Source organism: Pseudomonas sp. Pdm06 (assembly GCF_014851795.1).
Classification (GTDB): domain Bacteria; phylum Pseudomonadota; class Gammaproteobacteria; order Pseudomonadales; family Pseudomonadaceae; genus Aquipseudomonas; species Aquipseudomonas fluorescens_AA.
The window spans coordinates 173,015-230,685 of the sequence record NZ_JACVAH010000002.1 but is presented as its reverse complement, the minus strand read 5'-3'; the positions used below and the strand labels follow the sequence as shown (position 1 = coordinate 230,685).

Annotated in this window: 46 protein-coding genes (1 of these 46 cut by a window edge); 33 read left to right on the top strand and 13 right to left on the bottom strand. The window is 57.9% G+C overall.

What is annotated here, in order from left to right; translation table 11 throughout:
• The 5 genes from IB266_RS04185 to IB266_RS04165 form a co-directional block, all read left to right on the top strand.
• Positions 1-850 carry the 3' portion of an ABC transporter permease gene (locus tag IB266_RS04185; RefSeq protein ID WP_053121195.1) on the top strand. 26 nt of this gene lie to the left of the window's left edge, so 850 of the gene's 876 nt are visible here — the last part of the coding sequence; its start codon lies beyond the left edge, outside the window; the stop codon is at positions 848-850.
• 1 nt (position 851) lies between these two features.
• Positions 852-2,693, top strand: a complete 1,842-nt coding sequence (locus IB266_RS04180) for an ABC transporter ATP-binding protein (protein ID WP_192260276.1) — start codon at positions 852-854, stop codon at positions 2,691-2,693.
• Positions 2,694-2,763: 70 nt separating this feature from the next.
• The gene (gene argE / locus IB266_RS04175) at positions 2,764-3,921 is read left to right on the top strand and encodes an acetylornithine deacetylase (protein WP_060742360.1); all 1,158 of its coding nucleotides are present in this window, start codon (positions 2,764-2,766) and stop codon (positions 3,919-3,921) included.
• Between the two features lie 216 nt (positions 3,922-4,137).
• Positions 4,138-5,595 (top strand): NAD-dependent succinate-semialdehyde dehydrogenase, encoded by a 1,458-nt coding sequence (locus IB266_RS04170; protein WP_060742359.1) that lies wholly within the window; start codon positions 4,138-4,140, stop codon positions 5,593-5,595.
• A gap of 34 nt (positions 5,596-5,629) precedes the next feature.
• The gene (locus tag IB266_RS04165) at positions 5,630-6,709 is read left to right on the top strand and encodes a tartrate dehydrogenase (protein WP_060742358.1); all 1,080 of its coding nucleotides are present in this window, start codon (positions 5,630-5,632) and stop codon (positions 6,707-6,709) included.
• Between the two features lie 888 nt (positions 6,710-7,597).
• On the opposite strand, the gene IB266_RS04160 is transcribed toward IB266_RS04165, so the two are convergent.
• The 3 genes from IB266_RS04160 to IB266_RS04150 all read right to left on the bottom strand — a co-directional run bounded on the left by IB266_RS04160 (position 7,598) and on the right by IB266_RS04150 (position 10,363).
• Positions 7,598-8,305, bottom strand: a complete 708-nt coding sequence (locus tag IB266_RS04160) for a cupin domain-containing protein (RefSeq protein ID WP_192260275.1) — start codon at positions 8,303-8,305, stop codon at positions 7,598-7,600.
• 47 nt (positions 8,306-8,352) lie between these two features.
• Complete coding sequence (locus IB266_RS04155) at positions 8,353-9,210, bottom strand: GNAT family N-acetyltransferase (protein ID WP_192260274.1); 858 nt, start codon at positions 9,208-9,210, stop codon at positions 8,353-8,355.
• A 226-nt stretch (positions 9,211-9,436) separates the two neighbouring features.
• Positions 9,437-10,363: a 2-hydroxyacid dehydrogenase gene (locus IB266_RS04150; RefSeq protein ID WP_192260273.1), complete on the bottom strand. Its 927-nt coding sequence runs from the start codon at positions 10,361-10,363 to the stop codon at positions 9,437-9,439.
• Positions 10,364-10,649: 286 nt separating this feature from the next.
• Between IB266_RS04150 and gabT the strand changes: the two genes are divergently transcribed.
• The 10 genes from gabT (at position 10,650) to IB266_RS04100 (ending at position 19,480) form a co-directional block, all read left to right on the top strand.
• A complete protein-coding gene (gene gabT / locus IB266_RS04145; protein WP_192260272.1) occupies positions 10,650-11,942 on the top strand; it encodes a 4-aminobutyrate--2-oxoglutarate transaminase in 1,293 nt (430 codons plus the stop codon).
• A 92-nt stretch (positions 11,943-12,034) separates the two neighbouring features.
• Positions 12,035-12,691, top strand: coding sequence for an HAD family hydrolase (locus tag IB266_RS04140; protein ID WP_192260271.1), 657 nt, complete (start codon positions 12,035-12,037; stop codon positions 12,689-12,691).
• A 46-nt stretch (positions 12,692-12,737) separates the two neighbouring features.
• Positions 12,738-13,226, top strand: a complete 489-nt coding sequence (locus IB266_RS04135; protein WP_060742352.1) for an Lrp/AsnC family transcriptional regulator — start codon at positions 12,738-12,740, stop codon at positions 13,224-13,226.
• 300 nt (positions 13,227-13,526) lie between these two features.
• Positions 13,527-14,558 carry a phosphate ABC transporter substrate-binding protein PstS gene (gene pstS, locus IB266_RS04130; protein WP_192260270.1) on the top strand — a complete coding sequence of 344 codons (1,032 nt, stop codon included), beginning with the start codon at positions 13,527-13,529 and terminating at the stop codon, positions 14,556-14,558.
• Between the two features lie 72 nt (positions 14,559-14,630).
• Complete coding sequence (gene pstC / locus IB266_RS04125; RefSeq protein WP_060742350.1) at positions 14,631-15,596, top strand: phosphate ABC transporter permease subunit PstC; 966 nt, start codon at positions 14,631-14,633, stop codon at positions 15,594-15,596.
• On the top strand, positions 15,596-16,507 hold the full coding sequence (pstA, locus tag IB266_RS04120; protein ID WP_060742349.1) for a phosphate ABC transporter permease PstA: 912 nt from the start codon (positions 15,596-15,598) through the stop codon (positions 16,505-16,507). Before pstC ends, pstA begins: the two co-directional genes overlap by 1 nt.
• A gap of 75 nt (positions 16,508-16,582) precedes the next feature.
• A complete protein-coding gene (gene pstB / locus IB266_RS04115; protein WP_025214260.1) occupies positions 16,583-17,344 on the top strand; it encodes a phosphate ABC transporter ATP-binding protein PstB in 762 nt (253 codons plus the stop codon).
• Positions 17,345-17,438: 94 nt separating this feature from the next.
• The gene (locus IB266_RS04110; protein ID WP_192260269.1) at positions 17,439-18,137 is read left to right on the top strand and encodes a hypothetical protein; all 699 of its coding nucleotides are present in this window, start codon (positions 17,439-17,441) and stop codon (positions 18,135-18,137) included.
• The gene (locus tag IB266_RS04105; protein ID WP_412548283.1) at positions 18,137-18,763 is read left to right on the top strand and encodes a hypothetical protein; all 627 of its coding nucleotides are present in this window, start codon (positions 18,137-18,139) and stop codon (positions 18,761-18,763) included. Before IB266_RS04110 ends, IB266_RS04105 begins: the two co-directional genes overlap by 1 nt.
• A gap of 408 nt (positions 18,764-19,171) precedes the next feature.
• Positions 19,172-19,480, top strand: coding sequence for a hypothetical protein (locus tag IB266_RS04100; RefSeq protein ID WP_192260268.1), 309 nt, complete (start codon positions 19,172-19,174; stop codon positions 19,478-19,480).
• A 296-nt stretch (positions 19,481-19,776) separates the two neighbouring features.
• On the opposite strand, the gene IB266_RS04095 is transcribed toward IB266_RS04100, so the two are convergent.
• Positions 19,777-21,537, bottom strand: coding sequence for a hypothetical protein (locus IB266_RS04095; protein ID WP_192260267.1), 1,761 nt, complete (start codon positions 21,535-21,537; stop codon positions 19,777-19,779).
• Positions 21,538-21,970: 433 nt separating this feature from the next.
• Here IB266_RS04095 and IB266_RS04090 point away from each other — a divergent pair, with 433 nt between their 5' ends.
• The 7 genes from IB266_RS04090 to IB266_RS04060 all read left to right on the top strand — a co-directional run bounded on the left by IB266_RS04090 (position 21,971) and on the right by IB266_RS04060 (position 30,809).
• Complete coding sequence (locus IB266_RS04090; protein WP_192260266.1) at positions 21,971-23,050, top strand: ABC-three component system protein; 1,080 nt, start codon at positions 21,971-21,973, stop codon at positions 23,048-23,050.
• Between the two features lie 65 nt (positions 23,051-23,115).
• Entirely contained in the window at positions 23,116-23,628 is a 513-nt protein-coding gene (locus IB266_RS04085) for a three component ABC system middle component (RefSeq protein ID WP_192260265.1), read from the top strand.
• Positions 23,628-25,610, top strand: coding sequence for a DUF3732 domain-containing protein (locus IB266_RS04080; RefSeq protein WP_192260264.1), 1,983 nt, complete (start codon positions 23,628-23,630; stop codon positions 25,608-25,610). Before IB266_RS04085 ends, IB266_RS04080 begins: the two co-directional genes overlap by 1 nt.
• Positions 25,611-25,915: 305 nt before the next feature.
• Positions 25,916-27,130 (top strand): hypothetical protein, encoded by a 1,215-nt coding sequence (locus tag IB266_RS04075; protein ID WP_192260263.1) that lies wholly within the window; start codon positions 25,916-25,918, stop codon positions 27,128-27,130.
• A gap of 221 nt (positions 27,131-27,351) precedes the next feature.
• Positions 27,352-28,509 carry a hypothetical protein gene (locus IB266_RS04070; protein WP_192260262.1) on the top strand — a complete coding sequence of 386 codons (1,158 nt, stop codon included), beginning with the start codon at positions 27,352-27,354 and terminating at the stop codon, positions 28,507-28,509.
• A 128-nt stretch (positions 28,510-28,637) separates the two neighbouring features.
• Positions 28,638-29,666: a tetratricopeptide repeat protein gene (locus tag IB266_RS04065; protein ID WP_225613405.1), complete on the top strand. Its 1,029-nt coding sequence runs from the start codon at positions 28,638-28,640 to the stop codon at positions 29,664-29,666.
• Between the two features lie 288 nt (positions 29,667-29,954).
• The gene (locus tag IB266_RS04060; protein ID WP_192260261.1) at positions 29,955-30,809 is read left to right on the top strand and encodes a hypothetical protein; all 855 of its coding nucleotides are present in this window, start codon (positions 29,955-29,957) and stop codon (positions 30,807-30,809) included.
• Between the two features lie 509 nt (positions 30,810-31,318).
• On the opposite strand, the gene IB266_RS04055 is transcribed toward IB266_RS04060, so the two are convergent.
• The 5 genes from IB266_RS04055 to IB266_RS04035 form a co-directional block, all read right to left on the bottom strand.
• Entirely contained in the window at positions 31,319-35,644 is a 4,326-nt protein-coding gene (locus tag IB266_RS04055; protein ID WP_192260260.1) for a tetratricopeptide repeat protein, read from the bottom strand.
• Between the two features lie 360 nt (positions 35,645-36,004).
• The gene (locus IB266_RS04050; protein ID WP_192260259.1) at positions 36,005-37,117 is read right to left on the bottom strand and encodes a hypothetical protein; all 1,113 of its coding nucleotides are present in this window, start codon (positions 37,115-37,117) and stop codon (positions 36,005-36,007) included.
• A 426-nt stretch (positions 37,118-37,543) separates the two neighbouring features.
• On the bottom strand, positions 37,544-38,455 hold the full coding sequence (locus IB266_RS04045) for a helix-turn-helix domain-containing protein (protein ID WP_192260258.1): 912 nt from the start codon (positions 38,453-38,455) through the stop codon (positions 37,544-37,546).
• Positions 38,456-38,547: 92 nt separating this feature from the next.
• Positions 38,548-39,339: an SDR family NAD(P)-dependent oxidoreductase gene (locus IB266_RS04040; RefSeq protein ID WP_192260257.1), complete on the bottom strand. Its 792-nt coding sequence runs from the start codon at positions 39,337-39,339 to the stop codon at positions 38,548-38,550.
• Complete coding sequence (locus tag IB266_RS04035) at positions 39,336-40,865, bottom strand: amino acid permease (RefSeq protein WP_192260256.1); 1,530 nt, start codon at positions 40,863-40,865, stop codon at positions 39,336-39,338. Before IB266_RS04035 ends, IB266_RS04040 begins: the two co-directional genes overlap by 4 nt.
• Positions 40,866-41,193: 328 nt before the next feature.
• Between IB266_RS04035 and IB266_RS04030 the strand changes: the two genes are divergently transcribed.
• Together IB266_RS04030 and IB266_RS04025 are read left to right on the top strand one after the other, a co-directional pair.
• On the top strand, positions 41,194-42,741 hold the full coding sequence (locus IB266_RS04030) for a TerC family protein (RefSeq protein WP_192260255.1): 1,548 nt from the start codon (positions 41,194-41,196) through the stop codon (positions 42,739-42,741).
• Positions 42,742-42,928: 187 nt separating this feature from the next.
• Positions 42,929-44,035: an NAD(P)/FAD-dependent oxidoreductase gene (locus IB266_RS04025; RefSeq protein WP_192260254.1), complete on the top strand. Its 1,107-nt coding sequence runs from the start codon at positions 42,929-42,931 to the stop codon at positions 44,033-44,035.
• Here the strand turns inward: IB266_RS04025 and IB266_RS04020 are convergent.
• Positions 44,032-44,604 (bottom strand): TetR/AcrR family transcriptional regulator, encoded by a 573-nt coding sequence (locus IB266_RS04020; protein ID WP_192260253.1) that lies wholly within the window; start codon positions 44,602-44,604, stop codon positions 44,032-44,034. The two genes, IB266_RS04025 and IB266_RS04020, sit on opposite strands and share 4 nt — an antisense overlap.
• 114 nt (positions 44,605-44,718) lie before the next feature.
• On the opposite strand from IB266_RS04020, the gene IB266_RS04015 reads away from it, so the two are divergent.
• Positions 44,719-46,155: an amidase gene (locus IB266_RS04015; protein ID WP_192260252.1), complete on the top strand. Its 1,437-nt coding sequence runs from the start codon at positions 44,719-44,721 to the stop codon at positions 46,153-46,155.
• A gap of 105 nt (positions 46,156-46,260) precedes the next feature.
• On the opposite strand, the gene IB266_RS04010 is transcribed toward IB266_RS04015, so the two are convergent.
• Complete coding sequence (locus IB266_RS04010) at positions 46,261-47,268, bottom strand: NAD(P)-dependent oxidoreductase (RefSeq protein WP_192260251.1); 1,008 nt, start codon at positions 47,266-47,268, stop codon at positions 46,261-46,263.
• Between the two features lie 110 nt (positions 47,269-47,378).
• Here IB266_RS04010 and IB266_RS04005 point away from each other — a divergent pair, with 110 nt between their 5' ends.
• A complete protein-coding gene (locus IB266_RS04005; RefSeq protein WP_192260250.1) occupies positions 47,379-48,002 on the top strand; it encodes a TetR/AcrR family transcriptional regulator in 624 nt (207 codons plus the stop codon).
• 53 nt (positions 48,003-48,055) lie between these two features.
• Here the strand turns inward: IB266_RS04005 and IB266_RS04000 are convergent, their stop codons facing one another.
• The gene (locus IB266_RS04000) at positions 48,056-49,438 is read right to left on the bottom strand and encodes an XAC2610-related protein (protein ID WP_192260249.1); all 1,383 of its coding nucleotides are present in this window, start codon (positions 49,436-49,438) and stop codon (positions 48,056-48,058) included.
• Positions 49,439-49,590: 152 nt separating this feature from the next.
• Between IB266_RS04000 and IB266_RS03995 the strand changes: the two genes are divergently transcribed.
• Positions 49,591-50,220, top strand: a complete 630-nt coding sequence (locus IB266_RS03995; RefSeq protein WP_192260248.1) for a LysE family translocator — start codon at positions 49,591-49,593, stop codon at positions 50,218-50,220.
• Between the two features lie 64 nt (positions 50,221-50,284).
• Positions 50,285-50,965: a class I SAM-dependent methyltransferase gene (locus IB266_RS03990; protein ID WP_192260247.1), complete on the top strand. Its 681-nt coding sequence runs from the start codon at positions 50,285-50,287 to the stop codon at positions 50,963-50,965.
• Positions 50,966-51,004: 39 nt separating this feature from the next.
• Here IB266_RS03990 and IB266_RS03985 read toward each other — a convergent pair whose 3' ends face one another.
• On the bottom strand, positions 51,005-52,246 hold the full coding sequence (locus IB266_RS03985; RefSeq protein WP_192260246.1) for an OprD family porin: 1,242 nt from the start codon (positions 52,244-52,246) through the stop codon (positions 51,005-51,007).
• Positions 52,247-52,487: 241 nt separating this feature from the next.
• On the opposite strand from IB266_RS03985, the gene IB266_RS03980 reads away from it, so the two are divergent.
• From IB266_RS03980 to IB266_RS03960, 5 genes are all read left to right on the top strand, one after another.
• Positions 52,488-53,435 (top strand): LysR family transcriptional regulator, encoded by a 948-nt coding sequence (locus IB266_RS03980; RefSeq protein ID WP_192260245.1) that lies wholly within the window; start codon positions 52,488-52,490, stop codon positions 53,433-53,435.
• A 91-nt stretch (positions 53,436-53,526) separates the two neighbouring features.
• A complete protein-coding gene (locus IB266_RS03975) occupies positions 53,527-54,318 on the top strand; it encodes a putative hydro-lyase (protein ID WP_192260244.1) in 792 nt (263 codons plus the stop codon).
• A gap of 40 nt (positions 54,319-54,358) precedes the next feature.
• On the top strand, positions 54,359-54,919 hold the full coding sequence (locus IB266_RS03970; protein WP_192260243.1) for a hypothetical protein: 561 nt from the start codon (positions 54,359-54,361) through the stop codon (positions 54,917-54,919).
• A gap of 177 nt (positions 54,920-55,096) precedes the next feature.
• A complete protein-coding gene (locus IB266_RS03965; protein WP_192260242.1) occupies positions 55,097-56,032 on the top strand; it encodes a LysR family transcriptional regulator in 936 nt (311 codons plus the stop codon).
• A gap of 97 nt (positions 56,033-56,129) precedes the next feature.
• Positions 56,130-57,509: a UDP-glucose dehydrogenase family protein gene (locus tag IB266_RS03960; protein WP_192260241.1), complete on the top strand. Its 1,380-nt coding sequence runs from the start codon at positions 56,130-56,132 to the stop codon at positions 57,507-57,509.
• Positions 57,510-57,671 lie beyond the last annotated feature (162 nt).

Genomic DNA, 57,671 nt, shown 5'->3' with positions numbered 1-57,671 from the left:
GACGGCGGCCGTTGCGCTGGGGCTGGGCAAAGACGCCCACGCAAAGTCCTGGCTTGGCCTGGTCGGTGCCGCGATGTGTGTGATCTGGTTGCTGGTGGCCATCTTCGGTCCGTGGCTGGCGCCGCATCCGGTGGGAGAGGTGGTCTCTGACAACGTCTTCGACAGCCTCAGCGCGACATACCCGTTTGGCACCGATTACCTGGGCCGCGACATGCTCAGCCGGATCCTTGTCGGCGCACGCTTCACCGTCGGCCTGGCGTTGGTGGCCGCGGTGTTGTCCAGCACCCTGGGAACCAGTCTGGCGCTGCTGTCGGTGGTGTCACCAAAGTGGCTGGATGAACTGATCAGTCGCCTGATGGACGCGTTCATCTCGATCCCCAGCAAGATGTTGGCGCTGATCATGGTCTCGGCCTTCGGCTCCTCGGTCACCTTGCTGATCTGCACGGCGGTGTTGAGCTACACCCCCGGCGCTTTCCGCATCGCCCGCAGCATGGCGGTGAATATCGAAGCCCTGGAATACGTGCAAGTGGCCCGTACCCGTGGCGAGCGCCGGCTGTACATCGCTTGTGTGGAAATCCTGCCGAACATACTCAACCCGGTGCTGGCGGACCTGGGCCTGCGCTTTGGTTTTATCGTGTTGCTGCTCAGTGGCATGAGTTTCCTGGGGCTGGGCGTGCAACCGCCGGATGCCGACCTGGGCTCGCTGGTGCGCGAGAACATCGGCGGCCTCAATCAGGGGGCGCCGGCCATTGTGATTCCGGCCCTGGCCATCGGCACCCTGACCATCGGTGTGAATCTGTTCATCGACCGGTTGTCATCGCGACGTAGCCGACGTTCGGGAGGTCATTGAAATGAGCGAATTGATTCGAGTACAGGACCTGCGCGTGGTCGCCTGTGGCGAACAGGGTGAAGTGGACATCGTCAAGGGGGTCAGCTTTTCCCTGCAAAAAGGCGAAGTGTTGGCGTTGATCGGTGAGTCCGGTTCCGGCAAGACCACCATTGCCCTGGCGCTGCTCGGTTATGCCCGGCGCGGTTGTCGCCTGGCGGGCGGCGTGGTGCAAATCGGCGAGCATGACATGCTGGCGTCGAGCGAAAGCCAGTTGCAGAAGTTGCGGGGCAACCGAGTGTCCTATATCGCCCAGAGCGCCGCAGCGGCATTCAATCCGGCGAAAAAGCTGATCGACCAAGTGGTGGAGGGCGCTTTGATCCATGGCCTGGGAAGTCGGGCGGCGCTTGAAGCCAAGGCCATCGAGTTGTTCCGCGACCTGGCCCTGCCAGACCCTGAGCGCATCGGCCAGCGCTACCCCCATCAGGTGTCCGGCGGGCAACTGCAACGGGTGATGGCGGCCATGGCACTGATCAGCGATCCGTTGCTGGTGGTGCTCGACGAGCCGACCACCGCCCTCGATGTAACCACTCAGATCGATGTGCTGCGGGCCTTCAAGCGAGTGGTCGGTGAACGTGGGGCCACGGCCGTCTATGTGTCTCACGATCTGGCGGTGGTGGCGCAGATGGCTGACCAGATCGTGGTGCTCAATGGCGGCGAAATCTTCGAACACAGCGCCACGGCACCGTTGCTCAAGGGCCCGGCCCACGAATACACCCGCAGCTTGCTGGCGGCGGCGCGGCCGGACACGACGATCCGTCCGCCGAGCGACATCGCCCAAGAGACACCGTTGCTGACCATCCAGGGGCTGACTGCCGGCTACGGCAACAAAAATGCCCAGGGCATGCCAGCGATTCGCGTGCTGGAAGACATTGACCTGACGGTTCGCAGAGGCCAGGCCATCGGCGTCATCGGTGAGTCGGGTTCCGGCAAATCGACCCTGGCACGGGTCGTGGCCGGATTGCTGGTGCCGGCCCTAGGCGGGTTGACCTTCGATGGCCAACCCCTGGGGGGCAGCCTGTCGTCGCGCACCCCCGAGCAGTTTCGACGTATTCAAATGGTCTTCCAGAATGCCGACACCGCACTCAACCCGATGCACAGCGTCAGCACGATCCTGAGCCGCCCGCTGAAGATGTATTTCGGCCTCAAGGGCGCGGCTTTGCGCGAGCGTATTGGCGAATTGCTGGACCTGGTGCGTTTGCCGCGGGCGATGGCGCAGCGGCGTCCGAACGAACTGTCCGGCGGGCAGAAGCAACGGGTCAACCTGGCCCGGGCCTTGGCGGCCAAGCCGGACCTGATCCTCTGCGACGAGGTGACCTCGGCGCTGGATACCGTGGTCGGTGCGGCGATTCTCGAACTGCTGCGCGATCTGCGCCAGCAATTGGGGGTGTCCTATCTGTTCATCAGCCACGACATCTCCACCGTGCGCGCCTTGTGTGACGACATCGTGGTGATGTACAGCGGCCACAAGATCCAGGCCGGCACGCGCCAATCCTATGCGCAGGCACCCTTCCATCCGTACACCGACCTGCTGATCCATTCCGTACCGGAACTGCGCCAGGGCTGGCTGGAAACCTGTGGGGCCACGACCTGCCAGACGCTGCCGGCCATTGGCCCTAAAGCCAACGTGCCCGACCTGTGCACCTTCCTCAGTCGCTGCCCGGTGCGGGTCGACGGCTTGTGCAATTGCGTCGCGCCGCAGCGGCGGATGATTGTGGGCGGCAGTGAAATCCTCTGCCACCACGACAGTGCGGAACTGATGAAGACCCAGCAGTTCAACAACATGACCGTGGCGGCGTATGCATGAACCGGCGTTTCGTCAGGCTGGTCGACATCAAGCGCTTCTTCTTTTCAGTCGAGCAACGGAGCAAGGCCTCATGAAACCCCGCGTGTTGGACATTCTCAAACGACTGATGGCCTTCGATACCGTCTCTTCGGAATCGAACATGGCCTTGATCGAGTACGTGCGCGATCTGCTGCTGACCAAGGGCATCGAGTCACTGATCGTCCAGGATGAAAGCGGCAAGAAAGCCAATCTGTTTGCCAGCACCGGGCCCCGGGACGTGCCGGGGATCCTGCTGTCCGGGCATACCGACGTAGTGCCGGCGGCGGGGCAGGCCTGGACCTTTCCTGCCTTCGAGGCGACGGTGCAGGACGGGCGGATTTATGGCCGTGGCAGTTGCGACATGAAGGGTTTTATCGCATTGGCTGTCGACGCCATGCTCGAGGCCACCGAGCAGCCATTGAGCCGGCCATTGCAATTGGCCCTGTCCCATGACGAAGAGATCGGTTGCGTGGGGGTGCGTCGTTTGCTCGATGTGCTGCACCTGGCACCGGTCCGGCCGTTTCTGTGCGTCATCGGCGAGCCAACCAATATGCAGTTCGTGCTCGGGCACAAGGGCAAGGGTTCCTACCGTACTTACTGTCGCGGCCTGGAAGCGCATTCCTCCCTGGCACCGCGCTCGGTCAATGCGATTCACGTGGCCTGCGATTTCATTGCCGCGCTGCGCCTGAGCCAGCAGCAGTTGCAAGAGCAGGGCGCCCGGGATACCGATTACGACGTGCCCTACAGCACCGTGCATGTGGGACAGATTGTCGGCGGCAAGGCGCTGAACATCGTGCCCAACTTGTGCACCCTGGACTTCGAAGTGCGTAACTTGCCGGCGGACGACCTGGACGGGTTCCTGGAACAGATGCGTGAGCGAGCCGAACTGATCGTCGGCGAAGCCAGGAAGCTCTCCAGCGTGGCCGCTATCGAAATCGAGACCCTGAATGTCTATCCGGGCCTCGATACCCACCCGAGCGTCGAAGCGGTGCGTTTCCTGAAAAACTTTGCCGCCCCGGACACCGGCACGGCCAAGGTCTCATTCGGCACCGAGGGCGGATTGTTCAAACAACGCCTGGATGTGCCGGTGGTGGTCTGCGGGCCAGGCTCGATAGAACAGGCGCACAAGCCTGACGAGTTCATCGAAATCAGCCAGATGGACGCTGGCGAGCGCTTCCTGCAAGGGTTAGTGGGCTCAATGCACCGCTAGTATTCCGTCTGCCTGATTGAACACTCCCTCACCACGCCCGCAACCCCGTGGGTTTCACGCCTGATCGAGGCGTACGGCGATCAATCCCCACCCACGGTAGAGCATGCCGTCGAAGGCTGATTTTCAGCATTCACGGCTGTAGGGCCGGCGTTTTCAGCATCCTCGTCCAGGGCGAAACAATAGACTGAAGGCTGTCTCAAAACAGGACCCGACACCATGCTCAAGAATCGCCTGAAAGACCCCAGCCTGCTGGTAGAACGCGCTTACATCGACGGTCAGTGGGTCGGCGCCGACAACGCCGCGACTGTGGACGTTATCAACCCGGCCACCGGCGAAGTGCTCGCCAGGGTCCCCGCGATACAAGGCAGTGAAACCCGGCGCGCCGTCGAAGCCGCCGACCGTGCCTGGCCGGCCTGGCGTGCACGTCCGGCGGCAGAGCGGGCGGCGCTGCTGGATCGCTGGTATCAGGCCATGATCGACAACCTCGATGACCTGGCGTTGATCTTGACCTGCGAACAGGGCAAGCCGCTGGCGGAAGCCCAGGGGGAAATTCGCTACGGTGCCAGCTTCGTCAAATGGTTCGCCGAAGAAGCCCGACGGGTCTACGGTGAAACCATCCAGGCCCCCAGCGGTGATCGCCGCTTGCTGACCCTCAAGCAACCGGTCGGTGTTTGCGCCGCGATCACCCCGTGGAACTTCCCCAACGCAATGATCACCCGCAAGTGCGCGCCCGCCCTGGCCGCCGGCTGCACGATCGTGGTCAAGCCGTCGGACCTGACCCCGCTGTCAGCTCTGGCTCTGGCGGTGTTGGCCGAGCGGGTCGGGATTCCGGCCGGGGTGTTCAACGTCGTGACTGGCATGCCCGCCGGCATTGGTGAAGAGCTGACCGGCAACCCGACAGTGCGCAAGCTGTCTTTCACCGGGTCCACGGCGGTCGGTCGCCTGCTGATGCGCCAGAGCGCCGAACACATCAAGCGCTTGAGCCTGGAGCTGGGCGGTAACGCGCCGTTCATCGTGTTCGACGACGCGGACCTGGAGCAGGCCGTGACCGGCATCATGCTCAGCAAATTCCGCAACGCCGGGCAGACCTGCGTCTGCGCCAACCGGATCCTGGTGCAGGATGGGATCTACGAGCGCTTCGCCCAGCGCCTGGTGGAGGAGGTGGGCAAGCTCAAGGTCGGCGATGGCCTGGATGCCGGCGTAAACATAGGCCCACTGATCAATACGGCGGCGGTCAGCAAGGTCGCTCGACATATCGACGAGGCCTTGAGTCAGGGCGCTCGTCTACTCTGTGGTGAAATCCCCAAGGGCGACAGCCAGTTCGTCCAGCCGACGGTGCTCGGTGAGGCCCATGCCGGAATGCTGCTGGCCAATGAAGAGACCTTCGGTCCCGTTGCGCCGTTGATGCGTTTCAGCACCGAAGAAGAGGCGCTGGCCTCGGCCAACGCAACGCCTTACGGCTTGGCCGCCTATTTCTTCACCCAGGACTTGCGCCGCTCATGGCGGTTTGGCGAGGCGCTGGAGTTCGGCATGGTCGGGCTCAATACCGGGCTCATTTCCATGGACGTCGCTCCCTTTGGCGGTATCAAGCAATCGGGGCTGGGGCGTGAAGGCAGCAAATATGGCCTGGACGAGTTCCTTGAAGTCAAAGCCTTCCACATGGGTGGCTTGTGATCCGGTCAGCATTTGAAGAGAGGAGGCACGGTTGATGAGCAAACCATTCAGAATCGCTGCGATTGCCGGCGACGGCATCGGTAAGGAAGTCTTGCCGGAAGGGCTGCGGGTATTGGAGCAGGCCGCGAAGAAATGGCAATTGGATTTGAGCATCGAAGTGCTCGACTGGGCTCACTGCGATTATTACCTGGAACACGGGCAGATGATGCCCGCCGACTGGTTTGCGCAGCTCAAGGACTTCGACGCGATCTACTTTGGCGCCGTGGGCTGGCCGGACAAGGTGCCTGATCACATTTCCCTGTGGGGGTCGCTGCTGAAGTTTCGCCGGGACTTCGACCAATACGTGAACATCCGGCCGGTGCGGCTGTTTCCCGGTGTACCGTGCCCGCTGGCCGGACGCGAAGCCGGGGACATCGACTTCGTGGTGATCCGCGAAAACACCGAGGGCGAGTATTCCTCGATCGGCGGCAAGATGTTCGAAGGCACCGAACATGAGTTCGTGCTGCAGGAGTCGGTGTTCACTCGCCGCGGCGTGGACCGGATTCTCAAGTTCGCTTTCGACCTGGCCCAGACCCGGCCGCGCAAACGCCTGACCGCGGCGACCAAGTCCAACGGCATCTCCATCAGCATGCCGTACTGGGACGAACGCACCGCGCTCATGGCGCAGCAGTACCCGGACGTCACCTGGGACAAGCAACACATCGATATCCTCTGCGCGCGCTTCGTGCTTCAACCCGACCGCTTCGATGTGGTCGTGGCGTCGAATCTGTTCGGCGACATCCTGTCCGACCTGGGCCCTGCCTGCGCCGGCACCATCGGCATCGCCCCTTCGGCCAACCTCGACCCGGAGCGCCGTTTTCCCTCGTTGTTCGAACCGGTCCATGGCTCGGCGCCGGATATCTATGGACGGAACATCGCCAACCCGATTGCGATGATCTGGTCCGGCGCCTTGATGCTGGACTTCCTCGGCAATGGCGATGAGCGCTACCGTGCGGCCCATGATGGAATTCTCAGGGCCATCGAGCAGGTGATCGCCGAGGGGCCGATCACACCTGATCTAGGCGGGCAGGGCTCGACCCAGGATGTGGGTCAGGCTATTGCGATGGCGCTTTGAACTGAGCATCGCGAGCAAGCTCGCTCCCACATTGGATTTCCAGAAGCCACAGACCTCATGTACACCGCGCTCCCCTTGTGGGAGCGAGCTTGCTCGCGATGGGGTCAGTAAGCTCAACATCCATATGACTGAACCACCGCCATCGCGAGCAAGCTCAGCTCCCACAAGGGATTGCGGGCGGATGCTGAATCTGTGGGTGCCGAAGAACCTATGTGGGAGCCGAGCTCGCTCGCGATGAGGCCAGCAAGCCCAGCATCCATGTGACTGAACCACCGCCATCGCGAGCAAGCTCAGCTCCCACAAGGGATTGCGGGCGGATGCTGAATCTGTGGGCACCGAAGAACCCATGTGGGAGCCGAGCTCGCTCGCGATGAGGCCAGTAAACCCAGCATCCATGTGACCGGACCACCGCCATCGCGAGCAAGCTCGGTTCCCACAAGGGATTGCGGGCGGATGCTGAATCTGTGGGTACCGAAGAACCCATGTGGGAGCCGAGCTCGCTCGCGATGAGGCCAGTAAACCCAGCATCCATGTGACCGGACCACCGCCATCGCGAGCAAGCTCAGCTCCCACAAGGGATTGCGGGCGGATGCTGAATCTGTGGGTGCCGAAGAACCTATGTGGGAGCCGAGCTCGCTCGCGATGAGGCCAGCAAGCCCAGCATCCATATGACTGAACCACCGCCATCGCGAGCAAGCTCAGCTCCCACAAGGGATTGCGGGCGGATGCTGAATCTGTGGGTACCGAAGAACCCATGTGGGAGCCGAGCTCTCTCGCGATGGGGCCAGCAAGCCCAGCACCCATGTGACTGAACCACCGCCATCGCGAGCAAGCTCGCTCCCACAGGGGGAGCGCGGCCTCAGCAACCCAAAAAAGCCCCGCCAGACATCACTTGCAGACGTAGAACTTGCGCACATAGACGCTGCTCTTCCAGGCGCAGGGGGCGCCTCGAGGCACGAACACCGTATCGCCCGTGTTGACCGCCAGTTCAGAACCATCGGCGTTCTGGAGAATGATGCTGCCCTCGATCAGGTGCATCAGTTCATGCATCGTGTGTGGCCGCGCCTTGCGGGTATAGGGTGTCGAGTCCCAGATGCCGATGCGCAGGTTGGTCGCGTCCTCGACGAACACGTTGTTCGAGCGACATTGCGGTGTCGGGCTCAGCAGGAATTCTTCACTCGGAGGCGTCGAAGGGGAGAGCAGGGTGTATGGGGGGAGGGCGGTCAGTCCGACAGTACCGGCTTCAACAGACTGGGTATCGGCACAGAATGCCCAGAACGAGCCAGGTAGCGCGTCGATCTGAACCGATGTACCACGGGCGATCACGGCGCTGTCACCCGGATTGAGTTCGAGCGCGTGATCCTGGCTCTGCAAGATGACGCGTCCCGCGTGGACCACAATCGTTTCACTGTAAGGGTACCGATCGCTGCTGAATTGTCCGCTCGCCTGGACGACACCGGCAGCAATGTCATCCGTCCCGACATAAGCAGTCTGCCTGTCGAAAGGATCGTTGGCGCCCAATGAGCCGCAGGTGAATGCTGTTGACGCGGGAGTGCCGTTGGCATGTGCGAGCAGCACGGCGGTGGGTTCTAGCATGAGGGTGTTACTCCGGGAGAGTGGATAGTGTCGCTGTGAGTGGGGTGTCAGCCGATGGCCTGGGTCACCAGCGCAAACTGGTGTACGCCATCGCTGGCCTGGGGTGGGGTCCCACGAACCATTTGTGCGACGGTGTCGACCTGTTTCAGCCCGGCTTCTTCCAGCCAGGAACCGAGCCCGCTGTCGGGCAGTACATCCATGCGCACGAAAGCATCCGGCACTTGAGCCAACAACACCGTGATCAGGTGCTTGGCCTGCTCTGGATTTTCCGCAACGACCGGGCCGATGTAACGACCACGACCGAAGGAACGCAGGAGGGCGAACGCTCGCAATTGACCCTCACGCTCGATCCCCACGACGTCTTCGACACTCTCGAACAGATCGTTGAGCACGGCATGCCTGTCCAGGCCGCTGCCAGCGTTGGCGAGTTCGATCACGTCGTTTCGATCGGCTTCGGTCAGGTGGCGCAAGCGCTCACTGGATGACAGGTCCGTGGGGGCAGGGGGCAATACGTTTCCTTGGTGTTGTTGGATATGCCCAAAGTCGACGAATCCCTGGCTGACATAAAGAGGTGCGCCCGCCAGCGTCGCATTGAGCATGGGGGTCTGTGAACCGCACGCCTGGAGTGCCAGCTCCATCAGTTTGCGACCGATGCCCTGGCCCTGGTACTCATCGCTGACGATCACCAGGCCGATCGTGGCGTAATCACCCTGCGGGCAGGTGAACGCCGTACCGATCAGGCGGCCTTCGTCCTCTGCGACAAAACCGTGCGAGACACGCTGCAGCATGGCCCAGTCTTCCAGGCGGTGGGGCCACTTCAACTGCACGGACAAGGCATGAGCCGATGTCACATCGGCAGGCGTCATGGGGCGATAGGTAAAGGCGGGGCGTTGCGTGTTGGACATGACAGATCTCCATGGACAGGGAGCGTGACCGGTCGGATTTCTCCGCTGAAAGTGTTGGTATCTCACCTGCCACCAGGCCTGACAAGAGGCGGACATTGATTCGGTAGATTGCATAAGTTGCGGCTTCGCGCGCCGCAGTTATTGCTCAAATCGGGACCAGGCTCAGCAGCAAATATCAGCGGATTTTTCGTCGGTGTTTTTCTCGTAGGTGCATGACAAGCGCGGGTCAATAACGTCGCTGAGGGTCAATCTGGCCGAGCATCGATTCGCCGCGCTGATGGCGGCGGATATTGTCCAGCAACACGCCAAAGGCACTTTCGGGCTGGGTCATCGCCGCGATATGCGGCGTCAGCAATATTTGTGGATGCTGCCAGAACGGGTGATCCGGCGCGGCCGGTTCCTGTTGCAATACGTCGAGCACCGCGGCACTGAGCTGGCCGCTGGCTAGGGCCTCGAGCAGATCCTCTTCTATCAGGTGCCCGCCGCGGCCCATGTTGACCAGGGCTGCCCCCTTGGGCAGATGGTGGAACAACTGGCGGTTGAGAATCCCTCTGGTCTGCTCGGTCAATGGCAAGACACACAGCACGATGTCGCATTGGCCGAGGAACGCCGGGAGCTGTTCGTCACCGGCAAAGCAATCCACCCCGGCGATGCGGTGTTCGCTGCGTGCCCAACCGGATAAGGCGAAGCCAAAGGTCTGCAAAGTGGCCAGGATCTGCCGGGCCTGCATGCCTAGTCCCATGACACCGACCCGACGTTGGGCCGCCGGCTGCAGCAAGTGCGCCTGCCAGCACCGGGCGACCTGTTGCTGGCGATAACGGAGCATGTCCCGGTGCAGGCTGAGCACGGCGAAACTGGCGTACTCGCACATGCCCCGGGTGATGCCGGGGTCGAGTAGCCGGACCACCGGCAGGGACGTGGGCAGGCGATCAAGGTCAAGCTGGTCGACCCCGGCCGACAAGGCGAACAGCACCTCCAGGTTTGGCAGCCGTGTTTCGAGGTCGTCCGGCGCCTGCCAGGCGGCGAGGTAGCGAATATCCTTCGGATCGCCGATGTCCGGCCAGGCACGCCATTCGATATCCGGTGCGTGCTCGGCGAATAGACGCTTCCATTGTTCGCCGCGTACCGGGTCGGCTTTATAAAGCAGGGCCATGGGTCACTTCTCGTACTGGATAGGGAACCTCCAGCATGCCCGAGTGGCAAAGCAGGATGTATCAAAAGAGCCTGCGTAATCACACATCGCTGCGTTGTATGGGGCGTCTGCCGGCAGATTCCATGGCACTGGAGGCGGCTGAAGGATTCTGCTGTTTGCCGGGGTGAAAACAGTCGATCCGAATTTCCCAGAGCCCAAGTTCGGCTTAGACAATCGCGTCGAACGCTTAACCTGTGGAACACATCGCAGCCGTTTCCCGGTTGCCTGGTTCACTGTGGGAGATGCCATGAACAGTAAAGTCGAAGAAACCCCAAGCTTGCTCCGCCAACGCGATCAATTCGTGCCCCGGGGTCTGGTCACCGCACATCCGCTGGTCATCGACCGGGCCCAGGGGGCTGAAGTGTGGGACGTGGATGGGGCGCGCTACCTGGACTTCGTCGGCGGCATTGGCGTCTTGAACATCGGTCACAATCATCCGAAGGTAGTCGCGGCCGTGCAGGCCCAATTGCAAAAGGTCAGCCATGCTTGCTTCCAGGTGGTGGCCTATAAGCCCTATCTCGACCTGGTCAAGCGCCTGTGCGAGTTGGTAGGTGGTCAGCAAGCCTACAAGGCGGCGCTGTTCACCTCTGGCGCGGAGGCGGTGGAGAACGCGGTGAAGATCGCCCGCGCCCATACCAATCGTCCCGCGGTCATTTCCTTTCGTGGCGGTTTTCATGGGCGTACCTTGCTGGGGACGACGCTGACGGGCATGAGCCAGCCCTACAAGCAGAACTTCGGGCCCTTCGCACCGGAGGTCTTCCATACGCCATACCCGAATGCCTATCGTGGTTTCAGCAGCGAGATGGCGTTGCAGGCCCTGAATGAGTTGCTGGCGACCCAAGTCGCTCCGGATCGCGTCGCGGCGATCATCATCGAGCCGGTGCAGGGCGACGGCGGCTTCCTTTGCGCACCGCCCGAGTTTCTCCAGGCGCTGCGGACCCTCACCGAGCAACACGGCATCGTGCTCATCCTCGATGAAATCCAGACGGGCTTCGGGCGTACCGGCAAATGGTTCGGTTTTCAGCACGCTGGCATTCAGCCGGACCTGGTCACCGTCGCCAAGAGTCTGGCAGGTGGCTTGCCCATTTCGGGCGTGGTGGGGCGTGCGCACATCATGGACGCGCCATTGCCTGGTGGTCTTGGCGGCACCTATGGCGGCAACGCCTTGTCCTGTGCCGCGGCGCTGGCGGTGATCGACGCTTACGAACAGGAGCAGTTGCTCGAGCGTGGCCAGGTCCTGGGCGAGCGGCTGCGTCAGGGCCTGCTGCGCTTGCAAGCACGTCACCCGCGCATCGGTGACGTGCGCGGTACTGGCTTCATGCTGGCCATCGAATTGATCAAGGACGATGAGGCCCGCAGCCCCGATGCCGAACTCACCCAACAACTGATCGACCAGGCCAGGGTCGGCGGGCTGTTGGTGATCAAATGCGGGGTGCACCGAAATGTCCTGCGCTTCCTGGCGCCCCTGGTCACCGAAGAAAGTCAGATCGACGAAGCACTGACCATTCTTGAAGCAGCATTGCTGCGCGTGTTGGATTAATCTCAGGTCTCGGTCGGCCCGCAGTAGCGATGTGCCGACCGGGGGCATTTAGCGCATATGGATTGATGAATGCATCATGGGAGGCGACACACATGCACCTGACTGATTATCGTGCGCTGCTGATCGATTGCGACGAAGTCCTGGTCGATCGGGATTCCGGTGTCTGGACGGCCCTGCAACCTTTGCTCGACAACCATCCGGGCACGCCTGGCAGGGAAGCGGTGCTGGCTGAGTTCGACGAGGCGGTCCGCGGGCTCTATCCGCGTTTTTCCGAACTGGGCTTCAGTGGTTTGTTGTGCTTTGCCCATCGTCAACTGGCAGAGCGCCTGGGGCTCAAGGTCAGTTGGGAGGAGGGCATGAGCTTTGCCCGTTCGGCCAGCAACTGGTCGCTGTTCGAGGACGCGCCCGGTGCCATGTTGTACCTGCGCAAATTCTACCGGCTGCTGGTGTATTGCGATCGTGATGCCGAGGACCGTGACCCGCTCTGCGAGCGCTTGGGAATTCCCCCCGAGGGCCTGCATTCCCGCGCCAACAATCCATTGGAGGACGAGGCATGGTTGCTGGCGAACAAGCTCAAGCCTGAAAACATCATGCAAGTGTCCAGGCCACCCGCGTCCCCGCCAAAATCGGCTGGCCTGTGCCTGATCCGCCGTGGCCATGAGCCTGATAATCAAGAATATTCCGCCGATTTCTACATCACCAGCATGGCCGACCTCGTCGCTCAGCATCAGCTATCTTTGCGGCGTTGAATTTGCTAAAACCACTGTCAACCTGAAGACAACCGAGGGGTACCCGATGGAAGGTTTAATAAAACTAGACCGAATTGATATCAGTATCCTTGTTGAACTTCAAAAGGACGGTCGAATGACCAACGTCAGTCTCGCCGATGCCGTGGGCCTGTCATCCAGCCCCTGCCTGCAGCGAGTCAAGCGGCTCGAGTCGGCCGGTTATATTTCCGGCTACAGGGCTCATCTCAACCTGGCCAAGATCACTGACTCGGTCACGGTCTTCACTGAAGTCACTCTGAGCGACCACAAGCGGGAAGACTTCGCCAAGTTCGAATCCAATATTCGCTTGGTCGATGAGGTGCTGGAGTGCCATTTGATCAGCGGCGGTTACGATTACCTGGTGCGCTTCATGACGTGCAGCATCCAGCATTACCAGGAAGTGATCGAAGGGTTGCTGGACAAGAACATCGGCATTTCCAAGTACTTCAGTTACATCGTCATCAAATCCCCCGTGCTCAAGGATGGGGTTCCGCTGCGTAGGTTGTTGCGCCACTGATACGTCCCAGCGCCAGCCGTCCATGACGGCAATCCCTCGAACGGCTCCTTACGACCTGCAAGCAGCCCCAGCGCTGCCGGAATCAATGCGCCTCGGCATTGCGATCCGATCAATCGGCGTGTGAACTCAACTTCTTCATGCCCTGCGCAAACGCCGGGGCGTGGGTGTGCGCGAGCTTTTCACGTCGGTGCGGTGGCGCAAAACGGGGACATTTGTCCCCTTTTGCAATTCGATGTTCATAAAAACGTAACACGACTGTTGCAGAGTTCCCCAGCCCGTCATCACAAGGAATTTCTTTCAATGAAAAGTTTGATGAAGTCTGTTGCGCTCGCCGTTACGCTTTCTCTTGGTGCCACTTCGGCGTCGTTCGCTGCAGAAAGCGTCCGTCTGACGGGTTCTGGCGCGAGTTTCCCGGCGCCGATCTACCTGACCTGGTTCAAGGATTTCAGCAAGAAATCCGAAGGTGTCACCGTGGATTACCAATCCAAGGGCAGCGGCGCGGGTGTACAGGACTTCCTGAATAAAACCGTTGATTTCGCCGCCAGTGACTCGGCAATGAAAGACGAAGATATCGCCAAGGTTGCCGAAGGCGTGCAGTTGCTGCCGATGACCGCCGGGGAAATCGTGCTGGCCTATAACCTGCCGGGCAATCCTAAAGGCTTGAAGTTGCCACGCGATGTGTACTCCAACATTTTCCTGGGCAAAATCACCCGCTGGAACGATCCGCAGATCGTCGCTGCCAACCCGGACCTGAAACTGTCCGATACGCCGATCACGGTGGTTGTGCGTGCGGATTCCAGCGGTACGACCGCGGTATTCACCAAGCACTTGGCGACCATCAATCCGGAGTTCAAGCAGGCGCTGGGGGAGGGCAACACCGTCAACTGGCCGGCCAGTGACAAGTTCATCAAGTCGCCGAAGAACGATGGCGTGACGGCTACTGTGCGCCAGACGCCGGGCGCGATTGGCTACATCGAATACGGCTTCGCCAAACTTGCCAAGGTTGACTTCGCCCAGTTGCAGAACAAGGCCGGCCACTACGTCGTGCCAAACGCCGAGAGTGGTGCCGAGGCGCTGGCAGCGGTGAAGATGCCGGATAGCCTGGTGTCCTGGTTGCCTGATCCAGACGGCGCCAAGTCGTACCCGATCACGTCCTACACCTGGATGATTTTCCGTAAGGACAACGGCAACCCGGCCAAGGCCAAGGCCATGCGTGAAATGGTCGAATACAGCCTGACCGAAGGGCAGAAAATTGCCGACTCGATGGGTTACATCCCGTTGCCGCAGTCGGTTGTCGAGCAGGTTCGCAAAGCGTCCGCCAACATTCAGTAACGCCTGAGGCCTCTCTCGGCGTGTGCTGTCAGCCATGCCGGGAGAGTTTCCCCCTTGTTCCGGACTTAGCCAATGAACAAACCCTTTGTCGTACCGGTTAATCCAGATTCTGCCTGCCAACCACCGTCCGCGAAGGACTTCCTGGTTGATCGCACCTTTCGTGCGCTTGCGCGTATTGGGGTCATTCTGGTTCTGGCGTTGGTATTTGCCCTCGTGTTCGAAGTGGGACGCAAGGCGCTGCCTGGCATGGAAAAGCACGGGTTCGATGTTCTCCTAGGCACCGTCTGGGACGTGAACCAGGGTAAATACGGCATCCTGCCGGCTATCTGGGGCACGCTCTACAGCGCCTTCATCGCATTGCTGATCGCGGGCTTTTTCGGCGTCAGCATGGCGATTTTCCTGACCCAGGACTTCCTGCCTCCCAAGCTCGCCGCCATTTTCCGCACCATTGTCGAATTACTCGCGGCCATCCCCAGCGTCGTCTACGGCCTGTGGGGGATCTACGTAGTGATCCCGGCGATTCGGCCACTGACGACCTGGTTGAACAGCGAACTCGGCTGGGTGCCATTTTTCGGCACATCCTTGAGCGGGCCGGGGCTGCTTCCTGCGGCGTTGGTGCTCGCCATCATGATTCTTCCAACCATTGCCGCTGTTTCGCAGGATGCGCTCACGGGCGTACCGATGAAAACCAAGCAGGCCGCCTACGGCATGGGGACCACCCACTGGGAAGCGATTCTCAAGGTGATGGTGCCGTCGGCCGCCACGGGCATTTTCGGTTCTTTGGTACTTGGCCTGGGACGCGCGTTGGGTGAAACGATGGCGCTGGCCATGCTGGTAGGCAACGCGAATAACATTTCCCTTTCGCTGTTCGCACCGGCCAACACCCTGGCGGCCTTGCTGGCCCTGAACTTCCCCGAAGCCGGGCCGAACGAGATCGAGGTGTTGATGTATGCCGCACTGGTGCTGATGTTGATCACGTTGATCGTGAACGTCTTCGGCTCCTTGATCATGATGTACGCCCAACGGGGTAATAAGTGATGACCGACCTGACTGCTGCAACAGACTTGACGGCTCCAGCAGGCGCGATGCCCAGCCTGCAGCGCAAGTTCGAGGGCCGCGCCCTGCGCAGCCTGATCCTGACCACCCTGGTCTGGGGCGGGGCGCTGCTGGCCAGCGTACCGTTGATTTCCGTGCTCTACATGCTGATCACCCGCGGCGGCGCTCGCCTGAACCTGGAAGTCTTCACCGAACTGCCGCCGACTGGCTTTGAGATGGGCGGGGGCTTCGGCAACGCGATGGCAGGTACCTTTGTGATGGTGGGTATCGCGGCGGCAATCGCGGTGCCGGTCGGCATCATGGCGGCGATTTTCCTGGCTGAACTGGGGCCGGACAGCAAGCTGGCGAACGCTGCGCGCTTTGCCGCCAAGATGCTCACGGGGTTGCCATCGATTCTGGCCGGGGTATTTGCTTACGCCCTGGTGGTGATGACCACCGGCACTTATTCAGCACCGGCCGGTGGCGTGGCGCTGGCAGTCCTGATGCTGCCGATCGTCGTGCTGACGGCGGAAGAGTCGATGCGGATGGTGCCCAAGATCATGAAAGATGCCGCCTATGGCATGGGCTGCACGCGCTCGCAGGTGATCTGGAAAATCGTCTTGCCCACCGGCATGCCGGCGATCCTGACCGGCGTCATGCTGGCGGTAGCACGGGCCGCGGGCGAAACAGCGCCGCTGTTGTTCACCGCGCTGTTCAGCAACTACTGGATCTACCACCAAGGCAGCCTCGAGGTCATGAACCCGACGGCATCGCTTGCCGTGCTGATCTACAACTTCTCCGGCATGCCGTTCGACAACCAGCTCGAGCTCGCATGGGCGGCCTCACTGGTGCTGGTGATGATCGTGCTGGTCGTGAATATCATCAGCCGTATCTTCGGCAAGCCCAAGTATTAAGAACGGGAGCATCTGATCTTGAACGTATCCACTGCGCAAATAGCCGCTCCGTTTGTCACCCAGGCGCCTGTAGTCATGGACTGCAAACTGGACAAGATTTTCTACGGCAACTTCATGGCGGTACGTGACAGCCATGTGCCGATCGAGAAAAACAAGATCACCGGTTTCATCGGGCCATCCGGCTGCGGCAAGAGTACCGTGCTGCGCAGCCTTAACCGGATGAACGATCTGGTGAAAGGTTTCCGTTTCGAAGGCCACGTGCACTTCCTTGGACAAGATGTCTATGGCAAGGGCGTTGATCCGGTGGTCGTGCGCCGTTACATCGGCATGGTGTTCCAACAGCCGAACCCGTTCTCGATGAGCATCTTCGACAACGTCGCGTTTGGCCTGCGCCTCAACCGCTACAAAGGCGATATAGGCGATCGGGTCAAGCATGCGTTGCAAGGCGCCGCCCTGTGGGATGAAGTCAAGGACAAGCTCAAGGTCAGCGGCCTGTCGCTCTCCGGCGGCCAGCAACAACGCCTGTGCATCGCCCGCGCCATCGCCACCGAGCCGGAAGTCCTGCTGTTGGATGAGCCGTGTTCGGCACTCGACCCGATCGCTACCCGGCGGGTCGAGGAACTGATGGTCGAGCTGAAGAAGGATTACACCATCGCGCTGGTCACCCACAACATGCAGCAAGCCATCCGTGTCGCTGACACGACGGCGTTCTTCTCGGTGGATATTTCCCAGGGCACGCGCACCGGCTATCTGGTTGAGATGGGTCCAACAACGCAGATTTTCGACAACCCACGTGAACAGATGACCGGCGATTACATCAGCGGCAAGTTCAGCTAAGCCACCCATCCGGTCAAGGCCGCATACCTGCAGAAGCCAAATGGATTTGGCGGGCATCCGGTAGACATTTACCAAGCGTTTCCAAGGAGCACCAATGCCTGCTACGCATCGCCTTGATTTGCCTGCGATTGAACATGCACTGCGCGAAGTGCAAAATCGCTTTGCCGAGCTCAGCCGGCACTTCACGGAGCCACGCGATCCCTTGACCGACGAAGTACTGCAGAACGTGCTTGAAGGCTACGCGTTGATTGACGACTATGCCGCCCGCGGCGTCGATCTATTTGACCTTCAGCAACTGAACCTGATGCTCGAGATCAACGCCACGGTGCTTTGTGGCCGAGACCCGACGCGCCGCTTGGAATACGCCCAGCACCTGGCCGCGACCGAGGCGCATTTCTTCAACAACGTTGAGGGAGGCATCAAGGACTTGTTCAATTGGTATTGCACGTATCGTAGCGAATCCGTCTGGAAGCGGGCGGCTGGCGTCTATGTGCGCATTCTCAGCAAGCCGCAGTTGTTCATTGAAGGGAACAACCGCAGTGGGTCGCTCATCGTCAGCTACCTGCTCATGCGCGCGGGCTTGCCACCTTTCGTGTTGACGCTGGAAAACGCCAAAGGCTACTTCAACCCGTCATCGGTCATACGCAACTCTGCCAAACATGGAGTCAAGGCGTTGTACGAACTGCCCAAGATCAAGAAAAAATACGCAGCCTTCCTGGAAGAACAAGCGCCTGACCCGATGAAGTTCTTTCTCAAAGGCAAGCCTTTGCCCATCTTTCAGGGTGGCCATTGATGCGTGGGAATTCAGCGTTCGCCAAATGCAAAACCCTCGGCAGCCGGGCAGGGCAGGCCATCCGCTGGGCTATCCCGATGCAGATGTCCAGGCGGCAGCGCATACGCATTTCGTTTGATATCGATGACACGCTCGCCTGCCAACTCCACCACTGCGAAGTCGAACAAAGCCGATTGCCGGCCTGTATTCATCGCTGGCTGGGTGAGCCGTTGCGCAGGGGCACACGCTCCCTGATCCGAGAACTGCGCCGCCAGGATTGCAGCATCTGGGTCTATACGTCGTCCGGTCGCACGCCGTCCTACATCCGGCGTTGGCTGTTGCTCTACGGCATCCGCGTCGACGGCGTGGTCAATAGCGTGCTGCACAATCAAGCGCTAACGGTCCATGGGCTGTCGAATGCACCCTCGAAATATCCGCCGGCGTTCGATATCGATTTGCACGTCGATGATTCCGAAGGCGTGCAGATTGAAGGTGATGACCACGGCTTTCGCGTCGTCGTGGTGCATCCGGAAGATGAGGGCTGGGCGCATAAAGTGCTGGAGGCGGTCGCCATTGTTCAGGCGCAGCTGGCTTGGCAGCAGATGCCTGTCCAGCGTGCTTCGTTACGCCGGGTGCCGAGTGTTTAGCGGGTGATTGCGAGCCATGTCCCTTTAGCAGGTCGAACGCGCTCGGTATCCATCAGTCCAGACACAGTCGCTCCAGCTCATCCCTCAGCCTCGTCAATGGAAAAACGCGGGCGAGGGCAGAGAGTGACGGCCTTTTGATTTCAAGCGAATATCGCTAGAATTCGTCCCCCCTCTCTGTGAGCGGCATCAATACATTAAGTGCGGTAAGCCGCTCTGGCTGATCATTGAAACCGCCATCGGGGCTGCGACACTGTCACTGCTGAGTGCAACGCCAGGCGTGGAGCGGCTTTGCTTTGGTTCGATCGACATGGCCGTGGATCTGGCTTTGAAGGAGGGGACTCAAGGCGGACAGAGCATGCTCAATACGCTGCGCGCCGGCGTTATCTTGCACACTCGAAGCTCAATGGCTTGGAGCCGCCCCTGGATGGTGTCTACCCGGCTATCGCGGATGTGTCCGGTTTGGCTGCATCAGTGAAGAACTCCCACGGGATCGGATTCGGCGGTGTGCTTTGCATCCACCCGTCCCAGATCTCCGTGATTCACGAAAGCCTTGCGCCTGCTCTTGAAGAGGTGGGCTGGGTGCGGCGTGTCCGTGAGGCCGCGGTGAATCAACAGGGGGCGTTCAAGATGGATGGCCGGATGATCGATGCGCCCGTGCTGGCGCGAGCAGATCGCATTATCTCGCTCGCCAGCCTTAGTTATACCTCACAGAGATGAAGCAAACACCGCGCCGAAAACCTGCGTCATAATCAAGGCGTAGGTTTTCACGCGTTTGTCGAAGCGCGGCATCACGATTCTGTGGTCAGTGATGGCGCGGTTCTTCAGCGTCGCAGCCTCGGTTGTCAGGTGCTGCGCTTGCTTTAGTAGCTAGGGCATATCTTTGAGCATCATCCAGCAACCAATAGGCGTAATTCATGTCGCTGCGTTTGGCAGTGGAGCAACGCCGCTGGTCACCGCCGTCGATCCCTTGCGCTCACATGAGATGCCCTGCCTCGCCAGGCCGGAACACTGAACTATCCTTCAAGAAAACTCATGAGTTCGTCCAGAGAGGACGCCCACCGCAGCTCGTCCACTGTCATGGACAAAGCCTTCGCATCGCTTGTATAGACCGCAAATGGAGTGCAGAGCACGCCGATGATGCGCTTGTAGCGCGAGAAATCGAAATTTTCGCCCGTTGGATTTGCCGTGAGTGTATCGACAATATCACTCCAAAACTCGACGCCTTGATCCACTGTTGACGCAGCATTCCGGATAGCTCTATGAGTTCCTTGGTCGTAATCGCGGGTGTAGGGGATGCTTTTGCACGAAACAATGAGAAGGGCGTCTTTATACGATCCGATTGCGTCGATATCGGTCAGGTTTTGGCCATGGGCTCGGAGCGTGCGTTGCCTCATCACGCGGTGCTGACTATGACCCCACTGCGTTCGATCAATTGCATCCTGAACAACGTCCTCGAACCTGGTTGCGCGCGTGTTCGCAACGTTACCCTGCACCTTGGGGAACTGCAGCCATGCCAGGAAACCCATGGAGGCAGCCCACATATCGATGCACATGTAGTCGTTGGTTGCTTTTGCCGGGGCTCCGTGTGCTGTAGGCCATACCTCTCCCTTGAATGTTGCGCAACCATTGCGGAAGGCGCTGAAGTCGGCAGGCGCCACAAACTGTGGTAGAGCCGCTCTGATTTCGCTGCACACTGCCGCATACTCTTCCTCGCCAAAAGTGCTCCAGTGCTCAAGCTTAGTAATGAAGTAACCAAGCTCCATAGTGCGAAGCACTGAGTAACGGCTGTGCTGCAGCCAGCGCCCGCCGAGCATTAGCACGATCAAACACAGTGAAGTGTGGGTGTCCACGCCTACTTCCGCCATCGCGGGTAATCGGTAGAGTTCGAAAATGCGACTTAGATCTAGAGTGCTCGGGCCAAACCTCGCCATTATTTTCCCGTCGTCACCGAAGTGAGCAGCATGGGCGTGGTCCTCAAGAAAGGACTGAGGGGAAATAGAGACCTCTTCGCTGAGCAACCCCCAGTAAGCGCGGGAAACGTCGAGCTCTGGGGCATGGTCTGCTGTTGCAGATTCATCATGGGCCAAGCCTGTCTGGCTCATCACTGCGCCTAGGAACGTACGTCGATGGCGGTCGTGGCGCTGATCATAGATTCGGACTGCGGACTCCACCAGCGCGTTTTCCACGCGCTGAGGCAGGACAGTAGGGGCAGGGCTGGCCATTGGTTTGTGGGTTAGGGGGGCCCTTACCGACCCATTCCTTGGCGTTCGTGAGGAAGTGGCAGGGAATGCATAGTCGTACCCTTTACTCGCCAACCGGAATCCAACTTGCAAGTCATAAATGATTGTGATGAAGGCTATAAAGCGCGCGATGTGTCGTAGGGTGCTTTCGTTGACCGAAAATACGAAGCCTCGGCTTCCATAAGTCGCTGGTTCGGCTTTGCCGCTGCGATTGGCATAGACCTCGATCAATGCTCGTGCATTAGGAGCAGTGGAAGCCAGTTCACCTTCGAATACCCTGTGTGGTAACCGACGTAGGTAGTACATCCACCGCATTGTCGAATAGGAATTTAGGTCGGTTGCGAACGCGCTTTCCAACGCCGCCATGCACTCAGTGAAAAAGGCGCAACTATCACGAGCTGACAGCAGACCCTCAGCCCGGGCAGCGGTAAAAAAAGCATGTCGCTTGATGCAACCTTCAAGCTCTACGATGTACTTGCCAACGTCTGCCAGGAAGGCTTGATTTTGAGGTGCGTGAAGGAGGAGTGCGCTCATTTTGGTCTTCAGCTAATTCAGGAAAGGGTGAGTGTGAGTCGAGTTCCGCAAACGGTAGATGTCTAAACCCGTAATCTGCCTGAGGTGGGGTGTTAGGTCGACAGTTACATATCGCTATACGATGTCAGATGATCTGGCAAATGCAGGCTTGGCCGCTTGTTGGCAAATGATGGGGGTAAGGGTTCTGGTTTCAAATTCTCTCCCAGTTGCGCTACCATGATGGCGATTTGAAATCGCCCGGCGCCTTTCTTTGCTTGGAGGTCTCGCTTCAAATCCAGAAGCGGTGTAAGCACCGCGAGGGTGAGTCTTACGTCAAGGCAGGGATGAGAAACACTCAATGGGTTCGCCAACCACTCCGGCAGAGATGCAAAGTCCGCTACTGAAGTCCAGCAGGCCAGGCTCGTACCTAGGCTACTCGTTGCAGGCCACTCGGATGTGCCTGCATCTCTGCGAGGCACCCCGCGGTTCCTTTGTGGCGCTTGAAGTGCTCGATGATGTCGATGTAGTTCTGCCCGACGGTACGCGGCTGCTTGAACAATCCAAAAGCGGTCTAGCCACGAACCCGATTGCGAATTTCTCTGTCGATCTGTGGAAGACTTTCTCGAACTGGATTGAGGCTATCGAGGTTGGGGCAGTCGACCCCGCCAAGACGCTTTTCCGGATCTACGTCCTTCAAGAGAAGAAGGGGGAGTACGCCAGCGCGCTTCACTATGCCCACACCCCGGCGCAAGTCGACATGGTGGTGCAAAGCATTAAGGAGGATTACGAAACCGAGCAGCATGAAGGCTGCAAGCCCTACATTGAGCGCTTTCTTGCATACGATAGGGAAAAATTGGCAGCACTCGTAATGGCCTTTGAGCTCGAAACGGGCAATGATCAATTGGTCGAGAGGATCAAGGATCATCTCGCCCTGACTGTACCCAACGAGTTCTTGGATGACGCTTGCGACACAGCTGTGGGGTGGGTGAAAAACACCTCCGACGGATTAATCAGTCAGCGAAAATACCCTGCGATCTCTCGTGATGAATTCAGCGATCGCATGTCGACGTTTAATACTCGATTCTCCTTCAATCATCTTCTCAAGTACGCCCTGCCAGCGCCGCCAGCAGATGAGGTCGAAAAGAGTCGCTCCAGCGCACACATCCTGATCCGCCAGTTGGAGCTGATCGAGGAGCAGGAGGAGGGCTTGCAGGCTATGACTGATTTCCTGCACTCGAAGACCAACAAAGTGAACTGGGGGGCGAAAGGCTTGGTGTATGAGCCTGAGTTCGATGAGTTCAAGCAAAGCCTGCTCACCCAGTGGAAATTGTTCAACAAAGAGGTACGCCTGCAATCCGCCTCAGCCAGTGAGGTCGATAAGGGCCAGCTATTACATCTGAAATGCATGGCAGCGACCGCCAAACTCAACGATGTCGACTCCCCTGGTTTTTTTGTCCGCGGGACATATCACGATTTTTCGAATGCCAAAGAAATAGGCTGGCATCCCCGCTACCGCGATCTCTTGGACGAATAAAAGCGTGTCGCGTTGTCGCGATGCACGACAGGCTTGAAAGCTAAAAAAATCATAGGTTGGCAAGGATGGAAACCGCAGAGCTCATTAAACATCAACATTCCGTTGATGAGATATACTTGGTACAAAACCCCGCGCTTGGGGCGATCCTCATGTGGGAGTTCGTCAAGGGCTACAAGCGTCAGAGCCTAGGCAAACCACCTGCACTACCGCTGCTCTTTATCGTCTTGCCCATCCTATTCAGTGAGGTGCTGAGAACGACCATCGGCACCACTAACCCGTCATCAGGTCTCAGGCTCTTCATTGGTAAGTTTTCCAAGAAGCAGGAAGCGATCCTGACGCTGCAGCGCCGCATGCTGATGCTGCGTCCAACTTCGCTGTCTAGCCTGACGATCGCCATTGATTGCGGGTTGCTTCAGCTCGATTATGCCAGTGCTTTGGTCGACTGCACCATCAAGCGTTACCCCCATAAGACACGCGAGAAGATCAGAGAGCTGGGCAAGCTTGCGGATAAGCTCGGCGGCTGGTGTGGCGCACTCACTATTCAGGAAGTCCAGGCTGCTCTACGGATAGGTTTTTAATGAAACTTCAGATCAGAAAGCTGATTTTGTGGCCAAAAAATGGCAGGCGTTACCGGGATGTAACTTTCACTCCCGGCGCGGTCAACGTGATCAGTGGCTCGTCCAAAGCAGGTAAATCAGCCGTTATTCCCATTATCGATTACTGCCTAGGATCCGAAAAATGTGCGATTCCTGTCGGCACCATACGCAACACGTGTGCATGGTTTGGACTACTCGTCGACACCGATGAGGGTCTTAAACTGCTTGCCAGACCAGAGCCTGGAAGGCAAAAGTCGACAGATGACATGTTCCTTCTTGAAGGTGATGAGCTCAGCATTCCCACTCAAATCCAAGGTAAGAATACAAACCGCGACAGCGTAAAGAATATGCTCAACAGGCTGTCGGGCCTTCCTAACATGGGCTTTGATGAGGACATTCGCTACGGCTTCAAAAGCCGCCCCAGTTTCCGAGATCTCATGGCCTTCACGTTTCAGCCGCAGAATATCGTGGCTAACCCGGACGTCCTCTTCTACAAGGCTGACACCACTGGCCATCGCGAAAAGCTCAAAGACATCTTCCCCTTTATCCTCGGTGCAGTGACCTCCCAGACCCTGATCGCTTCCTGGGAGGTCAAGGATCTTGAGCGTCAGAAGAAGCAACTGGAATCAGAGCTCAAAACGTTGGCCGATGCATCTGCTCGTCTGCGTTCAGAGGCTCGTAGTCGTTACTACCAGGCCCGCGAATATGGGCTGGTACCGATAGATTCGTTGCTGTCAGATGATTGGCCTGTCGCCGTCCAGCAGCTTAGTGCGATTCTACAAAAGAGCTCACGTGACGCATCGCCCAACTACGATGCCATCAAGGCATCCATCATCAAGATCGGGGAGCTCAAAAGGCGAGAGGATGTCATCGCCGCAAACCTCTATGCAGGTCGTCAGAATTTAAAAGAGCTGACGCGCATTCAAGGTGACGCTGATGAGTACCTTACCGCGCTAGAGACAATGAAAGAGCGTCTGTCGCTTTCGAGCTGGTTACGTGGCCTGATCAAAGACGACCAGGACACCAATCCCAATGCGTTGAGATCCAGTCAGCTCTCGGCCTCCCAGCAACTTGATGCTCTGTGTACAGCACTGACGGGGATTGAAGCCCAGGCTCAAGAAACGCCGGTAATCTCCGCTTCTGTGGAGAATGAGCTCGTTCGTTTGCGAAATGCTGTTCGTGTTGACGCCGAAGAGCTAGAGGCGATCAGGGCAGAGATCAAAGCACTTGAAGCGCTAGACGCTGAAGCCAAGGGGCAAGCACTGCGTCAGTCGGACATTGACCGGTACCTGGGTAGGCTTCAGGAAGCCGTACACAACTACCAAAAGGCCCAGCAGGACGATAGCCTGGCTAAGCGTCTAGCCGATGTTGAAGAGAAACTGGGCCAGCTTGCGCCCACAGTCTCTACCGATCAGATCCGGGAGCGAACCCGCAAAATTCTCAATGCGCTAAGTGATCAGTGCGCCAAAATCACCCCGAACCTGGACGCAGAATGGAAAAGCGCCCGGATCGGATTGTCCATCACCGACCTCACCATCAAAGTGCGCCATGACGGTCGAGATGATTACTTGTGGGAGATTGGAAGCGGCGCCAACTGGCTGGCTTACCACGTAGCGATGCTGCTCGCTCTGCAAAAGCTATTCATGGCCAAAAAATCAGTCGAGCACCCTGTTCCGCATTTCCTCATCTTCGACCAGCCAAGCCAGGTCTATTTCCCTGTGAAACGCGCAGCGAAAGCCGATGAAGAACACGAACTGAAGGATGAAGACCGTATAGCCGTGCGCAAAGTATTCCTGGCTTTGGCAGCCGCGGTGAGCGTCTCGGAAGGACGCCTGCAGATCATTGTCCTTGACCACGCGGACGAGGGGGTTTGGGGGAAAATCCCTGGTGTCGTTCTCACCGAGGAGTGGCGTGACAAGAAACTCGTACCGCCATGGTTCGGAGCTACTGAGGAGCAGAGTTGACTCGGTAGGAAGCTGCTCAGGCCATTCATTTGCGTTCTACTTGTCCGGGCGTTTTGACCAGCAACTAGGGCAGGCACTTCAGGCATAAGTAGAACCAATGTAGCAGCCAGAACCAGAGGCCTCGCTGTTTCGAACGGAGATGCAACATGCCTACTGAAAAGGCCTGTCCGAGCCTCACGTTACTGGGCAGCTCTAGTTAAACAATGTTCATGCTACGTTGTGTCAGTAGGTTGATGTGTAGGAGGGAGCCAGTAGTGCGAACTAGAGATGACCTGTCAGACTGGGTCGTGCATTTTGTGCACGGAATGAAACCTGAGTTGGCTTGGATCAACGAGGCAGGCGATACGGAGCCTATGCCAGTGGCCTTTGATGCTCACGACAACGGCATAATACTGGAATATCAAAAATATCGACATCCATTGCTAGATTTTGAGTTATCAGCATTCGAGGTATTGCTCAGAATTATTGATGATGGCTATCTACAGACGTCTTGGTCGCTTCGCGAAAAGGCTAATGGTGATGTGGAGCCAACAATTTATGGTCGGCGCTCAGCACTTTGCTTTACCGAAATGCCCCTTCACGCGCTAATCGATTATCAGTCGAAGCGTGAGGGGAGTGGCTATGTAGAAAAATATGCGATAGTCGTCAAAAAGCGCGAGTTTTTCGCGGCTGGCGGGCGAAAGGTAATTTCAGGTTTGTCGGCACAGCATAGAGAGCTGCATCGCCATTTAGACGATTCTTATTTTTGCCGGAACCTATCACCTGAGTGCGGGTTAGGTGAGCATGAGCAATATCGGTATGTGGCAATGAACATAGGAAGTGGGAAATATGTTGACTGGTCACACGAACGTGAGTGGCGATGGACTAAAAATTACCACGCAGACAGCTTTACGCCAGGCCTTGAACTATGGCTGGAGCAGCGAGAGTGCGACCCTAGAAGAGAGAACTCATTTTCAGAAATAATCATAATGACAGAGACGGATCATCAAGTACCCATCGTAGCGAACAAGCTTTTATCTCTTTATGATTCCGGAAGGAATGAGTTTGGTATATTGTTCGATAAGCAAAGATTACGATCAACCAAGGTTACTTCATTCTCTAGAGTGGCTAGAGAAGGGGTTAGGCATATTGAGGAGCTGAGATTTCCTCTTGAAAGTCGCATCCGTGAAGTTTTTTACAACCACGAACATATTGCTAGAGCAAAGGAGGTATATGAGATTTCCAGGCTTGCTGCTCACGAGGCTGTGCGTCAAATAACTTGTCGTGAACCGGAGGATAATTTCGATTTCTGCGGTCGGGCCGAACTGGTACTCCGGGACTCGCATAGCGAATTCGTTCAGGCGCTTGCCAGTGAAAAAATCGCGAAGGCAAGCGCTGGTGACGGTTACATTATCGAAGTAAATGACAGGAACCTTGTTGGGCAAAGTATGTATCTGAGCATGATGGGGTGTGAAGCTGCTGGCGAGGTTTTTCTTGATGAACTGGGGTTAGATTACATAGTCAAATCATTTCCCGATTAAGTTGTACTATCGCAAAATTTTTCCAATCAGCAAAAAATTTAGGCGTTCAGCGTTAATTGGATGGCTCATGCACGAGCATCGAGCATCGAGCATCGATCATCGAGCTGGACGACCCGCAACATTGATCCTGAGGCGCTCACTGCTTCGACAGTTACCAGCCCCGTTGAGCACTGATCGGCGGGCTAAGATCATTCAACGTGTGACAAATTAGGGGCGCAACTATGGCAGTAGTGTTCTTTCTACCCTGGGTGGCTGCTGCTGAAGAGCTGCGAATCGCAGATATGCGCCTGATCCCGTACGAACGGGGTCGTTTGCCTGGTGAGGTCTTGGGCATCCCGCAAATTGCTTTCGACGGTGTCCTTGGCAATTACGGCGACCGGGGATTCGGATCTCACCCCTCTCAACCGATACATCAGGCGGCGCTCATCATCTGGGATGATGACACACCTGGTCTGGAGGTTTCAGACGCTCAGATCCAGCAGCGATTGGTACAGAGCTCCTACCTCGCATTCTCCGCCATGGCAGCCCGATCGCTATGTTCAACGTTCGGGTACTACAACGCCGACACTCTCCAAGTCGTTGCGCAGCGGTTCGATGTCGCCTCACCGGGTCATTCCTGTATGACCACGCGCCGGCGTGACGGTGGAACACAAAACATGTTGGCGGGGAGTGGGGGGCTCAAGTTCATTCGGCCTTACCACGTAGACAATCGCACCCAGATCTCGCTCGACACGCCACTGCTCGAAGCATTACTCAAGCTACCCAATGGGGAGCTTAAGGAACGCATCGACGAGGCGGTCGTTTCCTTCCTCAGAGCAAACACCGATGCACCCTCCATGGATGAACGATCCGAACTGATTCTTCTACGGGTCGCCATAGATATACTGCTTGACGTTCCTCACGACAAAGTTGCCTTCCGCAAAGCAATCAACGAACATTTCGATGAGCTATTGAACCCGCCCACTTGGCATAAAGGGGATCTGGCCGAATCGTGGTGGCGCAAACACTGGGACAAACACGTCAATCGCCCACTCGACGCCTGGGTTCATGATTTCTGTGCCGCTCGTAACGCCGCAGCTCATGGCCCCGCAAATGGTGAGAAAGGGAGTATCTGGCCACGCCATAATCACCTCATTTTTTCCGCCTGGTTGCTGCCCCTGATCGTCAAGAAGCTGCTCGCTCAAGCGGGGATTTATAAATTCAGCGCCGAGGACAAGGTTGCCCGGGCGGGATTTGAGGTTTTTCTGGCCCACGATCTGCTGGCTGTCACCGAAGAGGAGGGTACAAACATTTGGTGGCAAATAGCGGAGTCTGAGCTTTTTCAGCCTCTGCTTGCTGAGCAATTGCAGCAGGCGCTGAGTGAGACGTCTGGAGAGTGAGCGAGCCTTATGGCTCTAGGCCCTAAGCTCCCGCAGTGGTCGTGTGTGGCTAGCCGCTGAGCATCGGGTACACTATTCGGAATGTGCGTCCGCATCCCAGCACGCTCAAATTTCCAAAGGAGTAGGAGATGGGCATTTTCAGCTGGCTGTTCAACAGGCCCAAGGCCGTCAAATCCAATACCGCAGCAAAGCACCAGCCCGCTCAGGCTCAATCCCAGGTCGCTCAGCCAGATCTCCAAGCTATCCCTCAGATCCAACGTGACAAGCATTTCCTCAGAGTCGATTCGCTCAGTTTCTCAGGCGTCTATCAACTGTCTAAGTCCAAGAAGTGGGCGATCGCCTGGAGAGACTCCGATCCGTCAGCGGGTCGGGGAGGTCACAGAGAATCCGGTTTAGGGGCCTACGTGCTTGCAGATGCGAGCAGCGGTACCGTTGCCTGTCATGGGAGTATGCCTAGGCCAAACAATGGCCACGTGTGTGACACCGGCGTGTTTTGCCTGGAAGATTGGCATTTTGGTAGCACCCTGTCTGGGACGTTCAGCGTTTTCGATCCCAGCGGTTCTGTGATCTTAGCTAAAGAGCTGACGGCAAATATTTTCACCAGTGGTATTTCCAGGCACGGGAAATACGCATTCTGCGCAACCGCCAACAGCCCAACCGATCATGGCAACAAGGTGTTCCTGTTTGACCTGGTCAATCGGGTCGAAATGTACAGCGTCACTCCGAAGGCCGGATGGCCTGATAGCTACGAAGTGGACGAGAGTACAGGAGAACTCATGGTGTTGTTCAAGGACATGGGGAGCTTCCGGTACAACGTTCACGGCCAATTCATCGATGCTGATCAGCTCGGCGATGCCAACCTCAATTCCTCCCGTTACGACCGCATCATCCTCGCCGCAGAAAAGATTTTAGGGGAGGGCGACCTGACAGACGAGCGCACGCTGGAAGTCCTGACCGCTGTACGCCGTGCCCGTACACTCGGCGCAGATGAAAACCCTGCCTGGAGGCCCACAGCGCTCAAAGTCCAGGGGCTTGCGCACGAGCAGCTGGGCCAGTACTCCGAAGCAGTCCAAGTCTACGAGCAGGCGCTGGCTTTGAATCCAAAAATTGGCGTTAAGCGCAGGTTGGCTTCGGTGAGTAAGCGGATCAAGACTTAATAGCAAGGGCCGCGCCCCATTGTTACACCCATTTTTACGCTGGGGTTGACGATCGCTTGGCGCAGCGCAGTCCGGATGTATCGTGAGGCTGCGTTGACGTCCTGATGGTTCATGGCTGCGTGGTCAGGAATGACAACTCTTCTGAAAACAATTCTTTTAAATGCAACCGGCTAGGCTAACCCAATCTTACCTTGGAAACCGGGCCAGACTGGATTGGCTTCTTCCAGGAATGGCCGATCCTACTGTCGTAGCTATCATCCTCCACGCTTTAAGTAAGGCTAAATAACATTGAGCAGCTCCAACACTAAGATCCTTGATGAAAAACAAGCTAAAGACTCCGCCATTCGGGCTCTATGCGGCGTGAGTCTGGTGGTCTTCATCATGTTTTGTATCGCAATTTCATGTAGTAGCGGCGATGATCCTGAGCCCGAAAAATTTGCCCTTTTTATGTGTGGCGTCTTGCTAGGCTCAATTTATGTATTTTTAGGTTTGGTAGAAGTCACCTTAATGCATCGCATCATGAATCTGAAATCAAGCTTGTTGTTGTGGGCCTTTTTTGTGGCATGCCTAGGCTACTTCGCTAGGACAAAGGCATCAGTGGACATCAACACCATTTTCCACATGGAAGCCAGCGCTTTTCCGATGACCCTGATAGCAGCCACTTTGTTGCATATGATCAACTTCCTGTTTTGGTTTTTCTTTATCTCAGGAATTGTGTGCCTCCTAGTGGCCGGTAGCTCGGCCATGGAAGGGCTTCATCGTGGCAAAGGGCTCATGCTCATAACCTGCCAAGTCGTGACTGGGCTAGCATTCATGATCATTTCTTGGTTTTCGCATTACAAGATTGATAAAGAGGGTGTGAGACATCAAATAATTTACAGAATCGCCCACTCCGTAGATTTCAATGCACACTCTCCCTGTGCAAATATAGACAGTTCCAAGACGGCCATGGTGTTTTTGGACGCCGACAAGCGCTTGGCTCTAATTGCCCCGACCCTAGACGAGTTTGCAGGTTTCGAGTGGAGAGTAGTGCCTTATCTGCGCTCGGTTCCTATTCCAGAAAACTTCCAGACAGTCGTGTGTGAGTATTCCGTCTCAAGCGAAAACCCGACAGCGGTTTGGGACATCGAACGGCATCATTAGAGTATTTTTTGGTTTGAGCCTGGTCGGTCACTGTATTCGCGGCCGGCCAGACCCTAGAGCTTCAGGTGGCTGCAAGCCGGTGGGGGTTAGCCTACCCCCATTCGTGCTTCGCTCGCTTTTCATCAGGCGTTCTCGTTTTACTGCTATCGAGGAAAGATTGGAGTACGGCGCACCTGCCTGGCAGACAACGTTGATCGACCTCGTAGGCTACTAAACTAAGCACCCACCTCGCTCAATCCATATTTCTCCTGTTTGGTTTAAGAGCAGGCAACAAACTGAACCGCCATCAAAGATGCCAATCTCAGCCGGTACTACAAGATGCGGAGAACCTTGGTAGTTCCTGTGATCGATGCCGCCAGCTCAGCAATATACCTGAAGGATTAGAGCCAAAACATGTGTAGATGAGGAGTATCCGTAAGCTTTCCTAGAATCTCTAAGCGTGAAGTGCGGATGTGTGTGCGAGCAACAGCAAGTTAGATTTAATTAAAGGGCACCAACCCGAGAGCAGATCATGCACCACGCTCTTCAGTTTGCTGCCCATCTGAGCCTAATGCAGGCACCTCACTTCCTGTCTCTACCTGGGTGGCAGTCAACATGGACGGGGCTGCTACTGACCAGAATGGGACTACGAAAGCGTAGGTGACCTCCGCACTCAGCTTTACCAGCTTGCAGGGACGCTCGGCTCGCTGTTCGGCCGTTTGTAAACTTTGCTCAATGGCCCGACGAGCTGCGGGGCTGATTCTATATCTGTGGAATTTGAGGAAGACATGCTCAAGGGCCAACTGGCAGAAGCCATCTGGACATTGAGGGTGCCTGAACAACGGCTCAAAGCAGAATTCAATCAGTTGGAGCATCACACCTAGGTTACAGCGTTTCTGCGTGTACATCCCGCACACAAAATCCACCAGTACGGGTACAGCAGTGTCAAATGCAAGGTGCTCTTCAGCCAGGTAGCTACGCAGGCAGTTGATGCCGAAATTTGCAAACGTCTCACCCTGACTCATCATGACGATGAGATCCACCGCCCGAACCGAAACAAAGCTACGCCTGGCCATGACGAGTCGTATTACGGCTCGGGAATACTCCTCCTGCGATAGCCCGTCTGCCCGTTGAGCTTCCCTCAGCAACATTTGAGGGGACGCGCCAACGATACCCAGCATGCCGGCAAGATCGCGTAACCGCGCATCAATCGACAGCAGACCTGCACCATACTCTAGGCAAACGAGCAGGGCTGCATGGTCTTCATCGCCCAGGATGCCCTCAAGCATCTGCAGTTGCTCGCAAGCCTCAGGCGGCCCGTATGCCGGCACCACCTGGCAGAACGCTTCGATAGCCGTCTCGATCGATTCGAGATACTCCCGATCCTTGCGCCAAGCGTCTTCAGTAAGCTCCTGCATGCCAAGTTGACCATCGTGGGAAAAGAGCGTACCGCTCTTTCGATAGTGGGCCGATTTCTCTAACTTTACGTCCAACAGCTGCTTGGTGGCAGCTGTCACGTACAAACGAGGGAAAAGCTCCAGGACATCGAGTAAACCGAGGGTTGCAAGCTCCACCAGCATAGACAGGTCAATCAGCCATGCCTGATCGTGGGATGTGTCAGTCGGAAAGACATCGTGGGGGCCTAACCCCGTCGATACTTGGAGAAGTGCCCCTTCATCAGGCCAACCCCTCACCAGTTCAATGACGTCCGTACCCAGCAGGCGTGCGAGCAGGCCTATGGTGGCGTGATGCTGACCGTACAGGCTGATGGTATTGAGGCTCTGAGATTTTTTTTGCTCTAGCTGATCGATGAAGAAAGTCGTATCGATCTCGCCGTTATCCCGGGTTGGAATACTCATCGCTACGACTGTCTTGCTCGGGACGACCGAATTGGACACGCGCTCGTAGGAAAGGTCGATCAGGCGTCGATGGAGGGTGATAATACGTTTCACTGTGAGCGTCTGCTCACCGACCACACTGCTGACGGTTGTGGTATCACCAACTTTCAAACCGAGCAGCCGGGCGGCCCGTGACGAGTCCGCGGCAACGAATTCACCTGCAGGTGCCAGTGGCGGCTCAGAGGAGAAATCGATTGAGACATATCCAGTCCTGCCGGTGCTGTCTTCAAGCTCGACAGCGGTGCCTTCCTCAACCGCAGAGGGAAGGGCGTGAACGCCCTCAATTTCCTTCGATACTAGGAACATGAGAGAGATGTGGCCAGCTGCTGCTTCAACGTCCTCCCCATTCAGCCGCATCGCACGGTAGATACGGTCAAGGCCACGTTCCTGCAGACCTCTACTGAGCTCTGCGTTGGCCAGCTTTAACTGTTCTTGAGCGGATCCGTTCAGCTGTGCAGGTAACCTGGCAAGAGCTTCATCCATTCGACCATGGCTTTCGTTCGCCAGAACTTGAATGAGCAGTAACCAGCCTACGGCCTCACCAGGACTTTCAGCGACGAGCAACTCAGCCATCTCGCGCATTCTTGGCCAGTCACAGGCCTCGCCGTAAACACTCAATGCCACCTGGCGGGCGTCTGCTGAGTGTCGCCATTCTCCCGGAAGTGATTCCAATAGGCCTCGAACTTTGGATCTTTGACCACTGAGCGCGTAGCAGTGCAGTAAATCAACATGCAGGGGACTGAATGAGTCTCTTGGTAGGAGGCGTTCAAGCATCGCAATGGCGTCACCGTAACGCCGCACATGAAGCATCCATTGCGATGCCATGGAAAGATCCAGTAGATCAGTGCTCTGCGGTGCGAGCTCAGCAACGCGATCTCCGAAGGCCTGACGCATCTCCTCGTTGCCCGCATACGCCCGGGCAGCAAACACACCATCACAGATACTGCTGTTTTGCGGCGTGATACCCAGATGGGCGAGCTCATTCCGCACGGCCTCGTGCTGATTTTCGCGTAACAGCAGCTCCCAGTGCATATGCCTCAGCATACGAGTCGCTCGCAGAGAGACATCCGTATCAGGCTGACTGAGCTGGGCGCTGTAAGCCGCGGCAAGCATTTCCGGATTGTTAGCAATCAGGCACGCCTGTCCAAAAACCACACGCGCTTCATCAGAGAGCTGTTCAACACGATCAGCGCAGCAAGCAACAGCATCGCTGTGACGCTGGAGATCGCAGAGCGCCTCCAACTCCACCCTAACCGTAAATTCGTCCTCGGGAACACCACGCTGCCTGCCAGCTTCGATCATGCTCAACGCTTCAGCTGGCTCACCCAGCAAAAGATGCGCATAAGCTAGGTGAAAGACAATTTCGGTTTTTGTCCTGGGGCTCTGCTCAGCCCATAACACACCCTCGCGGTCATCGAACTTCGACATGGCGTCGAGGATCAGCACACGCCGATCTTGGGGCTGCGATCGCGTGTTCACGTGGAAGGGGTTGGCAGTGGCCAATCGAAGGACAAACCGGAGATAATTTTCGAGTATGAAAATTGAGCTGTCAGACTGCTCCATTGCCGTCCGGATGGCACCCACCGCGCCTTCATCATCCCCGGCCCCAGCCATTGAGCTGGCCAGCATCTGCCAAGCTCCCGACTTGTCACAGAACGCCCCAGGTATTTCTTCGGCCGTCAGCTGTTCTCTGTTTAAGAGCCTCGCATTGGTCAGTGCCACCCAGACTGAGTACGAATCCGGGAAGCGCGCGATGGCATCCTGTCCAACCTGGATCGCAGTCTGTACGTCATTCTTGAGCATCCACGCCCGGACAAAGCCTGCCGCAATACGCTCATCGTCCTGGTAAAGGCTGGCAGCCATTTCGAGGTCTGCCGCGGCTTTAACGTCATCAGCCAAATGCCAGAAACACATCCCACGGAGGAAATACCATCGGGCCTGTTGGTGCGCATCGAATGTGTCAAGACCGTCTTCGACCACCTCCAGCTGAGCAAGCGCATCGCGGTAACGGTGGTCGTTGTGCAGTTGACTGATGCGATCGAGCTGGCGAGAGGCGAGGGTGTTATCTGATGTCGGGTTCGCTGGCGGCAGCTCATCCGCGAGAAAGCTACCCGTGGCAGGACGGCTACCTGAAAGAAGAGGTGCTAGGTATTCCGCTAGAGGGGCAAGCTGAGTGTGCCGCTCTTGGCTAACAACTACAGTGCCCAAGCTCAGGTCTTTGATGGCTTCACGCATGAGCCGCGCCCTGTGAAAATCTTGAGCTAGTCCTTCCAAGTGCAAGTGGAGTGAGGTCAGGTCGACCTCTGCGCCACTGCCATTCAGCTCAGCACAAACACCGACCAGCTTCGCCCACACAGCGCCACTGTCCTTATGGGGCAACGTGTGCTGGATCAGTTGCTTCTGCAATCCAACGTCGTGGCTACGATCTGAATCCAGATCATGGGGGAAAAACTTGAGGTGGAGCGCAAACTGCCGCAAATCTTCGTCCGCGACAGGCGCTTCGTTGTAGTGCTCTGCAGCAGCTCTAATAGCCGCGTACGCAGCCCTGTTTCGTTCATTGCTCCCTTCAGCATGAACGCGGGCGTACCAGGTGTCGTGCGACAGTGAGCCGAGCGCAAGTCTCACAACCTCGACAGCGCTTTCCATGTGCGACGAGCTTGCTACGTGATAAACGATCAGGTTGTCGTCGACGCCTCGTTGGAATGCCGGCGATATGAAGTCGAGCCAGGCGAGACCCAAGGATTCTTTGAACGCTTCGTTGCTAGCAATCGCCCGAGGCGACCGCTTCATCTGCATTCTGATGCTAGCTTTCTGGCCGGAGCCAGGAGATACAGCATGGATCACAAGGTCGTCGGTGTTATGGCCGAACGTCCTGCCTTGGAACAGCAGGGTCTCGATGACAAAGCCCTCACGCAACCCTGCACAGTGGTCGCCAAGGCACATAGCGAGTAGGCGCACTGCCTGGACACGATGTTCGAATGCAATACCTCGTCCACCCGTAGAGATAGGGCTTGCGACCTGTTTCTGCCGGCTTTTCGATTTAGAAGCGGGAGCTTTTGCTGCCTTAGTCCGTGGAGGCCGTGCCATACCTGGTTCGCGCAAATGAGATGCTGCCCATCTTATCACCTGAGCCATGATGGTGTGGTAAGGCAGTCGATGATGCCGTATTTGACCGCCATTTCAGGGATGTCGAAGGGCCGATCGCCAAATTCTTGTGATGGGAGAGGGTAGTGGGATCAATGTCAGGCAATGGAGGTAACGATCAAAACCTGACCACCCGAGGGCAAGCGTACGGTTCAGACGACGATCAATATTCAGTTAAAGAGTCGAATTACGCCTGATCATAGTCAAATTTATCCTCCTGAATTTGAATTCGCTCCTCGAAATCAGAGGGTCGGGACTCTGGTTTGCCGCATCCCCGAGGAACGTCCTGAACCCAGCGAGATGCTTGGCCAAACTGAAGGCGGACAATCCTGCGGAGCGTCTTCTCCGCTGCGGAAATAAAGGATGCTGAGGTAGCGGTTCAGAAGCGTCAATGCCTAGATAAAGCAGATAATCCTCAAAACAATGGTCAAATTTCGGGCTGAGCTCCACGCTCGGGGATGAAGAGCCAGGCCTACGCCATTCCCAGCGGCCAAGCCCATTCTTGACGAAGTAAGCAAGACAACCAGGCGCTTGAGGAGTCTCTGTTACCTCATTAATTGAAATCTTCGTATACCTCGCGAAAGCCATGTGCATCAGGACTTCCCGTGGGTTTAGCCCCTTGAGCCCAGCTTCAGCCACACGGTTAAAAACCCACTGCATTTCATGATCGCTGAGGGCGTCTTTACCCAAGACCGAAGTCATCGAGGCGGCGACTTCCCCCACAGTGAAACTTTTGCCCTTTGGAGCGCACGTCCATAAATGAGCATTGCAAAAATGGAAGAAGCCAGCGGCCCAATTATAATTTCGCCGAATCATATGCAGGACACTGGCCTGAGTAACGCCCTCGATGCTTTTCAGCTTGAGCTGGTACGGCCTCCATCTCTGATTTGGCTCCCATTCGCTGAAGGGCAATAACGAACTTTCGACAAAGCGTGAACAGGCCTTTGCACCGATCCAGTTCGCCGGTGGATGGAGTCTGAAGCGGAGATAGTCGATAAATTGCTCGTCAGTCCAATCACGCAAAGATATGCCTTGGAGGAAGCTCCAGTTGAGCATGGACTCAAGATGATGAGTCGCAACATTAAAGTCCTTCTGGGGATTATTCCAGGAAGGCGCGATGGCGCGTATATACCAGGAGCCAAGGCGAATCATAGAGAAAGGCTCGCAGTCGGCACCGAAACCTTTCAGATAAGCCAAGGCGTAACGGTTTTCAGGGAAACACTCCGTATACGGATCCCAGAGATGGTATGGCGGAAAAATTGGGCATGGGATAGCCGGTTCAGCCATGCAACCCTCGATGAGCTAAAGTGAGTGGCTAGGCGTGTGAGGCCGTCATCAAGGTTTAGCCCATTCTGCGGATGATTCAAATGCTGGCTGCTGGGAGATGTGCGAGGAGGCTCGTTTACACGACGTGAACAAGCATGACGGTAGGGTAAGCTCGGGATTTGCAAAACCAGGCTTGATATCTAGGACGAGGATTGGGAGCTAATGCATTGATAGGGTTGAAGCTCTGGGTTTCGGAAAACGAAGCTATAGGTTGGTGGAGGCGGCTAAGAGGCTGGTCGGCTTTATAAACATATCGTTTAACATAATATACATTATGTGTAGCCAATGATCAGATCAGGTGGCGCCCAAGTGCAGGCTTTCTCGCTGTGCTACCCGCTGTCAGCCACGGCCCAAAACTTCCATACGTGACAGCGACACTGAACTTCGTCAGTTGGCAAAAGCTTCCTGGAACACCAGCGCGTTACCCGCATTGGCAAACGGAACATTTGAGGTATGGCTAAGGACAAAATTCACGAACAGATGAAACAGCTCGGATTGGCTGGAAATGCCGAGCTTGAAATACAGGTGCTTGCGGTGGTTTTTTACCGTGCCCTCCGCGATACCAAGGTGCAGTGAAATCGAAAGGCTGGAGTGTCCACGCAGGATCATGCTGACGATCAATTGTTCACGGGGGGTTAGCTGATCAGCGGCGAATCGCGAAAAAGCGTTGTTCAAGTGCTCTTTCAAGGCCGATGCACTGTCGTCGTGATGAGCGCAAACACCTTGATAGTGGCGTTGCAGCAATACATCGACCATCGCACGGCAGCCCTGTAAACCTTCGAACTGCAAAGCGGAAAACGTCGGAGAAGCGTTCTGTCGCATCAGTGAATAAGCAAGATGACCGATGCCCGGCAATGCGGAGATGAAGACAATTTCTTCCGCCAATGTACCCGACTGCATGGAAATACAAGGATGCACGTCAGGGGAATTGAAGTAATCACCCTCGAAGAAAGCATCAGGGGCCAATTCGCTCATGCGATAAAGTCCGCTCGCTTGGCCATGAGCGCAGGCGGTATAAACCGGGTCCAGCAAATACGTACCGTTAAGATAGCTGTGCATCGCTCCCGGTTCGCAAATACCTTGCAGATTGTTGTGCAGTAACACTGGTGAGCCGTCCACTGGGTAAAACAGCACGCAGCTTTGGTCGAAATTCACAACGGTCCACAAAGCCTCATCCAACTGTCGGGCAAAGCCATCACACTGCAGCAATGCGACCAAGCCGGGCGTCGCGCAGTGCCATGCATCAAGGACGGGCGCGGCATCCATGCCACTTCTGCCATCCGGAACTGAAATTGCCATGCCATCCCCTTGTCTTTATCCAGTGCGCCCTACTTGTGAGCGCACCCTTAACCCAGCGATAAAGAGCAAGCATATTTCCTGCCACGATTGATTTAAACCGCTGAAAAACCGTTGTCCACAAACAGCTGCGCGCCACTTACAAACGAAGCATCGTCGCTGGCTAAGAACAATGCGGCCCGTGCGACCTCCTCCGGCTCGCAAAGCCGCCCTTGCTGCAACTTGATCGCCGCTTCACTGGCATCCACGCCCATCAGTTGCAAGTCGCGCAGTTCCCGCTCGCCGTGAGGGGTACGGATAAAACCCGGGGCGACTGCGTTGCAGCGAATGCCACGATCACGAAACTCGACGGCGATGGCGCGCGCGAACATCTGGCATGCGCCCTTGCTGGCGTTGTATACGACCTCGCCTGGGGTCGCATACTGCGCAGAGATCGACGAAGTGCATACAATACTGCCCGAGCCTTTGGCAAGCATCTGTGGAAGCACCGCCTGTGTGACCAGGTACATGCTCTTGACATTCACGGCCATGAGCCAGTCCCACTCATGCTCCTGCACGTCCAGAAAAGGTTTCACGATCAAGGTGCCGGCGTGGTTGAACAGCACGTCCGCCGGACCGAACTCTGCCAGCCCTCGGGCGATAGCCTCACGAACCTGAACGGCTTGCGAGACATCGGCGCCCAGCCCCAATGCTTGACCGCCTTCGGCAATGATCTGCGACGCCAGGTTGACGGCGGCCTCCCCATTCAAGTCGATAATGATCACCTTGGCCCCTTCTACCGCGAACAACCGGCTTGCTGCCGCGCCGCATCCACCGGCGCCGCCGGTGACAATGGCCACTTTTCCGGCCAGACGGCCCTTGTCTCTGGATCGTTCAACACTAGTCATTGCGGATTTCCTTCACGACCGCCACTTACGGCGAATGCTTCTTCAGGTGACAACACCAGGCGATGACGACGATAGAAAGCAAAGTAGGCAATCCCGATCAGGTACCAGCAGGCAGCAGCGAGGGTCGCCCATTTATAGAGAGGATCGAGAAACTGATAAATCAGTGTCGCGGTTGCAATGATGATCACCGCGACGGCTCCGAATATTCCGTAAGGGCTGCGATAAGGCCGATGCAAATTAGCGAAGGAGCGCTTCAAGCGAATGTAAGCGACGCTTTGCAAGATGTAGGAAATCATTCCAGCGAACACGATCATACTCACCAGAATTCCGCCCATTAGTGCGTTGTTATCCTTGCCGAAAGTAAACCAGCAGAGCATCAGGATACCCAGTGCAGCCAGCGCCCCGGTAGCCAGTGCAATATTCGGCGTATTGCGGGTCGGGTGCGTAACCGATAGCCCGGTTGGCAAGTAACCGGCACGCGACAGCGAGTAGATATTGCGTCCTGCGGCAAAGCTGCCCGCCAGGAACGACGCCGCCAACCCCAGCACTGCCACCGCTGACAACAGCTTGCTTGCGGTATGCCCGAAAATTTCCCGGAAACCATCAAGCAACGGTTCCGAAGACGTACTCATGAAGAAGCTGCCGCCGCCGATCGATGCGCTGAAAAACAACACGCCCAATGCCAATACCGCAAGAATCACCGTGCCCCAGACCAATGCCAGCGGCAAATGCCGGGTCGGGTTATGCGACTCCTCGGCAGTCAGTGGCAATTGTTCAATGGCCAGAAACATGTAGACGGCAAACGGCAATGCAAGCATGACGCCGGTTAGTCCGAACGGTAGCCATGGTCCGTTACCGCCCTGCACTTCGACCGACTTGCCTGTGGCGTCGGCGGCAAGGTTCAGGGCATTGCCGGTGAAATCCATATGCGGGTAAGCCGTAATAAAGAACACGACCAGCACGGATACCGCCGCGATGGTAATGAGCACGACCGCGCGCATCGACACCCCCAAACCCCGGTTCGAAAGCACCAGCATGCAGGCATAGCCGACCACCCACCAGACAGGTTGCCATTCGGGGCCGGTGCCGAAAATTGCAGTCAGGTAGGCCCCCATGAAAAACATATTCCCCGCAGGGGCCAGGATGAATTCGATGTTCTCCGCAAGCCCCGTACTGAATCCCCCCCACGGGCCCATTGTCGTGCGAGCAAAAGAATAGGCACCGCCGGTATGCGGTAGCGCAGCCGCCATTTCGCCGATTGACGAGCAAAGAAACAGGTACATGACGGCGATGATCAACAAGGCCAAGAACATGCCACCGAAACCTTGAGCCAAACCAAGGTTCCAACCGGAATACTGCCCCGCCACCACCGCACCGACACCGAGAATCAGCAGAGTGAAAAACCCTGCGTGACGCTGCAGACGACGCTGTTCAAAGTAACCGTTTTCTACGCTCTGGTAGCTGATTCCTGATGGATTGGCTGCCGCCGTCGCCGTCATCGGCGCTTTTGTTGTCGTTCTGTCCACGCGGTGATCCTCCGATATCTCGTTCAGGGCAAACTCCCCGTACGTCATCTTCGAATGCACCACGTAAGCTGCCTATGTCTCCAAGGGGACATGTCGACGCACTCATCAATCTCCCCTTGTCAGATCCTGTAATAAATCGTTCCGTATGAAGTATTGGAAACCGTTGTAGGATTTCTTCCCCAATCATTTCCAGGTCTGTATGAACACCCTCCAGGAACCTCCCAGTCGCCCTTCAAAGAACCGTTTTCTCTCCTGCGCCCCAGCGGCCTGCATACGCTCGTTGCAGCCCCCTTCCCTCGCATTGATCGTCCGAGGGAGCGAATAATCCATGGAATGGATCGTTGACCCTACGGCATGGCTGGGCCTGCTGACGTTGATCGTGCTGGAGCTGGTGCTCGGCATCGACAACCTGGTATTCATCGCCATTCTGGCCGACAAACTGCCGCCCGAGCAGCGCGACCGTGCCCGTATCATCGGCCTGTCCCTGGCGTTGCTGATGCGCCTCGGCCTACTCGCCAGCATCTCCTGGATGGTGACGTTGACCAACCCGCTGTTCGAGGTCTTCGGCAAGACGTTCTCGGGCCGGGATTTGATCATGCTATTCGGTGGTGTGTTCCTGTTGTTCAAGGCGACCATGGAGTTGCATGAGCGACTCGAGGGCCATGTGGCGCAACGTTCCGGCAATGCCGCCTATGCGATGTTCTGGCCTATCGTTGCGCAGATTGTGGTGCTCGACGCGGTCTTTTCCCTGGATGCGGTGATCACGGCCGTGGGGATGGTGGAGCACCTGTCGGTCATGATGATCGCGGTGATGTTCTCGATCGGCTTGATGATGGTCGCGAGCAAGCCGCTGACGAAATTCGTCAACGGCCACCCTACCGTCATCATGCTGTGCTTGGGCTTCCTGATGATGATCGGCTTCAGCCTCACGGCTGAAGGCCTGGGCTTCCACATTCCGAAAGGTTACTTGTACGCCGCGATTGGTTTCTCGATCCTGATCGAACTGTTCAACCAGTTGGCGCGCTCGCGCCGCAAGAAAAGCCTGCAAGGTCTTCGGCCGATGCGCGAGCGTACCGCCCATGCGGTGTTGCGCCTGCTGGGCGGCCAAAAGCTGGGGGCCGATGAAGTCGGCGAGGAAATCGCCGACATGCTGGAAGGCGATGAACCGGAGCAGGTTTTCCATCGGCGCGAACGGGTCATGATCAGTGGCGTGCTGCAATTGGCCGAGCGCCCGATACGCAGCGTGATGACGCCTCGTGCGCAAATTGACCACCTCGACTTGGCAGACGCTACGCAAGACATCCGTACGGCGCTGATGCACTCTTCTTACTCGCGCTTGCCGCTGATCCGCGAAGGACGCGTGGATGAACCGCTAGGCTTTGTCCATAAGAAAGAACTGCTCAAGGAAATACTGGCGGGCAATCAGCCGAACCTGGAAGTCATGGCGCGCAAAGCCATCAACCTGCTCGACAGCTTCACGATCCTCAATGCACTGGAGCAAATGCGTAAAGAGTCGACCCACATCGCGTTCGTGGTGAACGAGTTCGGTGACTTCGTCGGCCTCCTCACCATGACTGACATCCTGGAATCCATTGCCGGTGAACTGCCGGATGCCAGTGAAATCGAAGGCCCGAATATTGTTCCCCAGCAAGACGGTTTCCTGGTCAGCGGCGCCCTGAATCTCAGTCAGGTCCGCGAACACATCGGCTTCCAGGCGAAAGCGACAGAGGATTACCAGACGCTGGCTGGTTTGGTAATGAGCCTGCTGGACCGCTTACCGATCATTGGCGACACGCTCAGTTGCCAAGGATGGAGCATGACCGTAATGGAGGTTGAAGAACGTCGAGTGACCAGGGTGCTATTGCGTCAGGAATAAGCACAGAACGAGGCCGCATTTGCGGCCTTGTTCATTCTCCCCTTGCCTGCCCCAGCGCTTACTGCGTCTTGATGAATTCCAATACGCTGCTTTTGCCGATAAATTGCAAACGACCGTTGCCAAGATGACAAAGCGGCATTGAACGTCCAGCAACACATCGCCGATGCAACTGAAAGGAGCCGTGACGGTGAGTGTCGATATCGATTGCGTAGTCGTGGGTGCGGGTGTCGTCGGTCTTGCCGTCGCGCGGGAAATGGCCCTGGCAGGTCATGAAGTGCTGGTGATTGAAGCCGGAGAAGCGATTGGTATCGGCACAAGCTCGCGTAACTCGGAGGTGATCCATGCCGGGATCTACTACCCGCCCGGCAGCCTCAAGGCCCAGTTGTGCGTCGAGGGCAGGCATGCACTTTATGCCTACTGCGATAGCCATGGGGTCAGCACACGTAAAACTGGAAAGCTGATCGTCGCCAAGGATGAAGTGCAAGTTCGCCAACTGGAGGTCTTGCTCGAGCGAGGACTGGTGAATGGCGTGGAGGATCTACGCCTGCTCGATCGTGAGCAGGCCCTCGCGCTGGAACCTGCGCTTGAATGCATCGCCGCTTTGTATTCGCCGTCGACCGGCATCGTGGATTCCCATGGGTTGATGTTGGCGTTGCAGGGCGATGCTGAAGCGGCGGGCACCACCATCGCGTTCTACTCGCCCCTGATCAGCGCCCAGGTCACCGCTGACGGTTTCCTTCTCAATGTCGGAGGGGCGGCACCGATGGCGCTGTCCTGCCGCCTGCTGATCAACGCGGCCGGCCTTAAAGCGCCTGCATTAGCCAGGCGCATGGAGGGCTTGGCGCAACAAACGGTACCCCGGGATTACCTGTGCAAAGGCAGCTACTTCAGCCTGGCCAAGCGCGCGCCCTTCACACATCTCATCTACCCCGCGCCGGAGGCCGCCGGCCTCGGGGTTCACATGACCGTGGACCTGGGCGGCCAAGCGCGTTTCGGCCCGGATACCGAATGGGTCGAGACCGAGGACTATCGGGTCGATCCATCGCGGGCCAATGCCTTCTATGCAGCGATTCGCAGCTATTGGCCCGGTTTGCCGGACAACAGTTTGCAACCCGGGTACAGCGGGATTCGCCCGAAAATTTCCGCACCTGGCGAACCTGCCAGCGACTTTCTCATCAGCAGTGAACGGCTGCATAACCTTCCGGGATTGATCAATCTGTTCGGGATCGAATCGCCTGGGTTGACCTCTTGCCTTGCCATTGCCAAGCGGGTTCGGGGGCTGCTTGAGCGCTAGCCGCCGATTTTTTTCCGAACCATCTTCATCAGATTTTCACCGACACCCTTGATGCTTTTGTTCTGCGAAACGACCTGGGCCCCCTCCATCAGATAAGTGAGTTCCATCGCAGCTTCGTTCGATTCGGGCAAATCGGCCGCGACACAGAGATCCACCAGTCGGAGGAACTGTCGCTTTTTATGCGCTTCGATGAGTTGGCGCGCAGGATTTCCTGGCTCGGGTAGCTCCGCCAGTGAATTGGTAAACGGACAGCCCCTATAAGACGCTGCCGAAAGATCCTGGGCGATGAACTCGGCAAACCCGAGAATCTGCGCCTTTGCATCGTCGGCGTACTGTGCCGAAAGCGCGTCGAATATCTCGGAATATTTATCGACGAGCAGCCTTAGCCACTCCAGCACCAGCGCGTCTTTCGAATCGAAATGCCGGTAGACGGTCATCTTGGTCGACTTGGCCTTTGCCGCGATGGCGTCCACCGTCACCCGACTAATGCCTTCATTGAAAAACAGCTCCTCGGCTGCATCGAGAATCCTTTCTCGGGGAGCTAACTGTGGAATTCGTTCGGGCCGCATGGTGTTCTCCGCTTGACATCGATACTTAACGGTATCCTACTATACCTATGGGTATCGTTCGATACCGACAAGTAATCATACCGCTTTTGCCAGGTAGATGGCTCGGAGAACGCGATGAGAACCACTGAATACGCCGAATACGATGCAATGGGCCTTGCTGAGCTGATCAGCAGCGGTCAAGTCACTCAAGCCGAAGTCAGCGCTGCGGCCCTGTCCGCCATTGAGCAGCTCAATCCAAAGATCAATGCGGTGGTTGAGGTTTGGGGAAATGAACCTCAGGCAGCTACCGGGCCATTCAAGGGCGTGCCGTTTCTGGTCAAGGACTTAGGGCTGACTGCCAAGGGGCACCTGAATGAGCTGGGCAGTCGCTTGGCGACCGGGTGCATTGCCGTTGAGGACTCTAACCTGATGATCCGCTTGCGACAGGCAGGCCTCGTGACCATCGGCAGAACCACCACTCCGGAATTGGCTGCCAGTACAACCACTGAATCCGTATTTTCGGGCCCTACGCGCAACCCATGGGATTTGAGTCGCAGCGCGGGTGGATCGAGTGGTGGCTCGGCCGCTGCCGTAGCCGCCGGCCTGGTACCTGCGGCGCATGCCACCGATGGCGGTGGTTCTATCCGCGTACCATCAGCCGCTACCGGACTATTCGGACTCAAGTCCAGCCGGGGCAGAATTTCAATGGGGCCTGCGGTGGACGAGGTATGGGCCGGGCTTGCCGTGCACGGTGTCGTCAGTCGAACCGTGCGCGACAGTGCCGCTTTACTGGACGCAACCAAAGGGGCTGCTGTTGGTGATCCCTTTGAGATTGTTAAGACGCAACATTCCTATCTGGCGGAAACGACTCGCGAGCCGGGATCCCTACGGATTGGCCTTCTCCGGCATCCGCTAAACGCCACTCGTTGCGCCGAACCGATCGCAGAAGCGACCCGCAATGTTGCGGTCCAGCTCCAAGGCCTGGGTCATAGCGTGGAAGAAGTCCGTCTGGACATTGGTCTGAGCTGGGACGGCTTTATTGAAATGAATGCACGGTTCTGGTCAGCCAATACCGCTGCCTGGATCAATGCCATCGCTGCAGGAACAGGCCGCCCCATTGATGCCACCACGCTTGAACCTGCCACGCTTTCGTTGCATCAGATGGGGAGTCGACTCACCGCCATCGATTTGCTTGAGGCCATGCATTCGAGAAATCTTGTGACCCGTAGCATGGGTCACTTCTTCTGCAAATACGACGTCCTGTTGAGTCCGACGCTGCCAGCACTGCCCCCTGCAATAGGCAGCTATAACGATGGGCAGCAGCATCTGGATGGCAGAGGCTGGATAGATCGCGTATTCACCCACTCCCCTTTCACCGCGTTAGCGAATGTCACTGGGTCCCCTTCTATGTCCATGCCATTGGCGTTTGATCCAGAAAGTGGCCTACCTATAGGCATGCAGTTCTCAGCGGGCTTTGGTCGAGAGGACTCACTGCTGCGTCTGGCAGGTCAGTTGGAGCGAGCCTTGCCTTGGGCAGCACGCAAACCTGAGGTTTGGGCTGGAAAGCTGTAGCCGGGTGGGTATCTCTCAGCATTAGCGTGCTAGCCGATAGCCGGCTAGCAGATCTGACTTTTTAGAAGCCGCCGAGAAAACGCTCAGCACACGGGATTGCGCAGGTCATGACTCCTGCAGCCTGCGCAACTCACCGCCCTCCGCCTTCAGACGCTCCAGATACGCGCCGGCATCCAACAATTGATAAGGGAAATAAAGCCCTGGCGGAGTCGGTGACTGGCCGTCCAACCCGAGCAGCCGTTCCAGCGTCATGGCGACGCTGAGGCCGGTCAAGGGTGCAGCACCCGCCGGGTGGATGACTGCATGACGTGTATGCAGCGGTTCGCCCTTGAGGTCATCGCCAACGAGTTCGATGATGATCTCGGTAGACATCGGCCTACCCTGGCGTCGGCTTGAGCTCACCGCGGTGGCCATGTTGAACTGGACATTCGGTGCACCCGTCGCCGCCGCCAGGCCAACGACATCAATGGACGAGAAGCCCCAAGCCTCGATTTGCGTACCATCCACCGCATGGAATCCGGCCTTGGACTCCTCCCCTTCGCGCCAGACGAACACACCGTCGCGTCGTGTCAGCGCGGCGGGCAGCATTTTGTTCAGGTGTTCAAAGTCGGTGGCGACGGTCGGGCCGCCGGTGTCCTGCTCATCGACCAGCGCGTTGATACGGATATCGTGGACTCGGCTGAATGCCTGGGCAATGCTCAGTGTCGACACTGTTGTCGCGCCTGCCATCCATTCGTAACCCAGGACAATGGGCGAGGCGTCAGGCCTGTGCATGTACGTCGCGATTTCCGGCGCGATCTCGAAAACACCGGAGGAAATGCTGAGATGCGGCACGCCGCGTTTCTGCGCAAACCGCAACCCGGCAATAGCGTGGTCCATGTAAAAGACCACGACGGCGCTGACCGGGCGATCGCCGAGGCCCAGGTCGTCTGCAGCGGAATCAATCACCACGCCCTGCGCCCCGCCAATGTGCTCCGCGGCACGCTGAGCCTTGGCAAGGTCGCGACCACCGATCAACAGGGGTACGTCGGGATGAGCAGCGCGCAGCGCCCGGGCGGTGTGGTGGCCAATGGCGCCAGAACCGCCCATTAGCAAGATAGGATCAGGTGACATAGTGTGTTCTCCTTGTCTCTGGTTTAAACCTACTTTCAGTAGGTAAGCTAACACAACATCACGCACCTCAACCTACCATTGGTAGGTTTTTATCGAGCAGGAACGAAAACGTGCAGAACAACACTGAGCAAAGCGCTATCAGTTCCCCTCCTCGCCGGCTTTCGAAAGCCGAACGGCGGCGACAGTTGCTGGATACCGCGTTATTGATCGTGCGCGAGGAAGACGCGGATCGCTTGACCTTGGGGCATCTGGCCGTTCGCGCCGGTGTATCCAAACCGGTGGTCTACGATCATTTCGGCACTCGCTCGGGGCTGTTGATCGAGCTCTACAAGTGGATCGATACCGAGCGGGTCACCGCTTTTCGTGACGCCATGTCCAAGACTGCGCGCAGCCTGGAGGAGACAGCGCTGGTCCTGGCCAGCGCCTACATTCATTGCGCAGCCGATAACACCGACGAATTCCATGCCGTGGGTGCAGCCCTGGCAGGCAGCGAGGAGAAGGCGGCGGTATTCCAGGAGCTTCTGGATAACTGTGTGCAGATGTTCATGTCTGTGCTCGAACCTCATACGATGTGGTCAGCGGACGAACTTGAGCGATGCTGCATTGGCCTGGTTGGCGCGGGAGAAGCCCTGTCCGGCGCATTGGTACGGGGGCGGCATGGCGAAGACGAGGTCATCGGAACCTTCGCTTCACTGATTCGAAGCGTAGTAGAACCGACAGGGGCGCAGCGTTAGTCGCTGCCCTAACGGCCCCGGGATGCTTACTGTCCGATTGGCTGCTGTGGTGTTCAACGCAGCTTCAAATACACCCCAGCCAGCCCGTCCTGTGAATCCGGCACCGCGTTGTAGCCAATGACCGCAAAGCCTTTCACCAATTGAATGTGATACGGCCCATTCTTCTCGCTGGCTTGCGGCTCGCGCACAATGATCAGGTTGTCGGTGTCCATCGGCACGATGTGATGTTCGGCCACGTTGTTCTTCGTGGTCACGGTGAACTCGGCGACTTCTTTCCCATTGGCGTCGCGGTCCGGGAGGATTTTCAAGTCCAGATCCGCGTCGTGCCCCGGGGCATCCTGGCGCATCCGGTAATGGCCGCCGCGCTGGTCAGCGTCGACGTCGTCGATTTTCTCGACATCCAACTCCCGTTCTTCGTCATGTAGCAGGATTGCCCGTTGGCGGTCGTCGCCCTTGGCATCGCTGATCCACGTGCCGGTGAAAAAATAGGGCTCGACGTTTTCCCGGGAGATCCGCCAGGTACCCGTTTGACCACCGTCGCCGGCATATTCATGGAGGCTGATAAGGCCATCGTCAGCGTCTTCCCGAATGCCCAGCAGCTTGATCGGTTCGCTATTGTCCGCCTGGGTATAGCGCACTTCGCCAATGATCACGGCGCCCTGCGCCTGATACCAGAGCGCTACCGGGGTCTTGGCGTCGAGGGTTCCGGCAAGAATCACCGGATCCTCCTTTTCAGGCCCTTCCAGGCGCGATTGTTCGTGCCACTGGCCCTCTTTCAATTCACCCGTGGTGCGCAGCGTGTAACCGCCGGGCATGCTGGTGTTTTCGCCTGGCTCGGTGGGCTGGATTTGCTCCTCGGTGCTCGAATAGAGCAGCACCAACTCGTCGCCATGCATTTTCCAGTGGGTGGCGCGCGTCCAGCAGCAGTCGCGGTCGGTTTGCGAAAGCAGGATGCCGTCCAGCGGGCTGACGGAGAACATGCCTTTGCTGTCCTCCTTTGCCAGGTTCGTCAGGGCCGGCTTGAGGGCCCATTGGGTTTTCTGCGGGTCTTGCAGGTAGACGTCGAATGTCGGTTTGTAGCTCGCCTCGGGATCATTGCCGTTGCGAATCGCCAAGTCCTGGCGACCGTCGAAGTTGAAGTCGTCGAAGTACAACAGGCTCTGGGGGCCAAGTAGCCAGTTATCGACCTTACCGTTGCGGTCCACGGGCACATTGCCGGCGGGCGTCTGCAATTGCTGCAGGGCTTCGAGGGTTTTGCCGTCGCGCACGGTAATGAACGCTTGTGCCAGCTGATGAGGATCTTCCGGCGGCTCCGGGAACAGCACTTCGATCAGGTACTGACCACTGCGATCATTCACCGAAAACGCCCGCGGCTCGGCCATGACCGAGGCTGCCAGAGCCGTGGAAAGAAGCACACTGCCGACAAGCGAACGCATCCATCGACTTCCTTGCTGAATTCGGGGCCGCAGTTTAGCGACAACCGTGACTCATCGCGAGACGACTGTTGCTATCAGATAGGCCCGGACTGTAACTGACGCCCTCCTTGCCCTTCGCTTACTGTCGTGACTCATCCCACGGAGTGATCCCCATGCCGGATACCGCCAATCTCTACCTGTTCGTGGTCGCTGTCGTGCTTCTGCTGATCGTTCCGGGGCCCAACATGGCCTTTGTCACCAGCCATGCGTTGGCCCATGGCTGGCGTGCCGGCGTCGCAGCCGCCCTCGGCATTGCCTTTTCGGACGCGCTGATGACGCTGATGGTCAGCGCTGGCATTGGCGCGCTGGTCATGAGTTGGGCGCCAGCGTTCGATGTGCTGCGCCTGGCCGGGGCCGGTTATCTGCTGTGGCTGGCCTGGCAAGCACTGAAAACGCCGGCAGCGACGCAGGATAGCCAGCTCCAGGCGGCTTCGCTGTGGAAAACCTTCTGCCGAGGCGCCCTCAACAGCCTCTTGAATCCCAAGGCGCTGCTGTTCTTCATGGTGTTCCTGCCCCAGTTCGTCAACGTCAAGGCCGGCGGCGTGGGCCTGCAGTTGATCTTCCTTGGCGCCTTGCTGGCACTGATTGCACTGGTCTTCCATACGCTGCTGGGTGTTGGCGCCGCACAGCTCAGGGCAAAACTGGCAAGCGGTGGGATTTCAAGACGCCTGGGCACCTATGGTTTTGCCGGGGTCATGGCAGCGCTGGCGGCGCGCCTGTTGTTTCTTGACCGACCGCTTTGACCTGCGGCGCCCCTGTGCCAGCCGTTGTCCTATGCTTACTCGACCTATTGCCGGAGCTGGATCAATGTCGCTCTCCGAAACCACCCTCCTCCAAAGCTGGCACCACAATGCCCAAGCCTGGATCGAAGCCATCCGCACCGGCGCCATCGAAAGCCGTCAGACGGTCACCGACCAGGCCATGCTGCTGGCAGTACTGAGCCGTCAGCCCGAGCGCGTGCTGGATCTGGGTTGTGGCGAAGGTTGGTTGTTGCGGGCGCTGACTGAACGGGGCGTCGAGGCGGTGGGTGTGGATGGTGACGCGACGTTGGTCGAATCGGCCCGGGCGTCGGGATCCTCGCCGGTGCATCTGGCAAGCTATGACGCGCTGGTAGAGGCGAAGGTGGACGTCGGCAGCGGCTACGACCTGGTCTGCGCCAACTTCGCCCTGTTGCATCAGGACATCATCCCGCTGCTCGCCGCCATGAACGCCTTACTCAGCCCTGGCGGTGCACTGGTGATCCAGACGTTGCATCCCTGGACCGTGGCGGCGGGCAATTATCAGGACGGCTGGCGGGAAGAGACCTTCGATGGGTTCAAAGGTCAATGGCAGCCGATGCCGTGGTACTTCCGCACCTTGTCCAGTTGGCTCAATGCCTTGGACATGGCTGGTTTTCGACTGGTGGGCCTGCAGGAGCCGCAGCACCCGCAAAGCCCGGTGCCGCAGTCACTGCTTCTGGTGGCCGAACAATCCCCGTCATGGCGTTAGCGACTCGACGGCCCCCCCTTCGGTGTTACCGGAATATCTTTACCACAGCGCCACCGTATAGCTGACGATCAGCCGATTCTCATCCAGGTCATTGCCAAAATTCGAGCGCACGGTCGCGTTGCGCCATTTCAAGCCCAGCCCCTTCAACGTGCCGTCTTGCACCACATAGGCAATGTCCGTGTTGCGCTCCCATTCCTTGCCTTCGCCTGCGGCGCTGCGCTGGACGTTGTCGCCAGTGATGTATCGAGTCATGAAGGTCAGCCCGGGCACGCCAATGGCCGCGAAGTTGTAGTCATAACGCGCTTGCCAGGAACGCTCGTCGATGTTGGCGAAGTCGCCGATCTGCACGAAGTTGACCAGGTACGGATCGCTGCGGCCGATGTAGGGGAACGGATCGTCGCCGCTCATGCGCTGATAGCCCAGGCCCACGGCATGGCCCGCCAGGCTGTAGGTGAACAAGGCGCCGAAGGCCTGGTTGTCGAGATCGCGGAAACTGCCGTCTTCGGCGCTGCGCGAGTAACGCACGTCACTCTTGAATGACTGGCCTGCGCCCAGGTCCAGGGTGTGGACGAACCCGAGGTAGTTTTGCTGGTAGATATCCTGCAACTGGCTATAGCGGTATTGCGCCGTGAGGTTCGGCAGGAACTGATAGTCCGCCCCGGCGAACTGGAACTTGTCACTGCTGCCACCGATGCGGTTGGCGGTCATGTCCTGGTAGTCGGTGGAGTCGACAAAGTTGATCTGCGTGAGTTGCCCAGCGGTCAGCTTCAAACGATCGACTTCCTGCACGCTCAGCAACCCACCCTTGAACGTTCCCGGCAACAGGCGCGTGTCGTTGGAACTCACCGCCGGGTCCTTGATCTGCAACGTCCCCAGTTTCAAGGTGCTATTGGACAGGCGCACCTTGGCGGTCAGGCCCAATTCGCCATAACGGTCCTGGGAACCGCCCGACAAATCCGCTGGCAACAGATTGGTGCCGGCCGTGCCGCCGCCGGAGTCCAGCTTGAAACCGGCCATGCCCAAGGCATCGAGGCCGAAACCCACGGTCCCGGCGGTGTATCCCGATTCCATCCGCAGCAGAAAACCCTGGGCCCATTCCTCGGCCTTGTCCCGTGCCCCTTCCTGGCGAAAGTCGCGGTTGAAGTAGAAGTTGCGGGCCTCCAGGCTGCCTTTGCTGTCGGCGATGAAGTCAGCCTGGGCGCACGGCACGCCGATCAGGCTCAAGCCGAGCAAGGTGCCCGCCGAGGTGCAGGTCCATCGAGGGAATGTGGCATGTTGCATGGCGCGCTCCTTTTATGGGCGCGAGCGAACCCGCCAGGGCTGTGCGCACGCCTCGTTATTGTTGTCATGGGGATACCGGCGCAATGGGCCTGCGTCGTGGAGCGGATTCTTGGTGCCGGATCCGCGCAGCGTCAAACGGGAAAAAAGCCGCATCGGGCATAAGAAAATTTGATGCGCCCGATGGCCCGATCTGGAGTAACAATTGCAATCAATAAGAACCACACGTCCCCAGAGAGCCTTCATGAACCTCAAATTCCTCGAAACCTTCGTCTGGGTCGCCCGGCTGCAAAGCTTCAGCCTCACCGCCGAGAAGATGTTCAGCACCCAGGCGGCGATCTCCAGCCGGATCGCGTCACTGGAAGAGGAACTGGGCTTGCGCCTGTTCGTGCGGGATTCCCGCGGCGTCTCGCTGACACCCGAAGGCCTCAAGGTGCTCGACTACGCGCAACAGATGCTCGACGTCCAACGGGCGCTGAAGCAATCACTGGACACCAGCAGCCCCCAGCAAGGCCTGGTGCGCATCGGCGTGATGGATACGGTGATCCACACCTGGCTCAGCCCATTGATGTCGATGCTGATGCAGGCCTTTCCCGCCGTGGAAATCGAAATCACCGCCGATGCCGCACGCAACCTTTGTGAGCAATTGCAGAAAGGCTACCTGGACATCGTGTTCCAGACCGATCTGGTGCGCCACGAAAGCGTGCGCAATCTGGAACTGGGGCACTACCCCATGCATTGGATCGCCGCCAGCCAGTCGATCTATGCCCGCCCCTATGGGTCGTTGGCGGAGATGGCCAGCGAGCGCATCATCACCTTCGTCAAGCATTCGCGCCCGCATCAGGACGTGCTCAACCTGCTGTACGCCCATGGCGTGAGCGCGCCGCGGGTCAGTTGCGTCAATTCGGTCTCGGCCATGACCCGGCTGATTCGTGACGGTTTCGGCATTGGCGCCTTGCCGGCCGCGCTGGTGGCCAAGCCCCTGGCCAGCGGCGAATTGATCCCGCTCGAACCCGGTACCGCCCTGCCCCAACTGGACGTCGTTGCGTCCTGGCGCGCTGGCGTCGGCCTGGAGTTGATCGAGAACATCGTCCAGATGAGCCGCCAGGTGGTCAGCCAGTACGCCGTCGATGTCGGGCCGTTGCGCATGGTGGCCGCCCCCGGCCTGAACAGCCAGGCGCCTCTCGAATAACTTTTAGTTGTCGCGGGGTACCAATATTCCTTGTTGGACGTCCTCACCACGCTGTTCTCAAAGTAGCGAACGAACACCTGGAGAACCCGTGATGACGTCCTTCGAACAACTGCAGCAATGCACGCCTCTCGTCCTGCGCCAAAGCATCGCCGCCGGCCAGTACCAAGGCCATACCAGCGGCCTGGGCCAGGGTCGCGTGCAAGCCAATATCGTGATTCTGCCCGGCGACTGGGCCAATGAATTCCTGCGCTACTGCACCCTCAACCGCCAGGCCTGCCCGGTGCTTGACGTGACCGAACCAGGGGATCCGTTCTTCCGCAACCTGGGCGCCGCCATCGATATCCGTCATGAAGTGCCTCAATACCGGGTCTATCGCCACGGCGAGTTGAGCGAATCGCCGCTGGACATTGAACACCTGTGGCAGGACGACCTGGTGGCCTTCGCCCTCGGTTGCTCGTTCTCCTTCGAACAACCCTTGCTGGAGGCCGGCATCCGTTTGCGGCACATTGAACTGGGGCGCAATGTCGCGATGTTCCAGACCAACATCGACACGCGACCCACCGCCCGCCTGTCTGGCAAGATGGTGGTGACCATGCGGCCGATGAAAGCCGCCGCGGCCATCCAGGCGATCCAGATTACCGGGCGCATGCCCAATGTTCACGGCGCCCCGGTGCACATCGGCGATCCATCACTGATCGGCATTCGATCCCTGGCCACGCCGGACTACGGCGATGCCGTACCGGTGGAAGCGGACGAGATCCCAGTGTTCTGGGCCTGCGGCGTGACGCCTCAATCGGTGGTCCAGGCCTCGCGCCCACCGCTGTGCATCACCCACGCCCCGGGTTGCATGCTGGTGACGGACTTATGGAACAGTGATTTGTAGGCCTCGAACGAGGCTGCTTTCCGACTTGAAGGGATACACGATGAATACTGCTCAGTTCTCGATTCAACAGTACATCCGTGCCAAGGACGGCAATCGCCCGCACCTGCTGGACCAGGCCTTTACAGCGGCTGCCATCCTGGACATGGTCGTGCACACCGGCGCCATCACGTTTCCCGACCACGTTGAAGGCCGTGCCGCCATTGGCGATGTGCTGGTCAGTCGCTTCGGCCAGACCTTCGAAAACGTCTACACGTTCTGCCTGGCCGCCCCTCCGCCGGCAAACGCCGAGGCGTTCCAGTGCAAATGGCTGGTGGCGATGTCAGACAAGAACAGCGGCGAGGCGCGTGTCGGTTGCGGCCTGTACGACTGGCAGTTCGATCCGCAGTCGCAACGGGTCGAGCGATTGACCATCACCATCGAGCACATGAAGACCCTGCCGGCGACCGATCTGCCGACGATCATGGCCTGGGTATCGAGGTTGGATTATCCATGGTGCCGGCCCGAGGCGATTATTGATAACGCGCCGGATTTGGACGAATTACTAGAGGTAGTCCGCTGCTTGGCTAATACCGGAGCAGTGAAGAAAATGAAGCCCGCCTAGGCAATTGTGACGAGGGGATTTCTCTGTGGGAGCAAAGCTTGCTCGCGATGCAAAGGCCTCGGTTCCTAGGGAGACCGCGTTATCTTCATCGCGGGCAAGCCTTGCTCCCACCGGGTGGGGTTACTCCCGTCGCCACTGTTTCTATGCGCCCATGACTGTCCCAAGGAACCGCCCCCAGTGAACATCAAGTTTCTCGAAACCTTCGTCTGGGTGGCCCGGCTGAAGAGCTTTCGCCTCACCGCGGAAAAGCTGTTCACCACCCAGGCCTCCATTTCCAGCCGGATCGCAGCCCTGGAAGACGAAATGGGCGTGCGCCTGTTCGTGCGCGACTCCAAAGGGGTGTCGCTGACGTCCGAAGGCCAGCGCGTGCTGGAATACGCCGAGCGCATCATGGACACCATGCAAAGCATGAAAGCCGTGATCAAGGATCCGCGCCAGGTGCGCGGCCGGATCCGCATCGGCGCGATGGATACGGTGATCCACACCTGGCTCAGTCCCTTGGTGACACGCCTGATGGAATGCTACCCGGCCCTGGAAATCGAACTGTCGGCCGACACCGCGAGCAACCTCTGCTCACAGCTGGAAAAAGGCTACCAGGACATCATTTTCCAGACCGACATCCTGCGCCTGGACAGCGTGCGCAATGCATTGCTGACCCGTTATCCGATGCACTGGGTGGTGCGCACCGGCTCCGCCTATGACCGAACCTATGGGTCACTGGAAGAACTGTCCCAGGAACGCATCGTAACGTTCTCACGCAACTCACGGCCTCACCAGGACATCCTCAACCTGCTGCACTCGGCCAACATCGTCTCGCCACGCATCAACTGCGTGAACTCGGCCTCGGCCATCACCCGTCTGGTTCGCGACGGCTTTGGCATCGGCGCCATGCCCGCGGCGCTGGTGGTCGGCGAACTGGCCCAGGGTACATTGACCTTGGTGGACGGCGTGCCGCTGCCATCGGTCATGGACATTGTCGCCAGTTGGCGGACCGGCGCCGGAATGGAGCGAGTGGAAGACATCGTCAGCCTGACCCGGGAGGTGGTCGGCGAGTTCGTCGCGCAACTGCCAGCCGCGTACCGATTGGCGGGGCAAGACTTCAGCGGACTGTAAGTGAACTGCAATATCCCCGACTTATTCTGAACCAAGCGCACTGCGGCGAACGCTGGTTGTGCATGTCGCTCGCTCGGAATGATCCAGGGAATCCGCCATGAAGATCAGTGTATTCGGAAGTGGTTACGTAGGGTTGGTGCAAGCCGCCGTGTTGGCCGAGGTGGGTCATGACGTGGTGTGCATGGACATCGACGAGCGCAAGGTCGACAGCCTTCGGCAAGGCCAGGTGAGTATTTTCGAGCCCGGCCTGGCCACGCTGGTGCGCGAAGGGCTGGAGGCCGGGCGTTTGCACTTCACCTGTGACGAACAGCTTGCCGTGCAACACGGTCAGGTGCTGTTTATCGCCGTGGGTACGCCCTCCCGGGACGATGGCAGTGCCGACCTGAGCCAGGTGCTGGCCGTTGGCGAGGCTGTCGCCCGTTATCGCGAGCAACCGCTCATTGTGGTGGAGAAGTCCACCGTGCCGGTGGGCACCGGTGACGTTCTGCGGGCGCACATCGACAGATACCTGCTCAAGGCCAGTCGCTTGCTGCAGTTCGATATCGTCTCCAACCCCGAATTCCTCAAGGAAGGCTCGGCCGTCGCCGATTGCCGTCGTCCGGATCGCATCGTGATCGGCTGCGAGCGCGATGAAGTGCGCGAAACCATGCGCGACCTGTACGCACCGTTCAACCGCAATCACGATCGAGTCCTGTTCATGGACCTTCGCAGCGCCGAGCTGACCAAATACGCGGCCAACGGCATGCTGGCGACCAAGATCAGCTTTATCAACCAGATCGCCGAGCTGGCCGAACACCTGGGGGCCGACATCGAGTCCGTACGCCTGGGCATCGGCGCCGACTCGCGCATCGGCTACCACTTCATCTACCCGGGATGCGGCTACGGCGGCTCGTGCTTTCCCAAGGACATGCGCGCCTTGATACACACAGCCGAGCAGGCGCACTGTTCCAGTGACCTGCTGCAAGCGGTAGAGGCCATCAACGGTCGACAGAAACACAAGCTGTTCGAGCGGATCAACGCGTTCTACCAGGGCGACCTGCGCGGCAAGACCTTCGCGCTCTGGGGCCTGGCCTTCAAACCCAACACCGACGACATGCGCGATGCTCCGAGCCGTACCCTGCTGGAGTCGCTCTGGGCTGCGGGAGCCAGTGTCCGCGCCTTTGACCCCGAGGCGATGCAGCAGACGCAACTACTCTATCCCGACGAACCCCGACTCATGCTGATGGGCACGCCGGAATCGGTGCTGCCGGGAGCCGACGCGCTGGTCATCTGCACCGAATGGCAGCCCTTCAAGGCGCCGGACTTCGAGCTGATCCGGCAGCGACTCAAAGCCCCGGTGATTTTCGACGGTCGTAACCTGTTCGACCCGGAACGCATGGCCGACAAGGGCTTTACCTATTTTCCGATGGGCCGCGGCCAGTCACGCAACCTGCCCATTGCCCAGCAAACGTGGTTCCCCGCCTCGAGAAGCGCTTGAGCCTGACCGTTACCTCAAAATTAATGCACTCAACCAGCATTAATATGAATTTGTAAGCAAGGGTTGTGACCGGCACACTGTGTACCGTTCCTCCCCCAACTGTTGGAACACTTAAAGGGCTTTCTGGGATTTTCCCGTAAGCCCCTTTTTTTGTTAGTTTTT

Excerpts from the sequence above, each read along its gene's own strand:
- IB266_RS04095 (WP_192260267.1), bottom strand. The coding sequence starts at position 21,537 with ATGAGCGCACTCCTCCTTCACGCACCTCAAAATCAAGCCTTCCTGGCA.
- IB266_RS04050 (WP_192260259.1), bottom strand. The coding sequence starts at position 37,117 with ATGGCTGAACCGGCTATCCCATGCCCAATTTTTCCGCCATACCATCTC.
- IB266_RS03985 (WP_192260246.1), bottom strand. The coding sequence starts at position 52,246 with ATGCAACATGCCACATTCCCTCGATGGACCTGCACCTCGGCGGGCACC.
- IB266_RS04155 (WP_192260274.1), bottom strand. The coding sequence starts at position 9,210 with ATGTCCAACACGCAACGCCCCGCCTTTACCTATCGCCCCATGACGCCT.
- IB266_RS04040 (WP_192260257.1), bottom strand. The coding sequence starts at position 39,339 with ATGACTAGTGTTGAACGATCCAGAGACAAGGGCCGTCTGGCCGGAAAA.
- IB266_RS04090 (WP_192260266.1), top strand. The coding sequence starts at position 21,971 with ATGTGCCTGCATCTCTGCGAGGCACCCCGCGGTTCCTTTGTGGCGCTT.
- pstC (WP_060742350.1), top strand. The coding sequence starts at position 14,631 with ATGAACAAACCCTTTGTCGTACCGGTTAATCCAGATTCTGCCTGCCAA.
- IB266_RS03960 (WP_192260241.1), top strand. The coding sequence starts at position 56,130 with ATGAAGATCAGTGTATTCGGAAGTGGTTACGTAGGGTTGGTGCAAGCC.
- argE (WP_060742360.1), top strand. The coding sequence starts at position 2,764 with ATGAAACCCCGCGTGTTGGACATTCTCAAACGACTGATGGCCTTCGAT.
- IB266_RS04075 (WP_192260263.1), top strand. The coding sequence starts at position 25,916 with ATGAAACCTGAGTTGGCTTGGATCAACGAGGCAGGCGATACGGAGCCT.
- IB266_RS03980 (WP_192260245.1), top strand. The coding sequence starts at position 52,488 with ATGAACCTCAAATTCCTCGAAACCTTCGTCTGGGTCGCCCGGCTGCAA.
- IB266_RS03995 (WP_192260248.1), top strand. The coding sequence starts at position 49,591 with ATGCCGGATACCGCCAATCTCTACCTGTTCGTGGTCGCTGTCGTGCTT.
- IB266_RS03990 (WP_192260247.1), top strand. The coding sequence starts at position 50,285 with ATGTCGCTCTCCGAAACCACCCTCCTCCAAAGCTGGCACCACAATGCC.
- IB266_RS04070 (WP_192260262.1), top strand. The coding sequence starts at position 27,352 with ATGGCAGTAGTGTTCTTTCTACCCTGGGTGGCTGCTGCTGAAGAGCTG.
- IB266_RS04000 (WP_192260249.1), bottom strand. The coding sequence starts at position 49,438 with ATGCGTTCGCTTGTCGGCAGTGTGCTTCTTTCCACGGCTCTGGCAGCC.
- IB266_RS04150 (WP_192260273.1), bottom strand. The coding sequence starts at position 10,363 with ATGGCCCTGCTTTATAAAGCCGACCCGGTACGCGGCGAACAATGGAAG.
- IB266_RS04045 (WP_192260258.1), bottom strand. The coding sequence starts at position 38,455 with ATGGCAATTTCAGTTCCGGATGGCAGAAGTGGCATGGATGCCGCGCCC.
- IB266_RS04065 (WP_225613405.1), top strand. The coding sequence starts at position 28,638 with ATGGGCATTTTCAGCTGGCTGTTCAACAGGCCCAAGGCCGTCAAATCC.
- IB266_RS04030 (WP_192260255.1), top strand. The coding sequence starts at position 41,194 with ATGGAATGGATCGTTGACCCTACGGCATGGCTGGGCCTGCTGACGTTG.
- IB266_RS04085 (WP_192260265.1), top strand. The coding sequence starts at position 23,116 with ATGGAAACCGCAGAGCTCATTAAACATCAACATTCCGTTGATGAGATA.
- IB266_RS04160 (WP_192260275.1), bottom strand. The coding sequence starts at position 8,305 with ATGCTAGAACCCACCGCCGTGCTGCTCGCACATGCCAACGGCACTCCC.
- pstS (WP_192260270.1), top strand. The coding sequence starts at position 13,527 with ATGAAAAGTTTGATGAAGTCTGTTGCGCTCGCCGTTACGCTTTCTCTT.
- IB266_RS04110 (WP_192260269.1), top strand. The coding sequence starts at position 17,439 with ATGCCTGCTACGCATCGCCTTGATTTGCCTGCGATTGAACATGCACTG.
- pstB (WP_025214260.1), top strand. The coding sequence starts at position 16,583 with ATGGACTGCAAACTGGACAAGATTTTCTACGGCAACTTCATGGCGGTA.
- IB266_RS04170 (WP_060742359.1), top strand. The coding sequence starts at position 4,138 with ATGCTCAAGAATCGCCTGAAAGACCCCAGCCTGCTGGTAGAACGCGCT.
- IB266_RS04165 (WP_060742358.1), top strand. The coding sequence starts at position 5,630 with ATGAGCAAACCATTCAGAATCGCTGCGATTGCCGGCGACGGCATCGGT.
- IB266_RS04135 (WP_060742352.1), top strand. The coding sequence starts at position 12,738 with ATGGAAGGTTTAATAAAACTAGACCGAATTGATATCAGTATCCTTGTT.
- gabT (WP_192260272.1), top strand. The coding sequence starts at position 10,650 with ATGAACAGTAAAGTCGAAGAAACCCCAAGCTTGCTCCGCCAACGCGAT.
- IB266_RS03970 (WP_192260243.1), top strand. The coding sequence starts at position 54,359 with ATGAATACTGCTCAGTTCTCGATTCAACAGTACATCCGTGCCAAGGAC.
- IB266_RS04010 (WP_192260251.1), bottom strand. The coding sequence starts at position 47,268 with ATGTCACCTGATCCTATCTTGCTAATGGGCGGTTCTGGCGCCATTGGC.
- IB266_RS04020 (WP_192260253.1), bottom strand. The coding sequence starts at position 44,604 with ATGCGGCCCGAACGAATTCCACAGTTAGCTCCCCGAGAAAGGATTCTC.
- IB266_RS04080 (WP_192260264.1), top strand. The coding sequence starts at position 23,628 with ATGAAACTTCAGATCAGAAAGCTGATTTTGTGGCCAAAAAATGGCAGG.
- IB266_RS04180 (WP_192260276.1), top strand. The coding sequence starts at position 852 with ATGAGCGAATTGATTCGAGTACAGGACCTGCGCGTGGTCGCCTGTGGC.
- IB266_RS04105 (WP_412548283.1), top strand. The coding sequence starts at position 18,137 with ATGCGTGGGAATTCAGCGTTCGCCAAATGCAAAACCCTCGGCAGCCGG.
- pstA (WP_060742349.1), top strand. The coding sequence starts at position 15,596 with ATGACCGACCTGACTGCTGCAACAGACTTGACGGCTCCAGCAGGCGCG.
- IB266_RS04015 (WP_192260252.1), top strand. The coding sequence starts at position 44,719 with ATGAGAACCACTGAATACGCCGAATACGATGCAATGGGCCTTGCTGAG.
- IB266_RS04140 (WP_192260271.1), top strand. The coding sequence starts at position 12,035 with ATGCACCTGACTGATTATCGTGCGCTGCTGATCGATTGCGACGAAGTC.
- IB266_RS03975 (WP_192260244.1), top strand. The coding sequence starts at position 53,527 with ATGACGTCCTTCGAACAACTGCAGCAATGCACGCCTCTCGTCCTGCGC.